General features: G+C 48.3%; 41 protein-coding genes, 17 tRNA genes and 3 rRNA genes (2 of these 61 cut by a window edge). 45 read left to right on the forward strand and 16 right to left on the reverse strand.

The window, feature by feature from the left end; translation table 11 throughout:
- From MHI14_RS28710 to MHI14_RS28810, 21 genes are all read left to right on the forward strand, one after another.
- A 16S ribosomal RNA gene (locus MHI14_RS28710) occupies positions 1-1,298 on the forward strand; it begins 255 nt to the left of the window's first position.
- Between the two features lie 312 nt (positions 1,299-1,610).
- A 23S ribosomal RNA gene (locus MHI14_RS28715) occupies positions 1,611-4,538 on the forward strand.
- A gap of 75 nt (positions 4,539-4,613) precedes the next feature.
- Positions 4,614-4,730: ribosomal RNA gene (rrf, locus tag MHI14_RS28720) — 5S ribosomal RNA — on the forward strand.
- The 16S, 23S and 5S rRNA genes sit together here with 17 tRNA genes alongside, the layout of an rRNA operon.
- Before the next feature lie 57 nt (positions 4,731-4,787).
- A tRNA-Ile gene (locus MHI14_RS28725) sits at positions 4,788-4,861 on the forward strand.
- Between the two features lie 34 nt (positions 4,862-4,895).
- Positions 4,896-4,971: transfer RNA gene (locus tag MHI14_RS28730), tRNA-Ala, on the forward strand.
- Position 4,972: 1 nt separating this feature from the next.
- Positions 4,973-5,048: transfer RNA gene (locus tag MHI14_RS28735), tRNA-Asn, on the forward strand.
- A 3-nt stretch (positions 5,049-5,051) separates the two neighbouring features.
- Positions 5,052-5,143: transfer RNA gene (locus MHI14_RS28740), tRNA-Ser, on the forward strand.
- Positions 5,144-5,160: 17 nt separating this feature from the next.
- A tRNA-Glu gene (locus tag MHI14_RS28745) sits at positions 5,161-5,232 on the forward strand.
- Between the two features lie 122 nt (positions 5,233-5,354).
- Positions 5,355-5,430 (forward strand) — tRNA-Val (locus MHI14_RS28750).
- A gap of 16 nt (positions 5,431-5,446) precedes the next feature.
- Positions 5,447-5,520: transfer RNA gene (locus tag MHI14_RS28755), tRNA-Met, on the forward strand.
- Between the two features lie 26 nt (positions 5,521-5,546).
- Positions 5,547-5,624: transfer RNA gene (locus tag MHI14_RS28760), tRNA-Asp, on the forward strand.
- A 22-nt stretch (positions 5,625-5,646) separates the two neighbouring features.
- Positions 5,647-5,722 (forward strand) — tRNA-Thr (locus tag MHI14_RS28765).
- Between the two features lie 97 nt (positions 5,723-5,819).
- Positions 5,820-5,895, forward strand: a tRNA-His gene (locus MHI14_RS28770).
- A gap of 11 nt (positions 5,896-5,906) precedes the next feature.
- Positions 5,907-5,981 (forward strand) — tRNA-Gln (locus MHI14_RS28775).
- Positions 5,982-5,991: 10 nt separating this feature from the next.
- Positions 5,992-6,067, forward strand: a tRNA-Lys gene (locus MHI14_RS28780).
- Positions 6,068-6,076: 9 nt separating this feature from the next.
- A tRNA-Leu gene (locus MHI14_RS28785) sits at positions 6,077-6,164 on the forward strand.
- Positions 6,165-6,172: 8 nt separating this feature from the next.
- Positions 6,173-6,247, forward strand: a tRNA-Gly gene (locus MHI14_RS28790).
- Positions 6,248-6,253: 6 nt separating this feature from the next.
- Positions 6,254-6,330: transfer RNA gene (locus MHI14_RS28795), tRNA-Arg, on the forward strand.
- A gap of 16 nt (positions 6,331-6,346) precedes the next feature.
- Positions 6,347-6,420, forward strand: a tRNA-Pro gene (locus MHI14_RS28800).
- Positions 6,421-6,432: 12 nt separating this feature from the next.
- A tRNA-Gly gene (locus MHI14_RS28805) sits at positions 6,433-6,503 on the forward strand.
- A 185-nt stretch (positions 6,504-6,688) separates the two neighbouring features.
- The gene (locus MHI14_RS28810) at positions 6,689-7,294 is read left to right on the forward strand and encodes a short chain dehydrogenase (protein WP_341131855.1); all 606 of its coding nucleotides are present in this window, start codon (positions 6,689-6,691) and stop codon (positions 7,292-7,294) included.
- Between the two features lie 138 nt (positions 7,295-7,432).
- Here MHI14_RS28810 and MHI14_RS28815 read toward each other — a convergent pair whose 3' ends face one another.
- From MHI14_RS28815 to MHI14_RS28830, 4 genes are all read right to left on the reverse strand, one after another.
- The gene (locus tag MHI14_RS28815; protein WP_341131856.1) at positions 7,433-8,482 is read right to left on the reverse strand and encodes an ABC transporter substrate-binding protein; all 1,050 of its coding nucleotides are present in this window, start codon (positions 8,480-8,482) and stop codon (positions 7,433-7,435) included.
- Between the two features lie 97 nt (positions 8,483-8,579).
- Positions 8,580-10,262 (reverse strand): AraC family transcriptional regulator, encoded by a 1,683-nt coding sequence (locus tag MHI14_RS28820; protein WP_339311790.1) that lies wholly within the window; start codon positions 10,260-10,262, stop codon positions 8,580-8,582.
- 371 nt (positions 10,263-10,633) lie between these two features.
- On the reverse strand, positions 10,634-11,494 hold the full coding sequence (locus MHI14_RS28825) for a hypothetical protein (RefSeq protein WP_091038015.1): 861 nt from the start codon (positions 11,492-11,494) through the stop codon (positions 10,634-10,636).
- 147 nt (positions 11,495-11,641) lie between these two features.
- The gene (locus MHI14_RS28830) at positions 11,642-12,550 is read right to left on the reverse strand and encodes a LysR family transcriptional regulator (RefSeq protein WP_341131857.1); all 909 of its coding nucleotides are present in this window, start codon (positions 12,548-12,550) and stop codon (positions 11,642-11,644) included.
- A gap of 409 nt (positions 12,551-12,959) precedes the next feature.
- Between MHI14_RS28830 and MHI14_RS28835 the strand changes: the two genes are divergently transcribed.
- The 4 genes from MHI14_RS28835 (at position 12,960) to MHI14_RS28850 (ending at position 18,461) form a co-directional block, all read left to right on the forward strand.
- On the forward strand, positions 12,960-13,976 hold the full coding sequence (locus MHI14_RS28835; protein ID WP_047840482.1) for an ABC transporter ATP-binding protein: 1,017 nt from the start codon (positions 12,960-12,962) through the stop codon (positions 13,974-13,976).
- A gap of 73 nt (positions 13,977-14,049) precedes the next feature.
- A complete protein-coding gene (locus MHI14_RS28840) occupies positions 14,050-15,123 on the forward strand; it encodes an ABC transporter substrate-binding protein (protein ID WP_339311795.1) in 1,074 nt (357 codons plus the stop codon).
- 81 nt (positions 15,124-15,204) lie between these two features.
- Positions 15,205-16,875 (forward strand): ABC transporter permease, encoded by a 1,671-nt coding sequence (locus tag MHI14_RS28845; protein WP_307540539.1) that lies wholly within the window; start codon positions 15,205-15,207, stop codon positions 16,873-16,875.
- Positions 16,872-18,461 (forward strand): MBL fold metallo-hydrolase, encoded by a 1,590-nt coding sequence (locus MHI14_RS28850; protein WP_341131858.1) that lies wholly within the window; start codon positions 16,872-16,874, stop codon positions 18,459-18,461. The genes MHI14_RS28845 and MHI14_RS28850 overlap by 4 nt, the downstream gene beginning before the upstream one ends.
- A gap of 74 nt (positions 18,462-18,535) precedes the next feature.
- On the opposite strand, the gene MHI14_RS28855 is transcribed toward MHI14_RS28850, so the two are convergent.
- Complete coding sequence (locus tag MHI14_RS28855; RefSeq protein ID WP_341131859.1) at positions 18,536-19,096, reverse strand: GerMN domain-containing protein; 561 nt, start codon at positions 19,094-19,096, stop codon at positions 18,536-18,538.
- Between the two features lie 34 nt (positions 19,097-19,130).
- On the reverse strand, positions 19,131-20,447 hold the full coding sequence (locus MHI14_RS28860; protein ID WP_341131860.1) for an N-acetylmuramoyl-L-alanine amidase family protein: 1,317 nt from the start codon (positions 20,445-20,447) through the stop codon (positions 19,131-19,133).
- A gap of 378 nt (positions 20,448-20,825) precedes the next feature.
- Between MHI14_RS28860 and MHI14_RS28865 the strand changes: the two genes are divergently transcribed.
- Both MHI14_RS28865 and MHI14_RS28870 read left to right on the forward strand, forming a co-directional pair.
- Positions 20,826-22,055, forward strand: a complete 1,230-nt coding sequence (locus MHI14_RS28865) for an anhydro-N-acetylmuramic acid kinase (protein WP_341131861.1) — start codon at positions 20,826-20,828, stop codon at positions 22,053-22,055.
- Between the two features lie 125 nt (positions 22,056-22,180).
- Positions 22,181-23,020: a MurR/RpiR family transcriptional regulator gene (locus MHI14_RS28870; RefSeq protein ID WP_036616797.1), complete on the forward strand. Its 840-nt coding sequence runs from the start codon at positions 22,181-22,183 to the stop codon at positions 23,018-23,020.
- A 148-nt stretch (positions 23,021-23,168) separates the two neighbouring features.
- Here MHI14_RS28870 and murQ read toward each other — a convergent pair whose 3' ends face one another.
- The gene (gene murQ / locus MHI14_RS28875) at positions 23,169-24,074 is read right to left on the reverse strand and encodes an N-acetylmuramic acid 6-phosphate etherase (RefSeq protein ID WP_091038024.1); all 906 of its coding nucleotides are present in this window, start codon (positions 24,072-24,074) and stop codon (positions 23,169-23,171) included.
- A gap of 22 nt (positions 24,075-24,096) precedes the next feature.
- Positions 24,097-25,053, reverse strand: a complete 957-nt coding sequence (locus tag MHI14_RS28880) for an N-acetylglucosamine kinase (protein WP_341132035.1) — start codon at positions 25,051-25,053, stop codon at positions 24,097-24,099.
- A 362-nt stretch (positions 25,054-25,415) separates the two neighbouring features.
- Between MHI14_RS28880 and MHI14_RS28885 the strand changes: the two genes are divergently transcribed.
- The 7 genes from MHI14_RS28885 (at position 25,416) to nagZ (ending at position 33,503) form a co-directional block, all read left to right on the forward strand.
- Positions 25,416-26,768 (forward strand): ABC transporter substrate-binding protein, encoded by a 1,353-nt coding sequence (locus tag MHI14_RS28885; protein WP_341131862.1) that lies wholly within the window; start codon positions 25,416-25,418, stop codon positions 26,766-26,768.
- Positions 26,769-26,823: 55 nt separating this feature from the next.
- Complete coding sequence (locus tag MHI14_RS28890) at positions 26,824-27,747, forward strand: carbohydrate ABC transporter permease (RefSeq protein ID WP_289390902.1); 924 nt, start codon at positions 26,824-26,826, stop codon at positions 27,745-27,747.
- Between the two features lie 64 nt (positions 27,748-27,811).
- Positions 27,812-28,645 (forward strand): carbohydrate ABC transporter permease, encoded by an 834-nt coding sequence (locus MHI14_RS28895; protein ID WP_017691096.1) that lies wholly within the window; start codon positions 27,812-27,814, stop codon positions 28,643-28,645.
- A 43-nt stretch (positions 28,646-28,688) separates the two neighbouring features.
- Positions 28,689-29,798: an ABC transporter ATP-binding protein gene (locus tag MHI14_RS28900; RefSeq protein ID WP_091038031.1), complete on the forward strand. Its 1,110-nt coding sequence runs from the start codon at positions 28,689-28,691 to the stop codon at positions 29,796-29,798.
- A gap of 48 nt (positions 29,799-29,846) precedes the next feature.
- Positions 29,847-30,557, forward strand: a complete 711-nt coding sequence (locus MHI14_RS28905) for a hypothetical protein (RefSeq protein ID WP_133386993.1) — start codon at positions 29,847-29,849, stop codon at positions 30,555-30,557.
- A complete protein-coding gene (locus tag MHI14_RS28910; protein WP_341131863.1) occupies positions 30,557-31,753 on the forward strand; it encodes an exo-beta-N-acetylmuramidase NamZ family protein in 1,197 nt (398 codons plus the stop codon). The genes MHI14_RS28905 and MHI14_RS28910 overlap by 1 nt, the downstream gene beginning before the upstream one ends.
- 31 nt (positions 31,754-31,784) lie before the next feature.
- Positions 31,785-33,503, forward strand: a complete 1,719-nt coding sequence (gene nagZ / locus MHI14_RS28915; RefSeq protein ID WP_341131864.1) for a beta-N-acetylhexosaminidase — start codon at positions 31,785-31,787, stop codon at positions 33,501-33,503.
- A 169-nt stretch (positions 33,504-33,672) separates the two neighbouring features.
- Here nagZ and MHI14_RS28920 read toward each other — a convergent pair whose 3' ends face one another.
- Positions 33,673-35,073: a serine hydrolase gene (locus MHI14_RS28920; protein WP_341131865.1), complete on the reverse strand. Its 1,401-nt coding sequence runs from the start codon at positions 35,071-35,073 to the stop codon at positions 33,673-33,675.
- Between the two features lie 267 nt (positions 35,074-35,340).
- Here MHI14_RS28920 and MHI14_RS28925 point away from each other — a divergent pair, with 267 nt between their 5' ends.
- The 3 genes from MHI14_RS28925 to MHI14_RS28935 all read left to right on the forward strand — a co-directional run bounded on the left by MHI14_RS28925 (position 35,341) and on the right by MHI14_RS28935 (position 38,997).
- Complete coding sequence (locus MHI14_RS28925) at positions 35,341-37,314, forward strand: methyl-accepting chemotaxis protein (protein ID WP_341131866.1); 1,974 nt, start codon at positions 35,341-35,343, stop codon at positions 37,312-37,314.
- Positions 37,315-37,530: 216 nt separating this feature from the next.
- A complete protein-coding gene (locus MHI14_RS28930) occupies positions 37,531-38,724 on the forward strand; it encodes a DUF2087 domain-containing protein (RefSeq protein ID WP_341131867.1) in 1,194 nt (397 codons plus the stop codon).
- A gap of 99 nt (positions 38,725-38,823) precedes the next feature.
- Positions 38,824-38,997 (forward strand): hypothetical protein, encoded by a 174-nt coding sequence (locus MHI14_RS28935; RefSeq protein WP_176873052.1) that lies wholly within the window; start codon positions 38,824-38,826, stop codon positions 38,995-38,997.
- Between the two features lie 188 nt (positions 38,998-39,185).
- Here MHI14_RS28935 and MHI14_RS28940 read toward each other — a convergent pair whose 3' ends face one another.
- On the reverse strand, positions 39,186-40,682 hold the full coding sequence (locus MHI14_RS28940) for a monooxygenase (RefSeq protein WP_341131868.1): 1,497 nt from the start codon (positions 40,680-40,682) through the stop codon (positions 39,186-39,188).
- A gap of 24 nt (positions 40,683-40,706) precedes the next feature.
- Positions 40,707-41,108 (reverse strand): RidA family protein, encoded by a 402-nt coding sequence (locus tag MHI14_RS28945; protein WP_091038044.1) that lies wholly within the window; start codon positions 41,106-41,108, stop codon positions 40,707-40,709.
- Between the two features lie 290 nt (positions 41,109-41,398).
- Between MHI14_RS28945 and MHI14_RS28950 the strand changes: the two genes are divergently transcribed.
- A complete protein-coding gene (locus MHI14_RS28950; protein WP_036673216.1) occupies positions 41,399-41,875 on the forward strand; it encodes a MarR family transcriptional regulator in 477 nt (158 codons plus the stop codon).
- Between the two features lie 475 nt (positions 41,876-42,350).
- Here the strand turns inward: MHI14_RS28950 and MHI14_RS28955 are convergent, their stop codons facing one another.
- Positions 42,351-44,351: a methyl-accepting chemotaxis protein gene (locus MHI14_RS28955; protein WP_150365254.1), complete on the reverse strand. Its 2,001-nt coding sequence runs from the start codon at positions 44,349-44,351 to the stop codon at positions 42,351-42,353.
- A gap of 440 nt (positions 44,352-44,791) precedes the next feature.
- Here MHI14_RS28955 and MHI14_RS28960 point away from each other — a divergent pair, with 440 nt between their 5' ends.
- The 6 genes from MHI14_RS28960 to MHI14_RS28985 all read left to right on the forward strand — a co-directional run bounded on the left by MHI14_RS28960 (position 44,792) and on the right by MHI14_RS28985 (position 52,248).
- Positions 44,792-45,496 carry an AzlC family ABC transporter permease gene (locus MHI14_RS28960; protein WP_341132036.1) on the forward strand — a complete coding sequence of 235 codons (705 nt, stop codon included), beginning with the start codon at positions 44,792-44,794 and terminating at the stop codon, positions 45,494-45,496.
- Positions 45,487-45,816, forward strand: coding sequence for an AzlD domain-containing protein (locus tag MHI14_RS28965; protein ID WP_062837141.1), 330 nt, complete (start codon positions 45,487-45,489; stop codon positions 45,814-45,816). The genes MHI14_RS28960 and MHI14_RS28965 overlap by 10 nt, the downstream gene beginning before the upstream one ends.
- Before the next feature lie 203 nt (positions 45,817-46,019).
- Entirely contained in the window at positions 46,020-46,676 is a 657-nt protein-coding gene (locus MHI14_RS28970; RefSeq protein ID WP_341131869.1) for an SGNH/GDSL hydrolase family protein, read from the forward strand.
- A gap of 366 nt (positions 46,677-47,042) precedes the next feature.
- Positions 47,043-48,971, forward strand: a complete 1,929-nt coding sequence (locus MHI14_RS28975) for a heparinase II/III domain-containing protein (RefSeq protein WP_341131870.1) — start codon at positions 47,043-47,045, stop codon at positions 48,969-48,971.
- Positions 48,968-50,947 (forward strand): glycosyl hydrolase, encoded by a 1,980-nt coding sequence (locus MHI14_RS28980; protein ID WP_341131871.1) that lies wholly within the window; start codon positions 48,968-48,970, stop codon positions 50,945-50,947. The genes MHI14_RS28975 and MHI14_RS28980 overlap by 4 nt, the downstream gene beginning before the upstream one ends.
- A gap of 164 nt (positions 50,948-51,111) precedes the next feature.
- On the forward strand, positions 51,112-52,248 hold the full coding sequence (locus MHI14_RS28985; protein WP_341131872.1) for a glycoside hydrolase family 88 protein: 1,137 nt from the start codon (positions 51,112-51,114) through the stop codon (positions 52,246-52,248).
- Positions 52,249-52,634: 386 nt separating this feature from the next.
- Here MHI14_RS28985 and MHI14_RS28990 read toward each other — a convergent pair whose 3' ends face one another.
- Positions 52,635-53,240, reverse strand: a complete 606-nt coding sequence (locus tag MHI14_RS28990; protein ID WP_091019980.1) for a methyltransferase domain-containing protein — start codon at positions 53,238-53,240, stop codon at positions 52,635-52,637.
- Between the two features lie 211 nt (positions 53,241-53,451).
- Here MHI14_RS28990 and MHI14_RS28995 point away from each other — a divergent pair, with 211 nt between their 5' ends.
- A complete protein-coding gene (locus MHI14_RS28995; RefSeq protein ID WP_341131873.1) occupies positions 53,452-55,824 on the forward strand; it encodes an Ig-like domain-containing protein in 2,373 nt (790 codons plus the stop codon).
- Positions 55,825-56,158: 334 nt separating this feature from the next.
- Here the strand turns inward: MHI14_RS28995 and MHI14_RS29000 are convergent, their stop codons facing one another.
- The 3 genes in view from MHI14_RS29000 to MHI14_RS29010 are tightly spaced (at most 12 nt apart) and all read right to left on the reverse strand, a layout consistent with a single transcriptional unit that may run on beyond the window.
- Complete coding sequence (locus MHI14_RS29000; protein WP_341131874.1) at positions 56,159-56,707, reverse strand: chromate transporter; 549 nt, start codon at positions 56,705-56,707, stop codon at positions 56,159-56,161.
- A gap of 2 nt (positions 56,708-56,709) precedes the next feature.
- Positions 56,710-57,297 (reverse strand): chromate transporter, encoded by a 588-nt coding sequence (locus MHI14_RS29005; protein WP_074093159.1) that lies wholly within the window; start codon positions 57,295-57,297, stop codon positions 56,710-56,712.
- A gap of 12 nt (positions 57,298-57,309) precedes the next feature.
- On the reverse strand, positions 57,310-57,671 hold the 3' portion of the coding sequence (locus tag MHI14_RS29010; RefSeq protein ID WP_062837151.1) for an Lrp/AsnC family transcriptional regulator. It continues 133 nt past the right edge of the window; only the last 362 of its 495 coding nucleotides appear in the window; its start codon lies beyond the right edge, outside the window — the gene reads right to left on this strand; its stop codon occupies positions 57,310-57,312.

Raw genomic sequence — 57,671 nt, forward strand, 5'->3', positions numbered from 1 at the left:
AGCTAGTTGGTGGGGTAACGGCTCACCAAGGCGACGATGCGTAGCCGACCTGAGAGGGTGATCGGCCACACTGGGACTGAGACACGGCCCAGACTCCTACGGGAGGCAGCAGTAGGGAATCTTCCGCAATGGGCGAAAGCCTGACGGAGCAATGCCGCGTGAGTGATGAAGGTTTTCGGATCGTAAAGCTCTGTTGCCAGGGAAGAACGCTTGGGAGAGTAACTGCTCTCAAGGTGACGGTACCTGAGAAGAAAGCCCCGGCTAACTACGTGCCAGCAGCCGCGGTAATACGTAGGGGGCAAGCGTTGTCCGGAATTATTGGGCGTAAAGCGCGCGCAGGCGGTCATTTAAGTCTGGTGTTTAATCCCGGGGCTCAACCCCGGATCGCACTGGAAACTGGGTGACTTGAGTGCAGAAGAGGAGAGTGGAATTCCACGTGTAGCGGTGAAATGCGTAGATATGTGGAGGAACACCAGTGGCGAAGGCGACTCTCTGGGCTGTAACTGACGCTGAGGCGCGAAAGCGTGGGGAGCAAACAGGATTAGATACCCTGGTAGTCCACGCCGTAAACGATGAGTGCTAGGTGTTAGGGGTTTCGATACCCTTGGTGCCGAAGTTAACACATTAAGCACTCCGCCTGGGGAGTACGGTCGCAAGACTGAAACTCAAAGGAATTGACGGGGACCCGCACAAGCAGTGGAGTATGTGGTTTAATTCGAAGCAACGCGAAGAACCTTACCAGGTCTTGACATCTGAATGACCGGTGCAGAGATGTACCTTTTCTTCGGAACATTCAAGACAGGTGGTGCATGGTTGTCGTCAGCTCGTGTCGTGAGATGTTGGGTTAAGTCCCGCAACGAGCGCAACCCTTATATTTAGTTGCCAGCACTTCGGGTGGGCACTCTAGATAGACTGCCGGTGACAAACCGGAGGAAGGTGGGGATGACGTCAAATCATCATGCCCCTTATGACCTGGGCTACACACGTACTACAATGGCCGGTACAACGGGCTGCGAAATCGCGAGATGGAGCCAATCCCAACAAAGCCGGTCTCAGTTCGGATTGCAGGCTGCAACTCGCCTGCATGAAGTCGGAATTGCTAGTAATCGCGGATCAGCATGCCGCGGTGAATACGTTCCCGGGTCTTGTACACACCGCCCGTCACACCACGAGAGTTTATAACACCCGAAGTCGGTGGGGTAACCGCAAGGAGCCAGCCGCCGAAGGTGGGATAGATGATTGGGGTGAAGTCGTAACAAGGTAGCCGTATCGGAAGGTGCGGCTGGATCACCTCCTTTCTATGGAGAATCGTTTCCCGAGTGGAAACATTCAAATAGCAGACTAGATCTGCACAAACTACTCACTCGTTGTTCGGTTTTGAGAGCTCAAACTCTCAAAACAGCTTGCTTTTGCATGGAGCTTGTTCTTTGAAAACTAGATATCGAAACGAAACAAACGCGAATTAGAACATTCCTTTAAGCTGATCTTGTGTAAACAAGTGAAGTGTATAAAGGTAGTTAAATTGCTTTTGTGATGGTATTGGATGGGAGCGACTTTTGGCTTTGCGCAAGCAAAACAAGGGAAGCGAGCAGTCAAAACCGGAACAAAATGGTTAAGCTACTAAGAGCACACGGAGGATGCCTAGGCGCTAGGAGCCGATGAAGGACGTGGCGAACAACGAAACTGCCTCGGGGAGCTGTAAGCAAGCTTTGATCCGGGGGTGTCCGAATGGGGAAACCCAGCTGGGGTAATTTCCAGTTACTCATAACTGAATACATAGGTTATGTAGAGGCATACCAGGGGAACTGAAACATCTAAGTACCCTGAGGAAGAGAAAACAATAGTGATTCCGTCAGTAGCGGCGAGCGAACGCGGAGAAGCCCAAACCAGAGAGCTTGCTCTTTGGGGTTGTGGGACGTCTCACATGGAGTTACAAAGGAACCGGTTAAGCGAAGAGGTCTGGAAAGGCCCGCCAAAGAAGGTAAAAGCCCTGTAGTTGAAAGTCTGTTCCCTCCGAGACGGATCCCGAGTAGTGCGGGGCACGTGAAACCCCGTATGAATCCGGCAGGACCATCTGCCAAGGCTAAATACTTCCTAGCGACCGATAGTGAAGCAGTACCGTGAGGGAAAGGTGAAAAGCACCCCGGAAGGGGAGTGAAATAGAACCTGAAACCGTGTGCTTACAAAAAGTCAGAGCCCGTTTTAGGGGTGATGGCGTGCCTTTTGTAGAATGAACCGGCGAGTTACGTTCCCGTGCAAGGTTAAGGTGAAGAGCCGGAGCCGCAGCGAAAGCGAGTCTGAATAGGGCGAATGAGTACGTGGACGTAGACCCGAAACCGGGTGATCTACCCCTGTCCAGGGTGAAGGTGCGGTAACACGCACTGGAGGCCCGAACCCACGCATGTTGAAAAATGCGGGGATGAGGTGGGGGTAGCGGAGAAATTCCAATCGAACTCGGAGATAGCTGGTTCTCCCCGAAATAGCTTTAGGGCTAGCCTCGGAAAACAGAGTCGTGGAGGTAGAGCACTGATTGGGTGCGGGGCCCGCAAGGGTTACCAAGCTCAGTCAAACTCCGAATGCCATAGACTTACTTCCGGGAGTCAGACAGTGAGTGCTAAGATCCATTGTCAAAAGGGAAACAGCCCAGACCATCAGCTAAGGTCCCCAAGTGTGTGTTAAGTGGGAAAGGATGTGGAGTTGCACAGACAACCAGGATGTTGGCTTAGAAGCAGCCACCATTGAAAGAGTGCGTAATAGCTCACTGGTCGAGTGACTCTGCGCCGAAAATGTAACGGGGCTAAACACACCACCGAAGCTATGGCTTGATGCTTTGCATCAGGGGTAGGGGAGCGTTGTATAAGGGTTGAAGGTGTACCGTAAGGAGCGCTGGACATTATACAAGTGAGAATGCCGGTATGAGTAACGAAAAGATCAGTGAGAATCTGATCCGCCGAAAGCCTAAGGGTTCCTGAGGAAGGCTCGTCCGCTCAGGGTAAGTCGGGACCTAAGGCGAGGCCGAAAGGCGTAGTCGAAGGACAACAGGTCGAAATTCCTGTACCACCGTAAGCCGTTATGAGCAATGGGGGGACGCAGTAGGGTAGTGACGCGGACTGATGGATGTCCGTCTAAGCAGTGAGGCTGATGTGTAGGCAAATCCGCACATTGTAAGGCTGAGCTGTGATGGGGAGCGAAAATTGTAGTAGCGAAGGTCATGATCTCACACTGCCAAGAAAAGCCTCTAGCCAGGTGATGGTGCCCGTACCGCAAACCGACACAGGTAGGCGAGAAGAGTATTCTAAGGCGCGCGGAAGAACTCTCGTTAAGGAACTCGGCAAAATGACCCCGTAACTTCGGGAGAAGGGGTGCCCCGGTAGTGTGAATAGCACGAGGGGGCCGCAGTGAAAAGGCCCAAGCGACTGTTTAGCAAAAACACAGGTCTGTGCGAAGCCGTAAGGCGAAGTATACGGGCTGACGCCTGCCCGGTGCTGGAAGGTTAAGGGGAGTGGTTAGGGAGTAATCCCGAAGCTGTGAACCGAAGCCCCAGTAAACGGCGGCCGTAACTATAACGGTCCTAAGGTAGCGAAATTCCTTGTCAGGTAAATTCTGACCCGCACGAATGGCGTAACGACTTGGGCGCTGTCTCAACGAGAGATCCGGTGAAATTTTAATACCTGTGAAGATGCAGGTTACCCGCGACAAGACGGAAAGACCCCATGGAGCTTTACTGCAGCTTGATATTGAATTTGGGTACGATCTGTACAGGATAGGTGGGAGCCTAAGAGACATGAGCGCCAGCTTGTGTGGAGGCAACGTTGGGATACCACCCTGATCGTATCTAGGTTCTAACCTGGTACCGTAATCCGGTGCGGGGACAGTGTCAGGTGGGCAGTTTGACTGGGGCGGTCGCCTCCTAAAGAGTAACGGAGGCGCCCAAAGGTTCCCTCAGAATGGTTGGAAATCATTCGAAGAGTGCAAAGGCATAAGGGAGCTTGACTGCGAGACCTACAAGTCGAGCAGGGACGAAAGTCGGGCTTAGTGATCCGGTGGTACCGCATGGAAGGGCCATCGCTCAACGGATAAAAGCTACCCTGGGGATAACAGGCTTATCTCCCCCAAGAGTCCACATCGACGGGGAGGTTTGGCACCTCGATGTCGGCTCATCGCATCCTGGGGCTGAAGTAGGTCCCAAGGGTTGGGCTGTTCGCCCATTAAAGCGGTACGCGAGCTGGGTTCAGAACGTCGTGAGACAGTTCGGTCCCTATCTGTCGTGGGCGTAGGAAATTTGAGAGGAGCTGTCCTTAGTACGAGAGGACCGGGATGGACGTACCGCTGGTGTACCAGTTGTTCCGCCAGGAGCACCGCTGGGTAGCTATGTACGGACGGGATAAACGCTGAAAGCATCTAAGCGTGAAGCCCCCCTCAAGATGAGATTTCCCAGTATGTAAGACCCCTTGAAGACGACGAGGTAGATAGGCTGGGGGTGGAAGTGCAGCAATGCATGGAGCTGACCAGTACTAATCGGTCGAGGGCTTATCCAATAGCAAGTGATAATTCGCGTGTTTCGTTTCGAATCTAGTTTTCAGAGAACAACACTCTGAAATGTAAGCTACGCGTTTGGTGGCGATGGCGGAGGGGTTCCACACGTACCCATCCCGAACACGACCGTTAAGCCCTCTAGCGCCGATGGTACTTGGACCGCAGGGTCCTGGGAGAGTAGGACGCCGCCAAGCGATTTCCCTTTGGGGTATTTTTTTTGCCCCCCTTGCCAAGGAATAAGGGATATATAAGGGCCCTTAGCTCAGTTGGTTAGAGCGCACCTCTGATAAGGGTGAGGCCGGTGGTTCGAGTCCACCAGGGCCCATAGCAAGACCACAACAAAGAAATACACAGAGTATGGGGCCATAGCTCAGCTGGGAGAGCGCCTGCCTTGCAAGCAGGAGGTCAGCGGTTCGATCCCGCTTGGCTCCACCATTCCCTGATAGCTCAGTTGGTAGAGCACTCGACTGTTAATCGAGTTGTCACAGGTTCGAGCCCTGTTCGGGGAGCCATATGGAGAGGTGTCCGAGCTGGCCGAAGGAGCACGATTGGAAATCGTGTAGGCGTCACAAGCGTCTCGAGGGTTCGAATCCCTCTCTCTCCGCCAGATAATTTTTTTAGCAAGGCCCGTTGGTCAAGGGGTTAAGACACCTCCCTTTCACGGAGGTAACAGGGGTTCGAATCCCCTACGGGTCATAGCAATACCTATTGCTTCAACAAGGGATGAGAATCCCAAAGGTTCGTCGGAGGATGTACTTCGATAGCAACAGCTTCGCAGTCTCGAACGAAGTGAGAGTATCCCCTACGGGTCATATTATGGAGGCTTAGCTCAGCTGGGAGAGCATCTGCCTTACAAGCAGAGGGTCGGGGGTTCGATCCCCTCAGCCTCCACCATATAACTTTATAACGACGCGGGGTGGAGCAGCCCGGTAGCTCGTCGGGCTCATAACCCGAAGGCCGCAGGTTCAAATCCTGCCCCCGCAATTATACTTTCCCTGAGAAAGTGATCTGGAACCGTGGTGTAGTTGGCCTAACATGCCTGCCTGTCACGCAGGAGATCGCGGGTTCGAATCCCGTCGGTTCCGCCATTTTTAATTAAATATACACCGTGCCGGTGTAGCTCAACTGGTAGAGCAACTGACTTGTAATCAGTAGGTTGGGGGTTCAAGTCCTCTCGCCGGCACCATTTTTAGTATTTACATCTGAATTTGTGATAGAATGTATATTATAGATGCAGTTGCTAATACTAAGATACTCTTAGTGGATGAATGGCTTACTCTATGGCGATCGTGGCGAAGTGGTTAACGCACCGGTTTGTGGATCCGGCATTCGGGGGTTCAATTCCCCTCGATCGCCCCATGATTTTTTAATGGGGATTAGCCAAGCGGTAAGGCAACGGACTTTGACTCCGTCATGCATAGGTTCAAATCCTATATCCCCAGCCATTTCATTTATGAGTCATTAGCTCAGTTGGTAGAGCACCTGACTTTTAATCAGGGTGTCGAAGGTTCGAGCCCTTCATGACTCACCATTATATTTTGCGGTCGTGGCGGAATTGGCAGACGCGCACGGTTCAGGTCCGTGTGGGCTAACCCCCCGTGGAGGTTCGAGTCCTCTCGACCGCACCATATGTTTTGCGGAAGTGGCTCAGCGGTAGAGCATCGCCTTGCCAAGGCGAGGGTCGCGGGTTCGATTCCCGTCTTCCGCTCCAATATTTGCGCCCTTAGCTCAGCTGGATAGAGCGTTTGACTACGAATCAAAAGGCCGGGAGTTCGAATCTCTCAGGGCGCGCCATTATTCTCATAAGTATCGGGATGTAGCTCAGCTTGGTAGAGCACCTGGTTTGGGACCAGGGGGTCGCATGTTCAAATCGTGTCATCCCGATTTTTTTATTTTGCGGGTGTAGTTCAATGGTAGAACTTTAGCCTTCCAAGCTAATAGCGTGGGTTCGATTCCCATCACCCGCTTCCGAGTAACATACAGAAAAGCCTTTGCTTATAGCAAGGGCTTTTTTTTGCGTTAAAAAGAATAAGTGGATTCCTTTTAAAATAGAGTCAATTGTCATTTGATTAAGGATAGAATCTTTGTTTTAATAAATAGAACAATTCGTATCTGATTTACCGTGTTTATTTATAAAGGAGGACAAACAGTAATGAAAAGAGCACTGGTCATTGGTGGAAACGGAATGCTAGGTAAAGCTGTTGTTGCGAAACTGAGAGATTATTCCGTTGAGGTTATTACAGCAGGTAGACAATCCGGGGATGTTCAGGTAGATATGACTTCGACAGAGAGTATTACTACCCTCTTTGAAACGGTGAGAAATATTGATTACGTCATTGTGGCGGCAGGTCAGACCCATTATGCGAAACTCGAAGAACTTACACCTGAGAACAATATGATTAGTGTGCAGGGTAAACTGCTTGGACAGGTTAATATCGTGTTGATTGGTCAGCACTATATTAATGACAAAGGGAGTTTCACGTTGGTCAGTGGCATAATACAAGACCACCCTATTGAGAAAGGCGCATCAAGTGCTATGGTCAATGGGGCCATTGATGCGTTTGCCAAAGCGGCAGCGTTTGAGTTGCCAAGAGGCATTCGTTTGAACTCAGTTAGTCCCAACTTGTTTGTAGAGTCGGCGGAGAAATATAAGGATTTCTTTATTGGATTTAATCCTGTACCTGTAGAGAAAGTGGCTAATACGTTTATCCAGAGTGCACTTGGGATCGAAACAGCCCAAAACTTTAAAATATATTAAAAGCCTGATGTGAATGAAGAATTACTGGAATGAAGAACTGCTGAATGAGACCATTTGGAATATTAAATATAAAGGAGATCCACCGAAAATCCGGTGAATCTCCTTTTGTTTGTTGTGGATGAAACAGAGGTATGTTTACTATTGTGAAGCAGGTAGTCCAAGAACTTCGAGCATTTCATTACGTTTGAGCGATTCGGCAATGGGGCCGTCAATAAGCCATTTCTTAGCATTGAGGACATAGACATGACCATTTTGAACAGCGGGTAGGCTTTTCCATACTTGGAGTTGCTGGATTTCGTTGAGTTCATCTTTTGTTTTTTGCAAAGCTTCAGCTGATCCATCTGAGCTAATGGACACAATGAACAGATAGTCTGCTTTGATTTCAGGCAAAAGCTCAACCGAGATACTGGCATTCATCCGATCTGGATTCTCAGCCTCGAGTTTGGTAACGAGAGCATCGGGAGTGAATCCAATTTCATAGCCCGCTCCTACATAACTAGAAGCTGGGAATGGCGTAGATGGAATGGACGAGAAGAACAAACGCATATCTTTCTCTTCCAGGCGCAGGAATGCAGCTGTTGGTTTGGTCTTGGTGATATCGGCTGCGAGTTTCTGAGCTTCAGTTACCTGATCTTTATTTTTTTGTAAAAGCTGTTCAGCCCGCTCTTCAATATCCAATGCAGTAGCTACCTGTACGATAGATTCCTGCCAATTACGGCGATCATAAGTGATCGTAGGCGCGATTTTCTCAAGTTGTTCGAGAATTTTGGCATCCAAACTGGCATTGGCAATAATGAGGTCCGGATTGGCGCTGACTACAGCTTCAAAATTGACACTTTCATTAATGGGTTCGACAGCCACGCCTTGGGCTTCAAGTTGCTCATTCAGGTAATCTTGGCGGCCAATAGGTGTAGCAAGTACCAGTGGTACCTCCAAGGAGAGGAGAATGTCCTCCATATTAATGGACACAATCCGTTCGGGATGTGCCGGGATTTCTTTGCTGCCACTGGCGCTCTCCACGGTTTTAGTAGTTGATTCAGTGGATGAGTCCCCATCTGTCCCCGCAGCTGATTTTACGCCATCTGCAGATGGCTGCGAAGTGCTTGCAGGTGTCTGTCCACACGCAACAAGTAACATGGCGAGTATGAACAGGATCCCCGTTATTTTGACATAATGCTGTTTGTACATCATAATCCCCCTGTGTTTCTAATGATATTGATTCTCAGTACACTTTATATTGTAGCGGTCTCATGTTGGGGGAGACATAGCCTTCTGTGCTATCCGGTCATGGATTAATGTGCTGAGTACCACCAAAAAGTTTCAGGGTTTCATCAATAATTTGATCATGGGCATATGGTGAATAATCCAACCAAGGCATTTCATCTAGCAGATATACATGCTGGTTCTGCACGGGCATCAATTGTTGCCATAGCTGAGTATGTTGTAGTTTATGCCAACGTTGCTGGGATTCTGAGTCCTGGTCCACAATCAGTAACATGCGATCTCCAACCATTTGAGGCAACTCCTGTTCATCCAATGCACGATAGACTTGCCCTGGAAGCAGATCGTGTGAAGGGGACACGCCCAGGTCGTTATATAGAACAGCGCCCCCATTGCGTCGCCCGTAGATTAACAGATGACCCATCATGATATGAATGATGGAGACCGTATCCTTTCCGATGAAATAAGTAAGCTGCTCTTTAGCATGGATTACCTTGTCATCATACTGCTCCAACCACTGCTGAGCATTCTGTTGCTGTCCCACAATGGAGGCAACTTGTACGAAGTGTTCCCGCCAGCTCAATCCTTTCCATGGGATAACGATGGTAGGAGCAATTCGCTGCAGCGTTCTTTTTAACGTATGGGCTTCGTACTCATTACAGATTATGAGATCCGGGCGCGCTTGTATCAACAACTCAACGTTGGTTTGCCAGATATGAGGATTCATGCGTTTGCTACGTCCCAGATGATAAGGGATATTGGAGAAAAACAGATTCCTGTGTTGATCCCGTCGGTTATCGATCAATGCCGCATGGGGGATGATCTGTAATGCTAGCAGATGGCCAGTGGTTCCGAAGGAGAGAGCAGCAATTTTACTGCGTTTCTGCCGTTGATAGGTAGAGGGAGACACGCCAACATATTTTTTGAATTTGCGACTAAAGTAAAACTCGTCCTGAAAACCAACCTGTGAGGCGATATGTTTGATGGTTTGGCCGGGGACGAGCAGCATCTCTTTGGCCCTGTCCATGCGGATGTTATTCACGTACTCCATGGGACTGATGCCAGTACGGTTTTTGAATACCCGCGAATAGTGCCATACACTCATACCTGCCACACCGGCAAGAACTTCACGAGAAAGATGCTCAGCATATCCAAGCTCAATAAGTTCAAGCGTTTGATCCAAAGCAGAGGTGTGTTCGGAATCTCCTACTGTACTTTCTTTGGGAGGAGCATACACATGGGTCAACAATTCATGCATCAAAGTCTGAATACGAAATGGACGATTTTCTTGAGGTACAGAGATGCATTCATGGAGCTGTGAGGCAATTCTGGTACATTCCTGAAAAAGTTCATGCGGTAATTCATCGGCATAAGACGAACGAAGTAACCCTTTTTGGTAAATCTCCATTACAGTAGAGCCGGAAGTAGCTTTATTGATTTCGGAGAGAGGCTTCAACATATCAAAATATATTGCGATGCCCTGTAAAGGATGAACCTCATCCGGTGTATATTCTATCGCTGTTCCTGGCAGGATCAGATACATTTTGCCGAGTGTGGCATGATTCAGCCTGTGCCCAATACGGATATCGGCCTCACCACCAGTACAGATGAGCAGAAGATGTGAGTCCGCTAATACGAATGGGGGAAGAAAAGACGCTTGATTGAGAACTTCGGATGTCTTGAATCTTGCATATAGGTCACGGGTATGGTCACCGTTAGATATCAGTGGAAAGACTTGCAAAGTCACCAGAATCCCTCCTTAACTTGCAGTAGTAACATTACATATGATGTATTTGAGAATCATTATCAATTATCGCATATTGTCATACAAATAAGAAGTCCATATGATAATATGAGATGATATAGCGAATTCTGATCATTGAACCACGTAATTCTCTACTATAAATTGAATTGATATAGGTTACCGAGTTGTAAAATAGCCAATACATATTTCCCATCATCCAAACTGTTGAGGGAATAACCAGTAAAATCTCAACCGATGTTAATCGTAGAATTACTTAAATAACAGATCATTTAATTCACTACGCAAAAAAAGACAAGCCCTCTCCTACGATGTCCGCAGGAAGAGGAACTTGTCTTTTTTGTTAGAGCTAGCAATTAGTATCTTTCCAGAATCGTCTGTGTTTTCAAGCCATCAGCCGGAATCAGCCAGTTGTTGTTCTCCAGCAATTGCAGCAGTTGGGTACGGAGTCCGGATACGGCTACAGCATCATCGGTTTTGAAAGAGACCTCTACGATATTCTCAATACCTGTACCTGCTGCGTCACGGATCGGCCATACTTCGAGTGTAAGCTCTTGACCATTCCACGTACCTTCATATCGTTGGAACGTTATCGGACCATATGCACGGGATTGAGTCAGTTGCTGCTTGCCCCAGTTGGAGGAAGTCCAGTTTTTCAATTTGCCCGGAAGCTTGTCCAGTAACATGTTCAAGGCTTCTTGCTGCGAAGGAAGTTGGACTCCTGTCGCTTTGGTATCGACTTTTTTGGTGTTGGAGAAGCTCAGCGTCTGTTTGCCGTATCCCCAATCAATTTCAGCCTCGTAGTTATCATCTGATTTATCAAAACCCTCTTGGTTAGCCAGAGTCAGCGCTGCGTTGATATCGCCATTGATCACAGGGTAGCGTTTTTTATAAGTCAATTCGTAGTTATTCTTGTCATCCTTTTTGCGAAAACGAACGTTCCATCCTTGTTGATCCAATCCGAGAGCATTGGTGTCGAAGTACTCTACGTTAATGTTTCTTGGCGTGGAACTCAGGCCGAGTGTCTGAATCACTTCACTGCGTGGTGTCCCATCTGTATTCAATACAAGTTCCGGCTTGGCCAGAAACTTTACTTCATAAGCAGGAACGGCATTGGCAGCAGCTGAAGCCTGGGGTGCTCCCAGAAATGTCATTCCACTTCCCAATGTTACGATGCTCAGCATCAATGAGGCGGTTACCTTTTTCCACTTTTTCAAAACCAATCACTCTCCTAATCTGGATTAACGTACAGATCCCACTTTATCGCCCGAATATATGAAAGCGATTAACGGGGAGCGCACATTGCGTTAACCCTGCATAGATTTGATGAATGGCAAACGATAGTTTATAGCGGATCAAGGCAATCAGCCATGGAAAATGGGGAAGCCGTGACTCACCTCTCGCAGCACTTCTTTGAAGCGGTTTACCTGAACTGAAGGGTGGCGGTCCTTGTTATGTACGGTGTATATATGGCGTGGTGCCTGCTCTCCGGGAATGGGAAGAACTTGAATGAGCCCGTGCTGTTCCTCCCACTGTACCGCCATCCGAGACATGAATGAGACATGCCCCCCGATTAACACGAGCTGTTTGATCGCTTCCAGGGAATCCATCTCCACCGTACTCCGCAAACGAATGTCATGTTGCGCAAGCCATTGATTGGTTAACCGACGAGTACTGGATTCATTGCCATGTAAAGCAAAAGGAATCTGTGCGATATGATCAGGTGTTAATGCATCCTTTTGGGCCAACCCATGTTGTGGAGAACAGATCAATACTAAGTCATCTTGACACAGCGTCTCAGCTTGCAGGGCGGGTCCAACAAATGGCTCGGAAGAGATCACCCCCAGATCAATCTGATGCCTAATTAACATTTCGCGAATAACAGGTGATGGTTTGACGGATAAGACGATACGAATGCCCGGGAATTCCTGCGAAAAGGTATTGAGTATGGTGGGCAGCAAATATGTAGCCGGTACATAGCTTGCTCCAATGTGCAGGGTGCCCCGATAGAGACTGTCATATTCCTTCACTACCCGCCTTGCCTCTTGGGTCAAAGCATTGATTTTGACGGAATAGTGGAGCAGGGCTTGTCCGGCCTCGGTTAAAAAAGTCTTCCCACTGCGCGATTCAAATAATCGCACGCCCATCTCTTCCTCCAATGACTTCATATGAAAGGTAACGGTCGGTTGTTTGATCCCCAGTAACTCGGCCACGCTTGTCATGTGATGATGCTTGTCGATCAGCTCAACAATTTGCAATTTGATCAGATTCAATGTTCCAACACTCCTTTCACTTCTACTAGCCCCAATATATAAGATGATCTAATGTTTTTCATAAAGACGGAGAGTACAGAACCAATCTGAAGAAGCGGAGCCAAAAGCTTTCTGGAAGAAAGCTGCTTCGGAAGCATATGCTTCGCCTTTATCCCCGGATTTCTCCCTTCATAAAGGGAATATAAGAAATCTGGGGATAACAGCGATCGGAAGATGGTGCTGTAATCGGAGCGACAAAATGAAAATTAATTTAATTCACCTACTATAGATTTAATCTATGAACATCAACAGAATTCATCTAAAAAGTTAATTCCAATTTTACATACAAGACATACAACTCGCGAAAGCGGACGTTAGACTGAGAACAGTGCAAGAGATCAAGTAACAGAAGACAGGCAGGGATATGCTTATGAAATTAGAGATGACAGGAATTCAAAAATCATTCAATCAAACACCCGCGCTGCTGCCGACAGATCTAACGCTTGAACATGGAAAGTTCACGACCCTGCTCGGCCCATCGGGCTGTGGCAAAACAACACTGCTCCGCATGTTGGCCGGGCTGGAACAGCCGGACGCGGGAGAGATTCGTGCAGATGGTCAGTGTATCTACTCTGCGGCGAAGCGGATTGATATACCAACACACAAGCGTAATCTGGGCATGGTGTTTCAGGATTTTGCATTATGGCCGCATATGACCGTATACGAAAATGTAGCGTTTGGCCTGAAGGCCGGAAAACAGAAATCTGATCTCCGGCAAAAGGTGAATGAAGCACTTGGTATGGTTCGCCTGCAAGGCATGGAAGATCGATATCCTCATCAGCTATCTGGTGGACAGCAGCAACGGGTTGCTTTTGCCAGAGCCGTAGCGGTCAGACCTGGTGTGATCCTGTTTGATGAGCCACTGAGTGCACTGGATGCTGTACTCCGGGAAGAGATGCGGATTGAGATGATGTCGCTGGTTCGGGACATGGGGCTGACTGCGCTGTACGTCACACATGATCAGATTGAAGCGATGTCGATGTCGGATGAGATTGTGGTGATGCAGAAGGGTCGGATATTGCAAAAGGGAAGTCCGGAAACGATATATTCGGCGCCGAGTGATCCATATGTCGCTTCGTTTATCGGAAAGTCCAACTGGCTCACGCCTAATCAATCGATGGTGCGACCAGAGCATGTCACTTGGAACAAAACAGGCCATGATGATCTGTGTTATCCGGGGACGGTACTTAGTGTCAGCTATGTAGGTGAGCGCTATGAAGTACGAGTGCAGATGGAAGGGCTGGGCGTATGGACAGCCTATATGAACCAAAGAGTGCGCGTAGGGGAGCGGGTGCAGCTCTATGTAACCCCTGAGCGGATATGCCGAATGGACGGTTATGACCACCCGAGTATGAAGCAGAACGAAGCGATCGCAGTGGCATATTAAATTGTTGAACAAGCACGCAGTTGGAAGCAGAAGTACACATTTTTTTATAAGAAACCAGGGGAGATGGACGAATATGTTGGGTATGAAGACACGGAAAAAGAGCGCAATGCTGTTATTAACAGCGGTAATGAGTATCAGTTTGTTCGGATGTAGTACAGGGAACACAACCACAGGCAATGCGGCACAACCCGCGGGTGAGGGAAACACAGCAGCAGCGGCGGAAACAACGAAACCGGCTGGTGGCAAGTTGGTCTTGTACAGTGCTGGCCCACAGAAGCTGGCGGATAACATCGTGAGTGGATTTACGGACAAAACGGGGATTGAAGTTGAGATGTTCCAGGGAACGACAGGCAAAATTCTGGCTCGTATGGAAGCAGAGAAGTCCAATCCGGTTGCAGACGTTGTAATTCTAGCCTCTTTACCTTCAGCACAGGCTTTGAAAGCAGACGGACTGACCATGTCTTACCCTGAAGCAGCCAATGCAGACAAGCTGAACAAGGATTGGTCGGATGCAGAGGGCAACTATTTCAGCAGCAGTGCTTCCGCACTAGGGATTGTGTATAACACTAAACTGGTATCTACACCACCAACAAGTTGGGCAGAGCTGGCTACGCCTGCGTGGAAAGATGCAGTGAACATTCCCGACCCTACATTATCAGGTTCAGCACTCGACTTCATCACAGGGTACCTGAGTGCAAATGGTGAAAAAGGATGGGATCTGCTGAGTGCCTATAAAGCCAATGGTGTAGCGATGGCAGGTGCCAATCAGGAAGCACTTGATCCAGTCATTACGGGTGCCAAAAGCATCGTAGCGGCAGGTGTGGACTACATGGCGTATTCCTCCAAAGCAAAAGGTGAACCACTGGATATCGTATATCCTGAGGAAGGCACGGTAATCAGCCCAAGACCGGCAGCGATTCTGAAATCCAGTCCAAATGTAGAGAATGCCAAAGCGTTCATTGACTACCTGTTGTCCGATGAAGCTCAGAAGCTCGTTGCAGATGCCTATCTGATTCCGGGCCGCGAAGACATTGAAGCGACTAACCGTGCCAATGTGAAGGATATTCCACAGCTTAAAGTGGACTGGAACTGGATGAGCGAACATGGCGAAGAGACAGCGGCGCGTTTTTCCGAGACTTTTAAATAATAGGATAGAGACAACTAGGCAAAAGGAATACCTGCTGTCTGTGGAAAGTCATGTGAGGTGAACGTAGTGAAACCTGTTGGAATGGACAACAACCGAATTTTTCGGAGAGTGGGCGTGATTCTGGCCCTCTTTCTGCTGACCATAAGCATTGGTGTACCGCTCTTGCTGATCTTCTGGCAAAGTGTGTATCCGGATGGACAATGGGACTGGATGGCTCCGATTCGCACGATTACCGGTCATCATCTATCGGGTGTATTGCTGAATTCCGTCTGGCTTGGTATCTGCGTTGTAGCAGTAACCACGCTGCTGGCGCTGCCGCTGGCTTGGATGATGGCGAAGACTCGGATGGGCGAACATCGCTGGGTGGATGTAATCCTGATGATTCCGTTCATGACCCCGCCGTATATCGGATCGATGGGCTGGATTCTGTTTATGCAAAAAGGGGGATATCTCCAGCAATGGGTGCCCTCATCTGCGGGCTGGAGTGAGCTGTTCTTCAGCTTCTGGGGCATGGTGCTCATCATGAGCTTGCACCTGTTCCCGTTCCTGTATCTGCTGCTTCGAGATGCGTTGATCCGCATCGGTGGCAATCTGGAAGAAGCAGGAGCTGTGCACGGTGCACGTGCAGGATACCGTTTCAGACGTATTATTTTACCCCTGTTGTTGTCGTCTTACGGCATGGGGATCATGCTGGTCTTTGTCAAAACGATTGCGGAATTCGGAACACCGGCAACCTTCGGGCGCAAGATTGGCTACTATGTTATGACCTCCGAAATTCATAAGTACATCTCCAGTTGGCCGATTGACTTCGGCAAGGCGACTTCGCTGGCATCGGTGCTGCTGTCCGTCTGTCTGGTGATGTGGTATATGCAGTCTGCCATGAGCCGGAAGTTCACGTATCGTCTGGTTGGTGGCAAAGGGCAACGTTCGAAGCGATATTCTCTTCGTGGCGGGGCTGGATGGTTATGCGGGGCGTATCTTGCAATCCTGTTGATCCTGTCGGTAGGTATTCCGTATTTCTCCATCATCGCCGCTTCGACCATGAAGTTACGGGGATCGGGAATTGCTTTTGATAATCTCACCTTGGATCATTACAAGGAGCTGTTATCTTGGGGATCGGTGAGTATGAAGGCCATCGGGAACAGTCTGGGATTATCCCTCGCGGCTTCAACCGTTGCTGTTATTATCGGTACGGGTTTTGCTCTCGCGATTGGCAGATCATCTTCATTCATGCAGCGTGTGATTGACTTGTTCAGTCTGTTGCCTAATACGGTGCCGGGCATCGTGATGGTCGTGGGTCTGATTCTCTTCTGGAACTCACCCTGGATGCCAGTCACGTTGTATAACACCTACGGCATGGTTGTGCTCACGTACGTTGTTCTCTTCTTGCCTTACACCGTGCAGTATGTAAAATCGAGCTTTACCCAGATTGACGGAACGTTGTTCCAGGCTGGGCAAGTGTTTGGCGGGAAACCGCTGTATATTCTGCGGCGAATCCTGATCCCGCTAATCCTGCCCGGCATGCTGGCCGGCTGGATGATGACCTTTACGATTGCTACCCGGGAGCTGGTAGGTTCGTTGTTGATTCTTCCGCCGTCGATGCAGACGTCGGCTACGTATATTTTTGCCCAGTTCGAACAAGGTCAGGTATCACTCGGAATGGCGATGGCCGTTGTGACTGTAGGCATGACGGTGCTGATGCTGCTTGGAATCGAGATGCTGAATTCAAAGAGAAAGTGGAATGCATCATGATCAAACTTAACGTATGGGGCGGTGCAGGGGAACATGGACGTTCCGCCTATCTCCTGAGCGGGAGCCGGTTTCGTCTTTTGCTGGATTGTGGTGTCAAAAAAGAAGGCACAGGCCAGTATCCGCTGATTGACCCGGAGATTGTCCCACAACTGGATGCGGTGTTTTTGTCCCACGCCCATGAGGATCATTCGGTCGCCATCCCGTTGCTGTATAAGATGGGCTACCAGGGTGAAGTGTGGACGACGAGAGAGACGAGGGCGCAGCTGCGTACGTATTTTGCCAACTGGCGTAGGTTTGTAGAGCGTATAGGCGAAGAACTTCCTTATGATGAAGTAGATGAGCAGGCTATTCGTTATCGGTATCTGGAAGATGAGGTCGTATCCCAAACCTGGTTTGAACCTTTTCCCGAAGTAAAAGTGATGTGGGGCCGGAGTGGACATCTGGCTGGATCGGTGTGGTTTGGGGTTGAAATGGAAGGTAAGCGGATTTTTTATTCCGGGGACTACACGTCCGAATCGCTGCTTTTACAGGCGGATTGTCCAGCGGAGGCGTTCTGGCAGACAAACATGCTTCGTGAGAATCCTGTGTTCGATGCTCCGAGCAGCGAACGGTGGGGTACGGAGGAACTAATCGCCATAAATAGTGGGAAAAAGACTGGAGAATTCATAACGTCACAAGATCAGACATCTGTTGCATCAGAGGCATCGTCAAGAACACTTGTATCCATGGAGATACCCATGAAGCAGGGAAATTTCACATCGAACGGAGCAGATGGAGCAGGCAGAGCAAACGTAGCAAGCGGAGCAGATAGAGCAGCAATATCTTCCGTCGGGCTAGTGGATCTGGCGATCGTTGATGCTGCCTACGGTACGGACGAGGATACACAGGCCGACAAACTGGAACAGCTTGAACGAGCCATTCGCCAGACGATTGCTCAAGGCGGAAAGGTGCTCTTACCCATGCCTGTCGTAGGTCGTGGACAGGAGATCATACTGTGGGCACAGCAACAATTCCCGGCTATCCCAATCGTAGTAGAACACGGGCTGGTAGACGGCATGAAGCAGCTTATGCATGTTCCGTATTGGTTGAGGGAGAAGGGAGAGCATGTCATCGGAAGTTCGTTGAAAGACAAAATTGATGGCTTTCTGACTGGACGAGGATGGGATCTGCCTACGACCACCCAAGAGCGGGAACAACTGTTGGAACATCATTCTGCTTCGCTATGGTTCATTCCGGACGGCATGATGCAGTCCTCGCTTGCCCGTTGGTATTATAGTCAATTATCGGACAGGGAGGAGAATCTGATTCTGCTCACCGGGCATGTTGCTCATGGTACATTTGCTGATAAGCTGCTACGGGTTCCTGACAAGTATGGAGTGTGTGTGGTTCGGAAAATACGTTATAAAGTGCATCAGGGCTGGAAGGATGTTGAACGGATGCTGCATCAGGTTCCAGCAAGGCATACGGTCCTTGTGCATACTGACCGGGCAGAGACGGACCGTTTAAAAGAAGGTTTGCTCAGAAATAGCCCGTCACCGGGAACAGTTATACATTCACTGTCTGCTGGTGACGAGCTATATGTGTGAATTGTGCATGAATCGAATTGATGCGCCAGATTGGAACGTCCCTGGGACGTTCTTTTTCCATTGTTGTGTGATCTTTAGGGTTCGCGATGAATAGGGTGTTCCAGTTCGGCATGGCCCATCAAACTATCAACGGCTTCACCATCCACCAGTATATCCAGGCTGTTCACTTCATCAAATTGAAACATCGTTGTAGTTAAAGCTTCCAATGCGAGCAATTCTCCACTGGTACCGAGATTGGCTTCAGCGGGGATATGAACATCCAAAGTCACTGTACCCTCAACATATTGGATAGAGAGCAATTCCACCTGCTCCCAGAGGGAAACAAGCTCCGAATCGGTGTTCGTTTGCAACGCTGCAAATGTTTTTTCATATTTTTCGGAATCATCCTTGTATTCAATTTCCTGCTTTGTTTTCTCAAGCTCAAGTACCTGAGAGTCTGCCAAATATACATCGACGACTTGTGTATTCATTGTGCCCAGATCCACCTCCGTTTCGGATGGGTTTGGTGCCTGCACCTGTCCTCCCTGAACAGCAGGTTCATTTGAACCGGATTGGCTCACTGGCTTCTGGGCACATCCAACTCCGATAAGGATCAAGCATGATAATATAAGTGCACAACCTAACTTCTTATTCAAAGAATCACTTCCTTCATCTGATTTATTTGATGATTTATAGGCCCAAATACTCCTTGATTCCATCGGCTATCGCTTGAGCGGCTTTCATCTGAACAACTTCGGACGACATCAGTTCTTCATCGAGTACATTACTCAAGAATCCCACTTCCAAAAGCACTGCAGGCATGGTCGTGTCTCGGATTACTTCCAAGTTGCCATTTTTCACACCACGATCTCTGAGACCCATGGCTTTCACCAAACGTTGATGAATGATAGTAGCTAATTCCTTGCTGTTACTGCGTTGATAATAATATGTCTCTGTACCTGTGGCTTGGGGGGCGGACTTCACACTATTGCCATGGATAGATACAAATACATCTGCATTTAATTGATTGGCGAGCTGAACACGCTCAGGACGGGTCGGATAGGTATCACCTTCACGAGTCATCACCAATTCGATATTAGGTTCATTGAGCAACAGGGCTTGTACTTTGTGAGCCAATGCCAGGTTGTATTCTTTTTCGGGTTTGTTCGTGATGCTGATCGTCCCCGGGTCACTGCCACCGTGTCCTGGATCGATGACCACGACCTTGCGTCCTGAATCGCCTACTGGAGTGACTGGAGCAGGTGTGACATTGTCTCCCGCAACATTCAGATCAATAATCAGTTTATCGGCAATGATGTTCTGGCTGTACTGGACATCCTTCACATTATTCAATTCTACGACAATGCGAACTTGCGCCGGATCTCGTTTGAACAGCGAATATCTCACTTCTGTCACATTGGGATAACCGCTCACATCCAACTTGCCATTGAGTCCTTGATCCAGCGGTTGGGAGATATCACCAAAGGTTGCTCCAGGCAAGTCCACAACCAAACGATCAGGGTACTTGAGGGTCGTTACTACCGGCTGAACGGCCCCATCCGTGGATAAAACGAGCTGATTGTTGGCAAATTGGATATCGGTAACCTTAGCGGTAGACGTTGAATCCCCTTTTCCAGAACTGTTGCCTGGGTCGATAGCAGGTCCCTTACTGGTGTTTGTTAAGTATACGATCTTGTCTTGATTGTTCCATCTTACCTTAAGCCCCATTTGTTCACTGACAAATCGAATGGGCACCACCAGCGTTTTGTTCAAAATTTGCGGTGCTGTGTTCAAAGTGACTTGTTTGTCAGCAACCATGGCTTGCTTTTGATCCACGGTTAGGGAAATCGTCTGTTGATCTTGCTGAATTTTTACAGTGCGTGCTTGTTGGTTCCAATCGACTTTGAATTTCAAATTTTCGGCAACGACACGAATCGGGATCATCACGTTTTTATTGATAATCGTCACCTGTACATCACTTGGGAGGACTAATTCCTCTCCATCCATAAAGATTTTTGACGTGCTTGCAGCGGCATTTCCCTGATTAGGGAGCAAAAAGAGTAAGAACAGGCTCAGAAACAATAGTAAAATGGTTTTCTTCATTATGCACCTCGACTAGTATTAGATCTATATATGACTACCAAAATATACCTACATATTATAAACGGTAAAAATGTAAAAATGTTTCTCTTCTGATATCTAATTATCAATTGATGGAGGAAAAAGTGATGTGTGATCGCAAATGGGACGAATATCTCTCTTTTTATTTTTAATAATGTAATTAAATTTCATATAATGTTTGACTTGTGAAATTTAATATCATATACTGGGTGAAATTATGGCAGGATGACGTGTTCATCGGGTCTTGCAGGAGGTTGGAAGTGGATGGATACAGGCAGCTATCCGATGTGGGAGAAGTATCGTTTGAAGCAGGAGCATCTGGTCATCGGACTAATGTCAGGAACGTCACTTGATGGAACAGATGCGGCACTGGTGCGTATTCAAACCGATATGAGCAGGGCAATACAGCAGATCGAGCTGGTTGATTTCGTCTGTGTGCCGTATTCGAATGGATTGAGAGACGTACTGATCCGGTTATGTTCACCGGGGACGGCGCGTGTCGACGAGCTGACAGCCGCGCATTTTGGTGTATCGGAGTGGTATGCGCATAGCGTTACGGAACTGATGCGGTCTGCCGGTATCTCAACGCAGCAGGTGGATGTGATTAGCATGCATGGACAGACGGTATGGCATGCTCCTGTAGCCTCTGCATTTCCAGGGCCAACGGGAGCCAGTATTGATGTGGTATCGACATTGCAGATCGGTGAATGTGCTGTCGTTCGAGAACGGACAGGACTGCCAGTGATTGGTAACTTGCGTGCAAGGGATATGGCCGCTGGTGGGGAAGGTGCCCCGCTTACGCCTTATGCGGATGCTCTGATGTTCCGTAGCCCGACGGAAGGACGGCTGGTGCAGAATATCGGTGGCATTGGCAATGTGACGGTGCTTCCCTCTGAGTCATCTACCGAAGGTATTTCGGCATTTGATACGGGACCGGGCAATATGGTGATGGACGCCATTGTGCGGCAGGCAACGGATGGGCGGCAGCATTATGATCCGAGTGGAAGCATTGCCGCACAGGGAAAGGTCGATCAGCGTCTGGTAGAACTGTGTTTGGAGGATGAGTATTTCAAAAGAATTCCGCCGAAAAGTACCGGGCGAGAAGTATATGGAGCCGCGTATGCAGTGAGACTGATGGAGATGGCCGCAGGGCGTTCCTTATCCCTTGAAGATACGCTGGCTACTGCCACCTGTCTGACCGCGGAAACCATCGTGCTTGCAGTGAAGGATTTTATTCTGCCCAAGGTGCAAATATCGGCCATGCTCGCGTGCGGTGGTGGCACTTCCAATGCCACGTTAATGGAGATGATCCGTCAGAGACTACCGAAGGATATCCGTTTGGAACGAACAGCAGATTATGGCGTACCTGATGATGCTCGGGAAGCCATTGGATTTGCTCTACTTGGCCATGAGGCACTTATGGGCAGAACCAATACACTCCCGGCCGTAACCGGCGCGAAACACGCCGTAATCTCAGGCAATCTCACACTCTAGTGAGGCCTGACTTTAATTGGAGTTCAGTTATGGAAGGGCGAGGAATTCGATTAGACGCGAGTGGAATTATAAGATAAAATGCTTGTACATGAATGCAGTACGGAAAGGAGGAGCGAATGGAAGGCATGAAAGGTGGACTTGTGCGTTTACGCGCATTAATGGATGACTTGACTCCGTCCGAACGGAAGATCGGAGCTTATATTCTCGATCACCCGCAAGAAACTGTTCAATCCTCGGTGGCCCAGTTGTCTGAACGGAGTGGAGGCAGCCCAGCTGCCATTATCCGTCTCTGCAAATCACTGGGTGTAACGGGTTTTCAGGAGCTGAAGCTGAAGATTGCCGGAGATTTGCAGACGAGTGAGCCATATCAATATACGGAGATTCGTCCCCAGGACTCCATGGAGAGCATTATTCAGCATGTGTCCGCAAACAATATTCAGTCGGTGAAGGATACGGTTCATATTCTGGACCCACGTCTGGTGGAAAAAGCTGTGGACGTGCTTCATCAGGCGAACCGGATCTTTTTCTATGGAGTAGGGGCCTCCAACCTGATTGCGCTGGATGCACATTACAAGTTCATGCGAATCAATCGCACAAGCTTTTCGTTCGCCGATCCGCATATGCAGATTTCGTCCGCAACGACGCTTCGTGAGGATGATGCGGTTGTATGTATCTCGTATTCAGGGGAGACGTCGAACGTAATCTCCTGTCTCAAGCATGCTCATGATGGCGGTGCAGCGACAATCAGCATTACCAAGTGGGGCAGCAATACACTCAGTAGTATGGCGGATGTACCCCTGATGATTACTTCCACCGAAAGTGATATTCGGAGCGGAGCAACTTCGTCACGGATTGCACAGCTGAACGTGATCGATATTTTGTATCTAGCGATTGCCAGTCGGGATTACAACCAGTCGGTGGAGTATTTGGAGAAGAGTCGACAGGCTATTCTGGAGCACAAGTGAAGTAGAACCATATGAATCCCTTTCTGATTATGCAGGAGGGGATTTTTTGACGATTATATCCGCTTTTAGTATAAAAAAATCAAAAAAAGAGCCCAGACTAATATCGGGCTCCTCTCTTTCAACCTCTAGAAATATCCCACTGTACGGCTCAGGAAGGCCCCGCAATGGCGCTGCGGACAAATCCGTCAGCCAGATCAAGCCTGTGCTGGGCTTCCGTTGCGTCCACGCCTGCCATGAGCATGACGATTGCCGTTTTTACATGACCGTCTGCACCGGTAAAAGCCTCTTCAATATCGGCTTCATTCGCTCCGGTTGCCAGATGGATCATGCGTTTGGCCCGATGGACAAGCTTCTCGTTCGAAGGGTTCAGATCAACCATGAAATTACGGTAAACCTTGCCCAGACGAATCATGGCGGTAGTGGTGAGCATGTTCAGAATCATTTTCTGGGCGCTGCCTGCCTTCATACGTGTTGAACCCATGACAACCTCTGGGCCGACAACAGCCTCAATGCTCACATCAGCCAACAGGGTCATCGGCGTGCCTGCATTATTACTCAGGCTGATCACCGTAGCCCCGATCTCCTTGGCGTGTCTCATCGCACCCAGCACATACGGCGTTCGTCCACTGGCTGCAATGCCAACCACGACATCGTTTTTGTCTAAGCCATGTTCATCAAGGTCCGCAGCTCCCAACTCCTCATTATCTTCAGCACCTTCAACCGGGTCCTTCACTGCCCGGAATCCCCCTGCAATAATACCCTGCACCATGGAGGGCGGGGTTCCGTAGGTAGGCGGGCATTCCGAAGCGTCAAGTATTCCTAATCGTCCACTGGTACCTGCGCCTACATAAAAAAGCCTACCGCCAGACTGAAACGCCTTCAAGATCCGATCCGCAGCCTGAGCAATGACCGGAATTAGGGGCTGAATGAGCTCCGCAATCCGTTGATCTTCCTTATTAATTAGCTCCATAATTTCTGCCGAAGGCAATTCATCTATATGATCCGTTAGTGGATTGGGTTGTTCTGTTATTAGTGAATTCAGCATGTGATTCATCTGTATGGCCTCCTTCTCTCTTTTAAAATGATTCATTCAGGGAACAGCGTTTTCTTGCCAGTTGTGCTGCGCCAACCGCTGGAGCGGGGGCATCTTCACGATATACAAAGTCCAACTCTCCATAATATCCCGATAACTTCTGAATAAATGTATTTCGGAAAAGTGCAGCGTATCGAAAAAGTGATCCGGACAGGACAACCTGAGTGGATGCAAATTCCCGATGACGGGCAATCAGCGCCTTGGCGGTATCCGCCAATTGGGAGGCTTCGTCGATGATCAGTGCCCGGGCGGCCTCATCTCCGAGTTCAGCTGCTTCTATAGCTAAGCGGGCGATGGATGCGGTCTCGGTTTTGCCCCAATCCGTCTGATACACCCGTGTCTTTAGCTCCGATATATCCCGAAGGTTCAGTTTCTTTAGAAGAAGCGGGGTTAAACGGGTTGGAGGAAGAACACCGTCATAACTCTGCATAACCACTTGGAGTGCACGCTGCCCAATACGATAGCCGCTCCCTTCATCTCCGAGCAGGTGACCCCAGCCTCCTGCACGGTATCGCTCGCCTTCCCGCGTAAATCCGTACACGATGGACCCTGTTCCAGAGATGCATAATACACCGTGCGTATGTCCGAGAGAGGCCATCAGAGCAATCTCTCCTTCGGATACAACCCAGACTGGACAACCTTCTGATGACTGTCGATTACGACTCTTCATATAGTTATTTACTGTTTTGGCTATAAGTTGCCGCTCTTGGATCGTATCTACACCTGACATACCAAGGCATATACCCTCACAACTTGTCGATAAATCACTTATTAGATTAAATAGCTGTTCCAGCACTCGTTGCAGTTCGGAAATGGCCTGTTCAGTTGATACGCTGTGAGGATTCGTGGGACCGCCGCTGAGTCGGGCGAGAATTTCACCAGTTTCAGAAATGATTGCTGCATCAGTATTGGTACCGCCTCCATCTACGCCTACATACACTCGCAAAGTGGCTCACCTCGCTTGCTTTGGTTTTCTTTTTACATAGTATAGTTGGATGAAAAGAAAAAGTAAAATTAAATTTTATAACAAAAAATAATGTTGAATTTTTATTTTACAACTCATATAATGAATTCAATCTACAATTTTGGAAGGAATCAATACTGTTAATGTCAATTAAGTTGACGTTAATATTGCATTTAAGAGATTTAGCCTGCGACTGGCAGGCCCAATCTACAGGGGAGGTGCTTTTCCTTACTGCCGCGTGTATAGGTGGATGGCGTTTGAAGGCCGAACGATCACAAAGGGGTAGCATGGTTAGGCAATGAAAGAATCGGATGATGACATGCGAAGGAGATGAAGGGATGAAAAAGAAGGGTCTGGTTTGGGCAATGTTGTTGATGATGGTCTGGGTTACAGCCTGTGGGAATAGCGGAGGTGCTGCTTCGGATGACCCGAATGCCGATGATACGGTAACGGTATGGACCTATCCTGTACATGGCACATATGAAGATGAACTGAAGGATCTAATCTCTGATTTCAATAAAGAACACCCGAACATTACCGTGAAGACGGAAATGCTCTCCTGGGCGGAAGGGCCCAAAAAATTCGATGTCGCTCTGAACGCAGGTAACCCGCCGGATCTTTATTTTCATAGCGTAGACGGCACATATGTGAATACGGGATTGGCACTTGAGCTGGACAGCTACCTGACACCTGAGATCAAGGACGACTACCTGCCAGGTACGCTGGATTTAGGCCAGATTCAGGGGAAACAGTACGGACTGCCGTTGTATCAATTCCAATGGGCTTGGGGTGGTAACAAACGTATTCTGGAGGAAGCGGGCATTGATTGGAAGTCCATTCAGCAAAATGGCTGGACCTGGTCCGAATTCAACGATGCTGCTGCCAAGCTGACCAAAACGTTGGATGGCGGGGCCAAGCAATATGCACTGGTTACCGACGGAACCTCGCTTGACTTCATTGAAATGCTGTCTCGTAACAACGGGATGATCGATGTTCTTGATAAAGACGGCACGTTCCAATGGAATGATGGTCGCATTCTGGATACTCTCTCTTTTATCAAAAACCTGATGGATCAAGGGTATATGCCGAAGGAAACGGCGGCTCTCGCTCCAGCGAAACGGACGGATATGTTCTACGCGGGGGAAACGGCGATTATCTCCAAAGCGATTCCTTATTATGATGTGATGATTCAGAACCGCAACAAGGACATCGATGATGGCAAGGTGCAAGGAGAGAAGATTGATTTTGTCCTGTTGCCTGTACCACATAATGATGATCAACCTGCGGCCACAACGATGGGCGGCGAAGGGTATGTAGCATTCAAACAGAAGAAGGACAAAGGCGAACAGCATGCCCAAAATACGTTCCTTGTGATGGAGGCGCTTAGTGGTGCCAAAGCAGGGAACTCGGCCAATGAACTGGCACTTCCATTCGTAAGACAGTCCCAAGTGGAACTGTTTAAAGGAAAAGAACTTGGTCAACCGGATAATCTGGCTGCTGCAAAAGTCATGGCAGAGAATATCGCGATGCCGGTTGTACTGGAACTGGATATCGACAAAGCATCCCAGCAAAAACAATTCAAGGAACAGGTTGTGAAGCCAAACATCCAGGCGCTGTTCTCGGGAGAAAAATCACCAGAGCAGATCGCAGAAGACTTCAAGAGCAAAGGCCAGCAGATGTTTGGACAATAACTCGGACAATCAAACATAACGTAAAACCACACTGATTAGGAGAGGAGGATTCGCCATGCAGACCGCCCTTGCGCCAAAACCGTCCGTGCCTCGGACTTCCCGGGTTGCCCGGTTTTGGCGAGACTACGGGTGGGCGTATTTGTTTATTTTGGCGCCTGTCCTGCTGTTTCTCATTTTCACACTGTATCCTGTTCTGACGGCTCTTGTGATGAGCTTCCAGAAATACAACATTATGAACTCAACGTGGGTTGGATTGGATAACTACGAGCGTTTAGTGAAGGATGAGACGTTCTGGAAGTCGATTAAAAATACAGTGATCTTCACCGTAGGCACAGTCCCGGTCAATATTCTCATTACATTTGTACTGTCTTATTTCATCTATCAAATGAAAACTAAATGGCAGACTTTTTTCAAAGCTACCATGTATCTGCCTGCGGTAGCCTCCGGGGTAACCATCTCCATTGTATGGCTGGCAATCTTTGACCCGACGGATTCAGGACTGCTGAACCGCTTCCTCGGCCTGTTCGGTCTTGACCCGGTAATCTGGCTGGGCCAATCGGGAACGGCACTCTTTTCACTCATTCTGATGAACTGGCTTGGATCACACGGAGCGGGCATTATTCTGTATCTGGCAGCCATGGGTGGTATTCCGAAATCGCTGTATGAAGCGGCGGATATTGATCATGCCAGCGGCTGGACCCAGTTCAGCAAGATTACATGGCCGCTGCTCAAACCAACGACGCTGTATCTGCTCGTCACGGGTGTTATTACATCCTTCCAAGTGTTTATCTCGGTATATCTGATGACACAAGGTGGACCAAACTTTGCGACAACTACAATCGCTTATCTGATCTACGAGACAGCATTTAAGTTCTATGAATTCGGATTGGCTTCGGCACAGTCGTTCGTATTGGCAATTATCATCATTGTCATCTCCGTCATTCAGTTCAAATATTTCTCCAGCGATATTGAGTATTAGAGGTAGTTCAAAACACGTGCTATTAGAGCACATTGCATTAAGCATCCGGGGGTGAATGAAATCCATGAAATCAACACAGAAAAAGATCCTGCTCGTTGTTGCATCCATTCTGCTGGTGGTCTGGGCACTGGTGACGGTCATTCCGATGTATTGGATGCTCGTTGGTTCGGTGCAGGATAGCGCGATGTCGGCTTCGTTTAAACCACAGATGATTCCAGAGCAGCTGTCGTTATCACCATATGAGCGCTTTTTTGCCAAAACCGATGCCTGGCGCTGGTTATACAACTCGCTGCTCATCTCGATCATTCTGACCGTTACAAATGTATTCTTCGCCTCCCTGGCGGGATATGCGTTCGCCAAACTGAAGTTTCCGGGTAGTCAGGCGGTATTCTGGACGTTGCTTGGGACAATGATGATCCCGGCACAGGTGACGCTGATTCCTTTGTACATTCTGATGGTCAACGTGTTTGACCTGGGGGATACGTATACGGCCATTATTCTGCCTGCTGCCGTTAGCGTAGGGAACATATTCTTGATGAAACAGTTTATGTCCACGCTGCCCACATCGCTGATCCATGCGGCACGTATCGATGCATGCAGTGAGTTCGGTATCTTCTGGAAAGTCATTCTGCCGATGGCAAAGCCGGGAATCGCGGTGCTGGCGATATTCACGTTTGTGGCTTCGTGGAACGAATTCTTCTGGCCGTTCCTCATTACCAATTCCAACGAGATGCGTACCATTCAGGTGGGGTTGGCCTCGTTTGTATTTGCCGAATCAACGGACTTCGGCGCAATGATGGCAGGGGCAACGATTGGTGCACTGCCCATGATCATTCTGTTTTTCTCACTGCAACGTTACTTCCTGCAGGGCATTACGATCGGTGCGGTTAAAGGTTAACTGTTAGTTCAGGACAAGCGACAATGTAAAGGGGGATCTACCTATGGCACGCGTGGAGTTTCGCCAAGTGCGCAAAGAATTCAAAGACGATCATAAAGGAACGTTCACGGCTGTGGCCGGCTCGGACTTTGTTATAGAAGATAAGGAATTCGTAGTGTTTGTGGGTCCTTCAGGCTGTGGCAAGACAACGTCACTGCGGATGATTGCCGGACTTGAAAAACAAACGAGCGGTGATATTGTGATCGGTGACCGGCTTGTTAACGATCTGCATCCGAAGGATCGGGATATCGCGATGGTGTTTCAGGATTATGCACTTTATCCGCATATGACCATCCGTGAGAATCTTTCCTTTGGCCTGAAAAATCTGAAAAAGCCAAAGTCCTATATTGATGAACAGGTGCAGAATGCGGCCTCCATTCTTGGACTGGAAGCGATGCTGGAGCGCAAACCACGCGAGCTGTCTGGTGGTCAGCGCCAGCGTGTTGCGGTGGGCCGGGCGATCGTCCGCGATCCGCAGGTGTTTTTATTCGACGAACCACTGTCCAATCTGGATGCCAAGTTGCGGGTGCAGATGCGGGTGGAGTTGGGAGAGCTGCATAAACGTCTCGGTGCCACGATTGTGTACGTGACGCATGATCAGGTAGAAGCCATGACACTTGGGGAACGCATCGTGGTCATGAATCATGGAGATATTCAGCAGGTGGCTTCACCGAAAGAACTGTATGCGAGTCCGCGAAATATGTTTGTTGCCGGATTTATTGGTTCCCCGGCGATGAACTTCATTGATGCACGGATTGAAGGCACGCAGGTTGTCATCGAGGGAGCATCATTCACCTTGCCAGCAGATGTACTTGCTCGTCTTCAGAGTCATCAAGGCAAGCCGGTGATTATGGGTCTGCGTCCAGAACATATTTTTGGTGATGATGTCGCTCCGAACATCCCGACAGACCATATGCTGCAGGCGCGAGTTCAGGTTGTAGAGCATCTGGGCTCCGAGAATTTGGTGTATTTCCATTCCGGTGCCCGTACTGTTACGGCTAAGGTTCACCCGGAAACACATGCTTATGTAGGAATGGATAAAAAGTTTGTGCTGGACTTACGTAAGGCACACTTTTTCGATCCAGAAACGGAGCTTGCGATTGGACGGGAGTAAAAGACGAGGCCTGGTGAAGAAGGAACGGTGAGAAAGGGGAGGGTGAAGATGCGTAAGTTGAGTGAAGTGTTGATCAAGTCGGGCGCAGAAATCTATCGGGATATTATTCCGGTGGCCTTGTACAGTGTCGTTAGCTCCATCGTATTGGTTCCCATTCTGATGTTTGCTCCGTTGCCGATCGCGGTGCTGCTTCTGGCCTTGATATATATGCCCATCCTGTTCGGTGTTTGTTATGCCGTGCATCACAGATTGGAACGTAAGGAACGGCGCAATGGACTTAAGGATATCTGTGTCGGAACATTGAAGGGAATAATCCCGGGAGGATCGTTGGGTGTGCTTTTCGCGGTGCTTGGCTTCATTCTATGGTCAACCTGGTGGTATTACGGTGGACAGGGTGGAATTACAGGTACAGCAGTGGGTGTATTCCAGACGTTCTTTGTTCTCATGGCGCTGATGTCACAGTTCTATACCTGGCAGCTTGTTTTACAAAAAAACATGGGCATCGTTCAAGCGATGGGGGAAAGTGTAAAGCTGTTCTTCCGTCACCCGGGGTACACGATGGGCGCTTGTTTTCAGGCCATGTGCCTGACTGCGCTGCTGATGCTGACTGTCGTTGGTTTCGGAGCGCTGTTTGGAGGTATGTTTGCCATCTATCAGCATAAGGTTGCTCTTAATGTGCTGGAGCCTGAAGAAGAGCCTGTCGTAACAGGCGGTAATGATCACCAGCATACAGGCTGGATAAGCCAGGGGAATGTGTGATGGGTCAGTTGAATGAGACCGAGCAGATCCCGGCTGTAAAAACGGGAGTTGATCTTCTGTCCAGAGGGTTATCGCATCCATGGATAACGGGTAATCGAATCGGTCTAATTACAAACCCGACTGGTATTACAGCGGATTTTGTATCGACAATAGATGTGTGCGCCGGACTGGCTAATACCGAGCTTACAGCGCTCTATGCCTGTGAGCACGGACTGGATGGAGAGCTTCAGGCGGGTGTCAGATTCGGAGACATGCTTCATCCACGTCTGGACATTCCGGTGTTCAGCCTGTATGGAGATTACAAGAGACCTACGCCTGCAATGCTGGCTGGAGTGGATACGGTGCTATTCGACATTCAGGATGTGGGCATCCGTTATTACACGTATGCCTCAACCTTGTTCCATATGATGGAGGTCTGCGCTGGAGCGGGCAAACGCATGCTGATTCTGGACCGTCCCAATCCGCTGGGTGGAAACGTTGTGGAAGGCGGTGTGCTGAACGCGGGGTATGAATCACTCGTTGGCGCTTGGCGTGTACCTGTACGTACCGGATTGACGGTAGGTGAACTCGCCCTGATGGTCAACAGCGAGATGGATGTACCTTGCGAATTGGACGTGGTTGCCATGGAAGGATGGCCGCGCTCCATGGAGTTTGCGGATTGTGGGCTTCCCTGGATGTTACCCTCTCCCAATATGCCCACGCTGGATAGTGTGCGGGTATATGCGGGTACGTGCCTGTTCGAAGGCACTAATGTATCGGAGGGAAGGGGCACGACTCGCCCATTCGAGTGGATAGGGGCACCTTGGGTTGAGGGTGAACGTTTGGCGGAACGATTTCGGGAATACAAGCTGGAAGGTGTGCATGTGCATCCAGTGTACATGTCGCCAACATTCTCCAAACATGCAGGTGAGCTGTGTGGTGGCGTAAGGATTTTTGTAACGGACAGCAGGAAATTTCGGGCGGTAGAGACAGGGTTAGTGCTTTTGCATGAACTGGTGTCACTCTATCCGGAGCAATTCTGCTGGCTGGAGCCACCAGAGCCGGGTTCAAGGTACTTTATCGACCTGCTGGCAGGGGGGAAGGAAGTCAGGGAAACGATCCATGACCGGGCGGGCTTCGTTCGTTTAATCGAAGCGTGGAATGTACAGGCAGCGGAATGGAAGGAGCGGCGAAAGCCGTTTTTGTTATATGAATGAACGGATGTTTGTTAGCGGAGGGAGGCATGAAATGAGTGGGCCAAAAGAGTTATACCAGTCGAAGCTGAAACAGATGACTTTGCGTGAGAAAGTCGGGCAAATGCTGCTTTGTGGCTTTCATGGAACCGAAGCTGCTGGCGATGTGGAACCCTTTCTCCGAAAGTATCCCATCGGTGGCGTAATCTATTTTGCGCGCAACGTTGAGTCGCCAGAGCAGGTAGAGCGGTTATCGTTAGGGCTACAACAGATTGCCAAAAGCAGCGGTAATGTGCCGCTCTGGATATCCATTGATCAGGAGGGCGGCATGGTTGCTCGAATTACCGAAGGGATAACCTTGATGCCTGGACCAATGGCCATTGCCGCTGCCGGTTCCATTGACGATGCGTATCAGGCGGCATATATCAGTGGGTTGGAGCTGAAGTCCATGGGCATTAACATGAACTTTGCTCCGGTATTGGATGTAAACAATAACGCGGCCAATCCGGTCATCGGTGTGCGATCATTCGGGGAATCTCCACAATCGGTTGCAGAATATGGGGCCAGAACCATTGCGGGAATACAGGACGCTGGGATTGCAGCGACAGCCAAGCATTTCCCGGGGCATGGGGATACGGATACCGATTCCCATCTGGACCTCCCGATCATCACTCATAATCGTGAACGGGTAGAGCGCCTGGAGTTGATTCCATTCCGAGCGGCTATCGCCGAAGGTGTCGATGCCATGATGTCGGCGCATATTTATTTCCCTGCACTGGAACCAGAGCGTCTGCCCGTAACGCTATCACAAACCGTATTAAGTGGTCTGCTTCGCCAGGAACTGGGTTATGAGGGCATGATCGTGACAGATTGCATGGAGATGGATGCTATTGCCGTGAACTATGGCACTGTCGATGCAGCCGTAATGGCGGTAGAGGCCGGGGCAGATCTGGTGTTAATTAGCCATACGGCTAAGCTTCAGGCAGAGGCATTTGAAGCGTTGTTAGCAGCTGTGAGGAGCGGGCGGATTAGCGAGAGACGTATTGATGAGTCGGTGAATCGCTTGTTGATGTACAAGGCGAAGCGTGGTTTGCTGGAGAGTGGAATGGGCGGTGCAGGTGATGATGAAGTGAATATTGTAGTATCGAATGCATCATTGCCAAAGGCATCAAACGCTCCTGCTCTATCCAATTGGTCGGAGCGCAACAGTTCTTTACACCAAGAGGTTGCCCGCCGTATTAGCGAGAATAGTGTCACACTGGTGCGCGATCAGCTGAATATGCTGCCTTTGAAGCCGGAACGCACGCTGGTCATAACGGTTGCCACGTCCGTGACGACAATTGCCGACGAACAGTTGACTCAGACGTTTACCTTGGGCTCAGCCTTATCCATTTATGGTCTGGATATTGTCGATCTGACGGTCACACCCGAGGAAGTCGCCATTCGTTCCGCCCGTCTGCTTCAGGCAGCGGAAGCAGATGACATTCGGCAGATTGTGGTGGGAACCTACAATGCGGGAAGCCCCTCCGGCGATCCACAGTGCAGGCTGATTGGTTGGATACAGCAATTGGGTAAACCACTGGCTGTTGTGGCATTGCGAAGCCCCTATGATCTGCTGGCGCTTCCGGATGCCCAGGTCTATGTAGCGGCTTACGAGAGCCGGCCACTTGCCATGGATAGCGTCGCTCAGGCGCTGATGGGGCGCATTCCTTTTGCGGGGAAACTTCCTGTAACATTAAAGCAGACAGATGATGAAAGAGCGGATGTCTCCTAGGCAGTGATAAGAATATGAGTTAATCTGCCTTTTGCAGGATGAAGAAGAGCTGGATTGTGGGCTGAGCTTATACGGAAGTGTGAGTCGTTAAAATGAAAACATATACAGAGCAAAGAGACGATCCTTTAAAGGACCGTCTCTTTGCTCTGTATAAACGATTGATTATGGATTATTGCAATTGCAGTGCTGCTGCTGTTTTGGCCTCAACTTCATCCACAAGTGAAGTCATGTCCATACCTGCATGGTTGCCGAGCAGGATAATCGTGATATCATCGGACAGATTACGTGAAAAGGCTGTAGCAAACCCGCCACCACTACCGTTGTGGAAGACGGTACGGTTGGTGCCGTTCTCTTTGAGAATCCAGGCGTAGCCATAGTTTTTATCAGAATAAGGCTCATACATCTGTTCAATCGTATCCTGGCTTAGAATCTTGTCTGTATAGAGCGCACGATCCCATTTCAGCATATCGTCCACCGTGGAATAGATGGTTCCTGAACCGGATTGAGACACATAGTAAGGCGCAGTTACCCATGCGTTACTTTCTTGAACAAAACCACTAATCGTATGCACTTTACGGGAGGCCTCTCCCGAATTTTTCATACCAAGTGGTTTCAGTATCGTCTGTTGCACGTAGTCGGCATAACTCATGCCAGATACCTGTTCAACGACGTATGCGAGCAAAACATAACCGCTGTTGCTGTACAGATAGGCACTCCCCGGTTCGAATTTCAGCGTTTTGTGACGAATCTCTTCTACAGTCTCTTCCATAGAAGTTCCTTCACCCCGACCAAATGCGGATGGCAGACCTGAAGTCTGGGATAACAGCATATGCAGCGTGATCTGATCTCCCTTTGGTATCCCAGAGATATACTTGGAGATTGGATCTTGCACATTAATCTTACCATCCTCCACGAGACTCAGAATGGACGCGGCCGTAAAGGATTTGCTCAGCGATGCGATTCGGGTCTTCTGATCCGGGCGATTCAGCGTCTGTTCATCGGCAAGTCCGTAGCCTTGCTTTAGAAGCACTTCACCATCGCGGGCAATCAGAGCCATACCTGGATAGTTGATCTCACGCAGATATGTATCTACGCTGGCAACCTCGCTGTTCAGTAGGCTGACTTGATCAGTGACCATTTTTACACTCATCTGCCCCGTGGCTGTGCGTTGGACCTTGATGTCTGCCTTGATTGCATTAGCCATGGCCCGGACAGGTACCATCAACGTACCGTTAACGGTACGTGAATTCACACCTGTAGCCAGATCGACCTTGTTTACCTTAATGGAATTACTACCAGCCTGATGGATCAGCTTGTCTCTGCCAACGGTAATGGTAGCCGTCTTGGTGCGATTATCCCATTTCAACGTGCCTTTAACCGATGTGACCACATCCCGTAGTGGAACAAACGTTGAGCCTTTGATTATAAGTGGTGCGTTCTTCCAGGATTGTTGCTCACCATTCACTTCAATGTGAACTGCTTGCGTCGCCTGCGCTGCGGATGCCGTAATACCAGCTTGTCCCAGAATCGGGCCTGCGCACAGGATGAGCGCTAACAGAATGCGGAACATGGATGAATATAACGTGGAAATACGTTGTCTTTCATTTGACTTGCGTAAGATTTGAATCCTCTCCTTCCAATCGTTTCATGAATAGCCAGCTTATGAGCATTGTAAACGATCTCGCGTAGAGGGTCAAAATGATTAAGCGGATATAATCCATATCATCTGATCAGATCATTTAAATTAAATTTGTACTAATTTAGTATCTATACATAATATTTTTACAGCGATTGTCCGATAAAAGGATGGGTGAAGATTATGATGGGGGATAGTTAAATGAAGAAAAGGATTCGAAATTGGTTTACTTTAACCGTAAAAAAACGCCTGATTGCTGCATTGCTCCTGTTCCTGATAGTACCGAGCATTACCGTGGGATGGTTGTCTTATCAAAAAGCTGCTGACCAGGTTAAAATGGAGATTATTCGTTCCGCACAGGCCAAAACAGAAATGCTTAGTCTGCAGATAAATCAAATGCTCGATATGGAGAAGGATAACGCAGCGCAGATGGCTGCGGGTATTACTTCAAACGATATTATTAATAAATCCCCTGCGCTGCAAAGGCAGATGGATCGGATGTCTCAGAATCATAAGGAACTGGGTGTACTTACCGCAGGTGCCGAAGATGGTAGCTGGATGAAGTCCCCTGAATCCGAGGAACAGAATTATGATCCTCGAGAACGTTCATGGTATACGATGGGTATGTCCCAGGATGAACCGGTAATCTCGGATACGTTCCAGTCGGCTTCGACGGGCGAATGGGTTGTGACCGCAGCGGTCAAGCTGGCTGACGGCAAAGGGGTATTCGGAGCCAATGTCAGTCTCAATCATCTGAAAGAATCCGTTGATCAGATACGTATTGGTAAAGAAGGAAAACTGTACATGCTGGATAACGGGGGTAAATTCCTGTTCCACTACAATATTGAATCCGGTACACAGTCGGATGAAAGCTACATTAATGAGATGTATACGAAGGAAAGCGGAACGGTGAAGTATACATATGATGGTCACGAAGTGGAAGCTGTGTATTTCACGAATCCGGTGACAGGTTGGAAAATTGTTGGTGAGATGGTTCCTTCTGAAGCAAGTGAAGCCGTAAGACCTATTTTGATCCGTTCAATTACAATTGTGGCATCTGCATTGGTTATTGGGTTGATTCTGCTTATTTTCATTATCCGCAGCATACACCGGCCATTGCTGCAACTAACTCAGGCAGCATCCAAAGTAAGCGCAGGAGATCTCACCGTTCGGGTAGGTTTGCAGCGCCGGGATGAGTTCGGACAACTTGGGGAAAGCTTCGATACGATGACGACATCACTGCGCAATGTTCTTGGAGAGGTACATGATACGTCCAGCCAGCTGGCCGCATCTTCTGAAGAGCTGATGGCAAGTTCTGAGCAGACATCCAAAGCCACAGAACAGGTGGCCGAACTGATGCAGGATGCAGCTGCAGGAACGACTTTGCAGAACAATAGTCTTGCTGCTACAGGTCAACTCGTGGGCGAAATGTCCATTGGAGTCAAAGAGATCTCATCAAGTGCTGAAGACACCGCTCGTATCGCTCTGGATGCTTCCACTAAGTCGGAAGCGGGTATGGTTACCGTGGAAGAAGCGGTTACCCATATTCAACAGGTGAATGACGAGAGCAAAGCCATGTCTGTGGTCATTGAGGATCTGCGCGCGAAAAATGAAGAGATTCTTGTGATTGTGGCCGAGATTACGGCCATTGCCAAGCAGACCAACATTCTTGCTTTGAATGCGTCCATTGAAGCTTCAAGAGCTGGCGAACAAGGGCGTGGATTCGCGGTTGTAGCCAACGAAGTGAAGACACTGGCTCACAGTTCAGGCGCTTCAGCCGAGCGGATTAATGAGCTTATGCATGAGATGCAGGAGAAAACCAATGCGGTGCAATCGACTTTTGCCCGTACGGGAGAAGGTATGGTGAAGAGTTCGCAGATGGTTGCAGAAGCGGGCGAAGCGTTCCATAACATTCGTACTGCGGTTCAGTTGGTGGCTGCACAAGCTGGAGAAGTATCTGCGGCTTCCCGTCAAATTGATGGTGGCATGAGTCATGTCAACAAGGCAGTAAGTGATACCATGGTTCTGTCGGACAGAATTGCCTCTGGAACGGAAGATGGATCAGCGGCGGCTCAAGAGCAGTTGGCTACAATGGAAGAGGTTGCAGCTTCTTCGGCAGCATTGTCACGTATGGCTGAAGATTTGCAAAGCATGATTGAACGGTTTAAGTTGTAACAGGGATTGAAATGAGACTGCAGGGTTGCGACCTTGCGGTCTTTTTTCTGTTGAACAAGGGGTATCCATTATGTCTTCAAAAACAGCATCCTTTTCCGTTATATTGACATATAATAAACAAAATTATATTATGTCTATATATAAACAAACAAAATTATAAAATAATTAATTAGTATACGGTTGGATGACCATACAATGATAAAAAGGAGCTTTTACATGAAATCATCGGAATCCTGGTTGCAAACAGCTTCATTGGAAGAGATCAAGCGTGGTTATATGGAGGAGGGTCCCGCCTATATATGTGTCTGCTGCGGTTACAGGACTGAAGCGGGGATTATCTACCCTGAAGAAGGAGTGCTCTATGAGGCAGCCCGTTATATGCGAGTGCATATTGAGAAGGTTCATGGATCGGTATTTGAGTATTTGCTGGAGCTGGATAAAAGCGTAACCGGATTGTCTGATGTCCAGCGTGGATTGCTGGCCCAGTTTTATGAAGGAAAGAAGGATGCTGAAGTACAGAAGGCCCTTGGTATCGGGAGTGCCTCCACGATCCGTAATCATCGGTTTGTATTAAAGGAGAAGGAACGACAGGCCAAGATATTCTTGGCATTAATGGAACTGCTCAAAAGCAAGGATACCCAGGCTCCAGCCGAATGGGTGTCACCGGTGACAAGACATGGACATACGATCCATCCGAACTCATTTGATATTACAGAACAGGATCGGGAAAAGGTGCTAAACAAGTATTTTCCAGAGGGTAACGGAGGTCCGCTGACGACGTTTCATATGCAGCAAAAGCATAAATATATCGTGCTCACCGAAATTGCCAAACGATTCGAGACAGAGCGCAAATATTCCGAGAAACAGGTCAATGAGCTGTTGAAGGAAGTTAATGATGATTACGTGGAAATACGGAGGTATCTCATCGACTATGGTTTGCTGGAACGTGAGCCAGACGGCAGTCAGTATTGGCTGGCAAGCAGCGCAGATCAACAGAGCACCGGAGATGGAAAACAGGAACGTAAAGAAAAGGGGGAGCAGGAGAAGATGAATCGTCGCAAAGAATTGCAGGAACAGGCCAAAGAAGTTAAAACGGAAGCGGGCGTCTACCAGATTCGGAATGAACGTAACGGCAAAGTTTATATCGACAGCACACTTAACCTGAAAACCATTAACGGACAACGGTTCATGTTACAGATGGGTAGTCATCTGAATCGAAGGTTGCAGGCTGAATGGAATGAATATGGAGAGAATGCGTTTGTGATCGAGGTGCTGGAGACATTGAAGCAAGATGATAACCCGTATTATGATCCCAAAGATGCACTCGCCAAATGTCTGAATCGCTGGTTTGAACAGTTAGAGCCCTATGGAGATCAAGGGTACCACGGAGATAAAAAGCAATCGGTTTAACTCCGTTATTCCGTACCAAACCCCTCTTATTCAAGCGAATGCATAGAATTGCTTAATTTTCTCAGGCTTCAGGGATCATCATGAGTTCGAATAATTCTATTGTGCAGTTGGGCAGCTGTAGAGGCTGTAATCGGAGGTATTGTTGTAGAAAGCATCTCGCTAGCATCCGTTGGTTTGCTTGGTGGAGCTTTGGTTGCCATTGGACTGATCCCGGCTATTATTTCATTGTCCCTGCGTCGCCGATCTGCAGCTGCGGAACGAAATGGAGCGTAAAGTACCTTCTTTCTCAGAAATGAAAATACCGCCTGAGCGTTGTTGAATAACGCTCAGGCGGTATTTCCATACTCATGGAGAACATTGCATTGCGTTTTTTTAAGTGCAGCATACCGTGATAGTTCATTCAGACGCTCCAAATACAACTTCATCCTATGGGAAGTCAGTTGTGCACCTCGAACGAATGACTACACGGTAATGTCTCCGCACCAGCGAGTGATTCCTTCATTTATGGTTTGCATTGGATTTGGATCGGATAGAGAAATCGCCCAGGCAATATGCCCATCCGGCCGAATAAGCGCCGTGTGGACGTCGTTCCAATCCGCGTCAGCCTCAGCCAAAGAGGCATGTACAACTTGAAGGTTGTTATACGATTTCCATTGACCGCTATTCTGTTCATTAGAATGGAAATGCAGCAGAAGAAAAGTACCTTTGTGTAGTAACGGATAGGCGTTGATCAATTGCCCGTCTTTCAGCTTTAAGCTTAGATCCTTAAAACGTTTCCCATTTAAAGGATGTGGAGGCGCTTCGGCGTCTGGAGCATAATGTACATCCATTGCGGAAACTTGTGCGGCGATTTGATAATTTGCCTCCGGTATTTGAATCAGTTTAGCTAACATGCTTCGAAGTTCCGTGATAGGGGGAGTCACGTCCAGAAGCAAGGTTTGGACCTCGGTATTCCGGAGCAAGGCCGTATTCCATGGAAAGCGTTCGGCATGATAACTGTTCAATAGCCAGTCCGGAGCCCAGCCTTTGATTGCTCCTGCAAGCTTCCAGCCTAAGTTCATCGCTTCTTGTAAGCCAACGTTCATTCCCTGTCCACCAGCTGGAAAATGAATGTGCGCCGAATCTCCCGCCAAGAATAATCGACCATTCCGATATCGTCCCGCTTGCCGCGTCGCATTTCCGAAACGGGACATCCATTTCACATCGTTCAATCCCAGGTCGCTTCCGGTCGTACGGATGAGCGATGAACGAAACTCTTCCAATGTAACGGGCTCATCCTTAGAGATGTTACTTCTCTCCATATCGATCATCAAGACCCGATACATATGATCATTGATCGGCATGATGCTGACCAATCCTTTTTCTGTAATCCGGGATGTGACACTCATAGGAGCCAAATCAGATAGAATGGCATCCCCCAGAATTGCCGTGAAGGTCGCATCTGTACCTTCAAATGATATATTTGCATGCTTGCGAACCAAACTTCTGGCTCCGTCTGTACCTACCACATAAGCTGATCTTAACGTTGTTTCTCCATGAGGTCCTGCGATCTTAACGTCAACCCCATCCTCATCCTGGTGTACAGATAGAGCCTCAACCTCTCTCCAGACCTCTGCACCAAGGCTAAGCGCCCATTCCTCCAGCACCTTCTCCGTCTCACTCTGCGGTAAAAATAGAGTGTGATTGGAAGAAGAATCCAAAACGGTGAAATCCAAAGGAGCTTCTAATCCGGCGAAATGTCCTCTCGAAAGTAAGCGGCCTTGACTGATTAATTGTGATTTCACTCCACGCATATCTAATATTTCAAGAGTTCGAGGATGTACGGTAAGCGCGCGTGAATAAGGGGTTGTCTCTTTTAATCGCTCAATGACGCAGACCTTTACACCGGCTAATGCCAATTCCCCAGCCAGCATCATGCCGACAGGTCCGCCACCAATCAGGATGACTTCATATTTCATATCAAAACCCTCTTTTCTTATACATTATGGGAAAATCACGATAGCGTCTATTTCGATAAGCCATTCAGGATCGGCTAGTGCTTGAACGCCTATATACGTACTTGCTGTCTTCGGCCAGTTAGGGCCAAACACATGAAATCCTGCCTCAAAAATAATCGAAATCAATTCCGGGTTGTGGTTTACAACAAAAATATTCATTTTTACAATGTACAAGGGATCCGCTCGCACGGCTTCCAATGCATACTTAAGGTTGGTGAACACTTGAATCGCTTGCGCGTAATAGTCCCCTGAACCGACCAATAATCCTGTTTCATCTACAGAAACCTGACCTGAGATGAAAGCCAATTTGGAGGCAGTAGTCACCACGACATGAGAAATTACAGATGTAACCTTATCCGTCAAGGTCTTCGGATTTACGACTTCCATAGGCAGGTATGCTCCATTTCCATATTTTATAAATTTCCTCTTGAAAAGTGGACAAGTATTTCCGTCAAACCTCCTTCATCAATTATTGTTTCGTTAGAACTTTTTTTATTGCCTGTTAAAACAAGTGTGATGAAAATTATATATAATTTTAGTTTCATACGAAACAATATAATTTTACTTAGTTTCTATTTACCATGTCAACCCCAATCCCAATATGGGTATGCCCATATGTTTCTCAGAGAACAATCTATGATATAATAAAACAAATAAGTCGAGGAGCCAGCATAATGATGGATACTGCCAGTAAAAACAAAACGGCCATTCATGAATTTTTCGTTCAGTTTCTTGAGCAAAAAGAGCAATATGAAACCCGAATAACTGCCTCATACCTGGAGGATATCCGGAAGCATATTGAATCAGAATTCAGCTTGAATATGACGGAACTGCACACCATTGCATGCATCGGAGAGCAGGAGCCGATCAATCTCACTTCCATCGCGGAGAGAATCAATTTAAGTAAAGGAAATACCTCCAAGATCGCAAATAAATTACTAAAGGCAGGTTGGGTGCGAAAATCCCAGTTCAACGACAACAAAAAGGAAGTGTATTTTCGGCTAACGCCTATCGGCAAAAAGCTATTTGCTGCTCATGATGAGCTTCATACGAAGGAAAAGCAAAGAATGTACGAATTTTTGGAAAGATATAACGAAAGCGAGCTCGAATTTATTAAACGGCTGTTTGGAGATATGGTGGACTTCTATCGGTAACGTACCCAATAAATTGTTGTACATAGGTTAGACATCAATAACAATTGGGGATACAGTTCAAGTGGGAGGCTGCTTATAATTAATTCATCGGGCGGTCTATTAAAGTGAAGAACTGACAGAAAACAAGACATGCACAAAGTATGCAGAAAACAAAGGAACCGAGGGCAAGAATATTACACGCTTAACCTCGTCCGCAAAATGCAATATTTTAGCGAAGTATTGATCTCAAGTTGAAACACGTTGGTGAACACATCGATGATGCTCATCAGGAAGAAGAAGCGTCCTTCGCCTTCGATCCAGCCATATTTCACGTCCTATCATTACCAAAATCCCCTCTGCCAACGTGATGGCAAAGGGGATTTTGATGTTACAGACTATTTATTAAATAAGTTGGACTAATCTTCTGTACGAAAGCAGCGATTGGAAGGTTGTTCTGTCATCGTAGTGTTAGTGTAAACAATCTTTCGTTCAACGATTACAGCTTGAATTGTTCCACCAGCTTCTGCAGCTTGTGAGCCAGATGGGCAAGGGAATCAGCAGAGGATGATATCTCCTGCATGGAAGCCACTTGCTCCTCCGTAGCAGCAGAGATGTTCTCCGTTCCATCGGCATTGGTTTCCGATATGGCGTGGATCTGATCAATGGATTGCACCACTTCGGCTGTACTTGCGGACATCTGTTGTGAGGCGGCTGCAATGTTCTCAAGCTGATGATTGACGACCCCGACAGCCTCACTAATCTGGGCAAAAGCTTCATCTGCAAACTGAACGGCACGAATGCCGTTGCTTACATCCTGTTGCCCGATCTGTACATTGTGATTGGCCATTGAAATCTCCTGTTGAATCGCTCCGACCATCTCTACAATCTTCTGGCCGGACAGGCTGGATTGTTCCGCCAGCTTGCGGACTTCGCTGGCAACAACGGAGAAACCACGTCCATGCTCACCTGCACGTGCTGCTTCAATAGAAGCATTGAGAGCAAGCAAATTGGTCTGTGCAGCGATATCTGTAATGACAGATACCATCTCACCAATGGATGTGGAATGCTGTTCAAGTCGTCCAGCAGTATCTGCCATACCTTGCACAAAGCGACTGACGGAACTCATCTCGGATACGGCCGTCTGCATGGTTGCATTCCCTTTATCCGCGAGCTCACTTGCTTGCATGGCAGCTTCGGATACTTGCTGTGTGCTGTTCGTTACCTGTCCTACACCTCCAGCAAGCTCATTCATCTGTAGTGCCGTATGTTTCAGGCTGCTTGTTTGTTTCTCAAGTCCAGCTGCGGATTCTTCCGTGATCAGGGCGACTTGCTCTGTTGCTTTGGTTGTCTCCGATGAGTTGACTGCCAATTGTGTGGATGAGGCGGTTAACTCGTCAGCCGTGTGCCGCACGTCCTGAATAACGGTTCGCAAGGATTCGCTCATCTTATTGAAGCTGGTGCTCAGCTTGCCGAATTCATCCTGTCCCAATACAGCAACTTCGATGGTCAGATTACCATTACTAATTTCGTCAGATGCCTTCACCAAGCGGTTCAGTGGTTTGGTGATTGATTGCACAATCCAGAAAATAATGATGGAGCTTACCGCAATTGCAATCGCTACAACAATAAGTGTGGTGTATAGAATCGGACGGACAGAAGCCGTCACTTCCCCACTGTCGATGACACCAACCACGGTCCAGCCCGTCGTTTCATTGGTGGAGAAAAAGGCGTGTTCCTGGTTTCCATTTAGTGTATAGGTCAGACTTCCGTTTTTCTGTGCAAAAATATCTTTATAGGGTGCCATGGTTCCTTCGGTCCCCGGTTTTTCGGTAGGATGTACAATGATTTTATTGGCATTATCAATGATATAGACATAACCCTTCTCGCCAATCTTGGTGGAATTAACCGTCTTCGAGAGGGCTTCAAGCGACAGGCTGACAGAGACGACACCATGGCCATCCGCTGAGGTCTGAGCTACCGATGCAACAACATTGCCGGTATTACTTGATAAATAGGGGGTGATTACGGTAGGGACATCTTTGTTCTGCGTAGCAGCCTGATACCACGGGCGTTCGCGAGGGTCATATCCTTCTTTGTTCACCGCAGTTACAGGGGAGTTAATATACACGCCCTGATCGGTACCGATGGAGGCAAGTTCCACATCATCATGGGTTTCCTTATACGCGTCGAGCAAGGTACGGATGGTATCTGTCTCGTCACCCTGATTGGGTCCGACATTGCCTGCATCCAGCTGACTTGCCAGGAAATCAACATTTTTGCGTGTTGCACCAATGATCTGGTCAATGGTCTGGTTGAGCACAGTAACATTGCTAATTGCGTTTTCATACATTTTCTCTTCAACCTTGGCATCGGCTGTTTGAAACGAGATAATGCCCAGACTGATTGTGGGAATGAGTAGTACGATGGCAAATGACAAAATCAATTTCTCTCTCATCTGCAGCGTTCTTTTAGCCCCTTGTTTACGAATCTTCTTCATACACATTCCCCCTCTGTGTCATCCAACCATTTCCCTGGTGGATATATCCAATCTGGTAAAGTTTCCAACATTTCCAGAAGTTTCTGGTGCTATCGTATGACAAAATTCGAGTTTATTCAACATTATTTATGCGTTTTGCGAAAATATTTTTTCGATTTTGTAGGTATTTAGGATTACATCTGTTCTATAAAAATTAATCTGTCTCTCCCTTAGTGCAAATCTTGTGGTATATTTCTGAATTAATGTGAAGTGAATTTTGCAAAATGTGAAATCCATAAGGCATGTACCTGGTCATGTTGAATACACAAAGAAGTTGTTTTCATGAAGAATGGACCTGGATGGATCTACATCCATATATATCGGTTTATGGGGACAGAAATTGGAGAGGGGTTGTACGGAAGTTGGACCAAAGTACACTACAGATATCTGGACAGGAGAACATGGAAGAGGTCCAGGATCAGGCTACATTCATGCAGGGGGTCAAAGATTGTATCCCAACCCTGCTTGGTTATTTGAGTATTGGGTTTGCGGCGGGTGTCATTGAAATGACCGCAGGTCTGAGTCTGGCGGAAACAGCTCTGCTCAGCCTGATTTTATATGCAGGATCGGCTCAGTTCATTGCAGCAGGCATGCTCGCATCGAATGGGTCAGCATTAGCCATCATGTTCACCATATTTTTCGTGAATCTTCGCCATTTGCTGCTCAGCGCAGCTGTATCGCCGTATTTTCGGCATCTGACCCCGCTTAAAAATATGTGGATTGGTTCATTGCTTACGGATGAGTCTTTTGGCGTAGCGATGACACGTGCGATTGGCAGAGAAAGGCTCAGTGAACGCTGGATGCACGGTCTGAATATTACCGCATACCTGAACTGGTTCGTGGCTAATATGGCGGGAGCGTACTTTGGACGCTGGATCACCAATCCGGAACGACTAGGTCTCGATTATGCCCTACCAGCGATGTTTATTGGACTGGTTGTACTCCAGTTGGTGCATCGCAAAAACAAAAAAATACACATTAATGTGGCGATTATCGCCGTTGTCTGTGTAATCTTCGCCAGCATGGCTTCACTTGGCAGCATGAGTGTCATTGTAGCTGCGGTCATTGCGGCAACGATGGGAGTGTTCATGGAACGATGGAAGTAAGATGGGATGTATTCTGGATTATTATGGGATCGGCGCTGTTAACATTTATCCCGCGTGTACTGCCACTGATGCTGTTCAGCAAGATACAGATTCCAATGTGGTTGTTACGCTGGCTGGAATATGTACCCGTAGCGGTCATGGCAGCGCTGATTGGTCAGGAACTGTTCATGTCAGACAACCAGTTGGTGCCGATTACGCACAATGCAGCTCTGTGGGCATCCCTGCCTACGATTGCAGTCGCTATCTGGACACGCAGTCTGCTTGGAACCGTATTGGTCGGTATTGTGGCTATGATGATACTGCGATATTGGATCGGATAGTTGAACTAAAGAATATTTACACTAACCACTTCGATGACAGCGATTGGAAGGTTGTTCTGTCATCGTAGTGTCAGTGTAAATATATGTAGTTCAACTTATATAGTGATGAAAACGCTATTTTCTATTTTAGCCGAAGGGGATAAAATGGAGTCTGAGGTGTTCAGTGTTTCCATTTTGCACAAGAGGAAGGAACGATTTCAATCATGAGTACAAGTCCATCCGTTATATTGTTTCAGGGAGACTCGATTACAGATGGGGGAAGATCACGCAATGATGATCCGAATCATTTTCTCGGACACGGATATGCGTATCTGATCTCCAGCAAACTGGGTATGGAACTCGCGGGCAAGGATAAGACGTTTTATAACAGAGGTATCAGCGGGGATCGGGCATCCGATCTGTACGCACGCTGGAATGAGGATACAATTAGTCTAAAACCGGACCTGATCAGCATCCTGATTGGGGTTAACGATGCCTGGCGCACGATGAATGGTGAACCTAGCGGGGTAACGGATCGTTTCGGACGGGCGTATCGCCATTTGCTCGAAGAAACACGGGAAGTGATGCCGGATACGGGGATGATTTTGATGGAGCCGTTTATTCTGAGAACCGGAGCGACCGTGGAGAAATGGGAAGCCTGGGAAGAGTATATCGGTCAATATCAGAAACTGGCTCAAGGTCTTGCTGAAGAATTCGGCGCGGTGTGGGTGCCATTGCAGCAGACGTTTAATGATGCTCTGAAGCAGGCGGATGCAGCCTACTGGTTGTGGGATGGCGTACATCCAACCGCAGCAGGTCATGAGCTGATTGCACGCCAATGGTTGTCTGTTGTACAGAATTCTCCGCTTGCAATTGTGTAACAACAACAGCGGACAGTTACGATATGGGCAGCAGCATTAAAGGTATTCCGGATTAGTTGAGGATATAAGATAGTTAAGAATATGAGATAGCCATAAAAAGCCTGTGGTGACAGGCAGAATGTAACGGAGAACCTGACGAAGGTTCTTCGTTTTTTTTTGTGTTGGGAAGGAGAAGGACGTAACATCGTGGAAAGGGTTCTAATGGATAATTCTTCAAAAGTGCTATCATATCCGGTAAAATGAAATCGATTACATTATAATATGGATATGACAATCCATTAACGAAGAGTGGTGAATCCAGTGGAAGATTCCATTCACGAAGTCGAAAATGAAAATATAAACCAACGTGGAAATGAGAGCAAAGCATTGAGCTATCTAAGTACCGACAGACTCTTAGAGAAGTTATCCCGGCCTGAATTGGCTACGTTATACACAGACTTGAAGGCTTACGCTGAACGTGCCTTGAAAGAACCGATGCCTTCCTTGTCGTTCCGTCTATATCGACAGTTCAGTGATACGGGTGAGCGCAAAGCCTATGAAGAGGCTTATTTCGATCGAAGAGGCAGACTTGCTGCTGTGGCGATGCTCGCCTTGGACACGGCTAGGCCGGATGCACTGCAAGCGCTGGAAGAAATGTTGTGGGACGTGTGTGGTGAGTATACGTGGTGTTTGCCCGCGCATCTGGGTACGGGCGAGATCAACCAGGTGGATGGGAACACCGATCTGTTCGCCGCAGAGACGGTACATATGCTGGCCGAGATTGTGACCATTCACGCGGAGCGGCTGGATCGCCTTGTCATAGAGCGGATCAGGTCTGAAGCAGAACGGCGAATCTTCATCCCGCTTTACCGGGAGCAACGGAAGTTCCACTGGCAGACAGCGGATCACAACTGGTCGGCGGTCTGTGGTGGCTGCTGTGGCATGGCCGCATTGTTGCTGCTCGAGGATGAGTTCACACTACAGGAATCGATCTCCCATACGGTCAGCTGTATGAACGCATTCTTGAGCGGATATGGCGAGGATGGCGGCTGTGCCGAAGGCATTGGATATTGGGTATATGGCTTTGGTTATTTCACCTATTATGCCGAGATGCTTCGTGAATATAGTGAGGGCGAACTAAATCTGCTGACGGGTTCCAAAATAACAGCTATCGCAGCCTTCCCGCTGCGAGTTCATCTGTCGGGTGGCACATTCGTGAATTATTCGGACAGTGCCGAGCAGGAAGAGATCCCTTCCGGATTGCTTTCCCTGCTCGCATCCCGAGTTGGGTTGCAGGTGGATTTGCCGCTTCATATTCCACTGCTTACTTATGATCCCTGTCATCGCTGGGCTCATCTATTGCGTAACGTGATGTGGAGCGATCCGGCAGTATACGGTGATGAAGGTGCCTCTGCGCAGGCTGAACGGGGATTTATTTTTCAGAATCTGGGCTGGATGATTGCAAAAGGCTCGCTTGATTCTCCAGATACAAAACGTACAAACAGCACACCCCTTCATGTGGCTATTTCCATTAAAGGTGGGCATAACGATGAACCTCACAACCATAATGATCTGGGGCAGTTCATTATCCATTGCGGTGGTGAGAATATTCTGTGTGATCCAGGAGCAGGCTTGTATACCCAAGCGTATTTTGCGCCAGGCAGAGAGCAACTGTTCCACATCTCATCATCCGGGCATAACGTTCCGCTCATTGAAGGCCAAGAGCAAAGCTCCGGTCGGCAAGCGCAAGCCCATGTGTTAGAGGCAAAGCTGGCAGAGGATGGCGGTGAGCTGAATACAACATTGGATCTGACATCCGCATATTCTGGAGCTGTTTCACTGGCTCGTTATACGCGCCAATTTCATTGGAAGATGGCTTCTGGGGGTAGCAGGAATGGAGCGGAATTGCGTCTCATTGACTGTTTTCAATGGAAGAACAGGATGGTGTCTTCGGCTGATCGATCATCTTCGGTGGATAATTCAGATTCACATGCAGAGTTTTCAAGTGTTGTTGAACGATGGATGAGTAGAGTACAGCCTGAAGTGGTGAAGAGCGGTAATCTTCGCTGGCAAGGTGTACATGGAACGGTCCATATGACGTATGATGCGAACCAGTGGCAAGTCTTTACGGAGGCAATAGACACAGTTGATCATGATAATGTACCAGTCAAATTCTATCGAACGTCACTATCATGGACAGGTGTTATTAATGAGACTGATGTTCGGATAGAAAGTTCTGATCTGATTGAAACGGTATGTGAGGTACACTTCAGCATTGAACCGAAAAATGGGAGAAACCGAGGTGAGCATACGTGAGTAAATATACATCTGCGTCCACATATCCATGGAAAGACGAACTCGAACGTTACCGTTCATTGGCAGAGCAAGCGGGCCCTCCTCCGGCAGACGGCTGGAATCGGGATCGCAAGTTGGCACTTGTTGAGAGTGTTGTTTGCGCTTACACACCATATCAGGACAGCCATGGTGCAATTATTGATCCGTTCTCGGGTGTGGAGAGATATTATTCTACACCAGCCTATGCGATGGCGGCGGCGGTTCTGATTGATGCGGGGCATACAGATTTGCTTCAATCCGCAGCGGCAGCGCTATCACAGAGCATTGATGCCGTGGTCAAAGGTAGCACACCTGACAATCACCCTGATTTTTTTCCGATACTTATGATGAGAGCTTATATGTTGTTGAAGTCACATCTGCCTGAACAAGCACAGATCTGGGCTGAGGCGCTCAAGACAATCGATCCTGAACAAGATTATGTATTTACGATGAGCAAGATGAACAATCCCAATCGCATGATCAACTGGAACGCGATTATGATCTCTGGCGAATACCTGCGGTGGCGTGAACAGCTGGCGAGTGAGGATACAAGGTGGATGGATCGTTATCTGGAAGCCTATCATGTACCTCGATTTACGGCACTTGGATTATATCAGGATGGACCGCTGGATCGACCGAATTGTCCATTTTCCTATGATATTGCCACCCGTTATCACCTTGGGGTGATGCTTGAAGCTGGTTACGATGGAACCACTGCCGATACGTTACGTGAACAGCTGCGCCATGGTGCCTTCAGCTCGCTACTGACGCTCTCACCGCTAGGTGAGATTCCACCGCGTGGTCGCAGCTCCCAGCATCAGTGGAATGAAGCTGCCGCAGCTTATGTATGCTCCACACATGCAACGCAGGCTCTGGAGGCGGGAGATCCGGTGATGGCGGGTGCTTTTGCACGTGCGGCCAATCGGTGTTTTGCTGCTGTTGAGCGCTGGAAGATGGATGATGGACGTTTGAAAATCGTGCGCAATGAATACTCGCCAGAAGATCGGCACGGGTATGAAATCTATACCAACCACACCTGTTACAACCTGTGGACGGCAGCAGCGCTGGCCCACGCTTGTCTCAGTGATCCGGGAGATGATGTGGGCGAAGTGTACCTTCCTTCCGAGGTGGGCAGTAGGGTTTTGCAGACGGATGGGTGGTTCGAAACTGTGATTGCTTCCATACCTGGTCAGCAACTGGTATTACACACGGCGATGAATGATCCGTATACGATTCCTGGTTTGGTACGGATTCAGCAGATGGGGTTACCTGGTCTGATTGGTCCGTCCGCTGCCAGCCATGTGCAGGCCGGATTTACGGAATTTGCAGAAGGGGCGGTCCGTCCGCTCAGCTACTGTCCTGCCTGGAAGTCACCAGATGGGGTATGGCACAGTCTTGCAGAGGGGATTTCATCCGGTGGTGCATATGATCGTGACATTGGATTAGACCCTGCTCAGGGAGGAGGGTCAATAGTGTATGAGAAGGTGGACCATGATACCCGGAATCAAGTGGAACAGCACCTGGCGGAAAGAGCGTCAGAAGATGGCGTAAATGCCTTGGAGAATGCTTTTGCCGTGACATGGGTCGGTCCATTACCCGGAATTGAAACATTGCGTACCCATTATGTGCAACAGGCGGATGTGCTGACTATAACGTATGAATTCGAAGGTGAGATTGCGGCGGCGGGTGCACTCATTCCATTGATGTTCCATGATGGTCGTGAACAGGCGGTAATTACCCATGCGGATCATAGCGTACGAACGGAGTATCGAGGAGCATATGTAGAATCTACAGCGCTGGATCAGGAAGCCATTATTCATCTGGAGGAACAGGCTGTGGCTTCACGTAATGGGTTGCTGAAGGAAGCGCGGATTGAAGTGAACGGAGCACGTAGTCTGTCATTTACGATCCGATTGGGCGAGGTTGCACATGAAGGTGTTCAGGTCGAGGATCATTAGATCTCGAAACATCTCGAATCATAGTTAAAAGTGTTATTCGTGGATGATTAGTGATATTTAACGGATAGATATAGTAGTTACGGCGTACGACGCTATAGATAAGTTGAGGATGAGCTGGAGCATCAAGAACGGTGTCCGGTATTGAATCGAGGAGGGATATGTTCATGAACACATCAACGTCGGTAAAATGGCTCGAGGAAGCGTGGCAACAGGGAGCTGCCAAGACAATTCGGAATGCAAAGCGGATCAAGGATACTTTTCCACACATTGCTCCGCAGGGGACGTATGACCGGAATGATCCGGAATGGTGGACAGCAGGTTTCTGGCCTGGATTGTTATGGCTAGTCTATGGGGATACGCCGGAAAGTGAAGCGGTCGCTCCGTTACATCGCATTGCCGAAAGCTGTGAGCGGCAACTGGAGGGTTGTCTGCGTGATCCCGAATCGGTCGATCACGATCTGGGGTTCATCTGGCTGCTTAGTGGCGTAGCCAACTACCGCCAGACGGGCAGCATGGATGGACGGCGGCGCGGCATGCTTGCCGCCAACCTGCTCGCTGCCCGCTTCCACGTGCGCGGTGAGTTCATCCGCGCCTGGAACTTCAGCTCGTCAGCAATGGATACGCGCGGCGTAGCCATCATTGACAGCATGATGAACCTGCCGCTGCTCTACTGGGCATCCGAGCAGAGCGGCGACCCTCGCTTCCGCTGGCTGGCGGAAGCACATGCGGACACCGTGGCGCGCGAATTCATCCGCGCTGACGGGTCCATCTGCCACGTGGTGGAGTTTGATCCACACACGGGGCAGAAGTTGCGAGAGCATGGCGGACAGGGCCATGCTCCAGGTTCCGCTTGGGCGCGGGGCACCGCCTGGGCGTTGCATGGGTTTGCGCTGTCTTTCCGGTATACGGGCGAAGCCCGATATCTGGAGACAGCGGAGCGTGCGGCCGATTTCTTCCTCGCCATGCTTGGCGAAGAGATCGTGCCGGTGTGGGATTTCCGCGCACCTGCGGAGCATCAGGTGGCGTGGGACTCGTCCGCTGCGGCGATTGCAGCGAGCGGGTTGCTTGAGCTGGCGAAGCTATCGCCACGCGGGGAAACCTATGCTGCCGCGGGAGAACGTATCGTCCGTGGGTTGCATGAGCACTATAGCTCCGGCGACTCGGCAGCGGAAGAAGGTCTGATCATGCAGGGAACGGTGCATTACCCGGAAGGGCGAGGGTTGAATGTGCCGATTATATACGGCGATTATTTCTATATGGAAGCGCTGGCGAAGCTGCGTGGACATGCGGGGTTATTTTAAAAAAAGAATTGAGAACTATGCACAAGAGGAACTGAAGGTGAGAACTGATCAGTAGGGTCGTATTCGTGTTATGAGCCTTCGAGTTATTTCATTGGATTCAACCAATAATCAGTTATATATTCAGTATTTAATTGTCAGTAGCATCATTAGCAAACCATCATCACCTGTCCGCATAAGGCTGTCTCCAGTATCAGGAACGATATCCCTTCTATTGGAGACGGAGTATACCTAAGCTTGAGCTTTGAATAGACAAATCAAGGTGAGCGGACAGGCGGATGGTGTACATATTCGAAGGAAGACAAAAGAATATCTGGCATATGGTTATCTCAATCTTATGGGTCCAGTTGGGTGCAGCCATAGCTATGCTCTACTGAAAGAATCGATTTTCACTTCGAAGGCGTACGTCTCAGGATGACAAAGTCGGCAGAAGATTGATCTGGATAACGCTGCGGAATAATCTCATGAACTTTGAAATCAGGGTAGTCGAAGAGATATTCGAACAGATTACGGTCCTGGATTGTATCAATCCCCGGATTGCCGTTTTCTTTCAAACGGGTGTAAAGCACCACCCATGCTGTTGAGGAGTGCAGAATATCATAGAGGGTATTGCGAAAATCTGTTTCATCCGTGATGTGATATAACACATCCAGACAGACCGTCAGATCGGCTTGCAGGAAACCTCGGTTAATCCATAGGCCTGGTGTATACAGCATGAAGCTCTTGGAAGAATCCTTGGCAAATTGGGAAGCACAACGCTTTACTGAAGAAGCCGCTACATCCACGCCCAGGTAGTCCTCATAATTCATGTATTGCAACTGGTTGCCATCCCCACATCCAAACTCAATGACACGATGAATACCTTCACGTTGAATCAGTCCATTCACGACCTCGGCCTTAAATTCAGCCAAAACCCCGTATGAACCCCTCCCAGAAGTTTCACCCGAACGATATGTTTCCTCCCAATACCCGATGTAATCAAAAGGCTGACGCATTATGTTTCCTCCAATCCTGTTAAAAGAAGTTCAAGACAGTCAATATACATAGGTATGCGCAATATTTGCAGGTATGATCGGTTGAAACAGGAATAGAAGATAAATTAATTTCCATAGAATTCCCTGAAAATTTCCTGAAAGTCTAAACATCTGGAAAGGACTTGCCGACATAAAACATAAGGAAAAAAATGATGATAATCGGGGGGAAATGATGTTAAAGCCAAGATTGACCAAGTACATGGTGATGATGCTGGTGTTGATGCTGAGTATTTCCAACGTAGGCTTGGCCGCTGCGGCAGACAAAGAACTGTCCAAAATTGTGGTTTCCAAGAATGAAATGTCGCTCGAAGTTGGTGATTCCAGTTCCGTTACAGTGACAGGTGTATATTCTGATAATACATCGGCAAACGTAACGATCAGTTCATCCTGGAGTACCAGTGATGCTTCGATAGCAACTGTATATAATGGCGCAATTACAGCCAAAAAGGAAGGTACAGCGACGATTACCGCAGCTTACCAGGGTCAAAGTCAAACCGTTCAAGTAAAAGTAACGAAGAAGGTCAAAGCCCTTTCGAAAAACGTGCAAAGTCTGGATTTGCGCACGGGAGATACAAAAGAAATTATTTTGACAGCAACGTATAGTGACAATGAAACAAATAATGCAGCAGCAAGTACCGCTGAATGGTCTACAAGTGATGAGAAGGTTGCTACCGTTGTGAATGGTAAAGTAACTGGACAAAGCGCAGGTACGGCAGTTATTACTGCGAAAGTTGGCAGCCAGAGCGTGACGGTGGATGTTAACGTTGAAGTGGTTAAACGTGTAGATGTAGATAAACAGCAGGTTAACCTGTTGTTAAACAAAAGTGAAAGTGTGAAAGTGACGGCTACGTATCCAGATGGCACAACCAAAGATGTAACCGATCTGGCGGAGTGGACATCCAGCAACGAGAAAGTTGCAGACGTTCTTAAAGGCGAAATTACAGGATACTCGGCAGGTTCTGCCAAGATCACAGCTAAATACGGTACGAAATCCGTATCCGTTGACGTGGATGTAGATCTGACCAGCAAACTGAGTGTGGAGAAACAAAGTATTTTCTTCCGTTTGAGCGAGACAACCAAAACGGCTAATGTCGTTGTAACGGCTTCTTATCCAAACAGCAGCGATGTGAATGTAACCGATCAGGCAACATGGACATCCAGCAACGAGAAAGTTGCAACGGTATTCAAGGGGCAGATTACAGCCATTAGCGCAGGTTCAACAACGATCAAAGCAACCTATAGTGGCAAAACAGTAGAAATTGCTGTGGATGTAGATACGGCAAGATATCTGGATATCAAAGATGTGAATGACAAGCTCGCCATGAGTGTTACCGGTGATAACAAGTCTAAGACATTGGTAGCCAATGCCGAATATATTGATGCCAGTACAGAAAATGTAACTTCCAAAGCAACATGGACTTCAAGCAATCCAGACGTTGTATATGTATCAAACGGCGATCTGATTGCATACAAATCCGGTACGGCTACGATCACTGTAGCTTATGGCGGTAAAACAGTTAAGTTTACAGTGAATGTAGACGTAGCAGACAAGTATGAGATGGACAAGAAAAAAGCATCGGTAGCCGTTGGTGGAACGACTTCTGCCAAAGTACTGGCGTTGTATGGTGAAACATCCAAAGATGTATCTGAAGATGCAACTTGGAGCAGCAGCAGCGACAAAATCGCTGAGGTAGATAGCAAAGGGGTTATCACAGGTGTTGCTACAGGTAAAGTAACCATTACCGCGAAGATTGAAGGCAAAACACTGACTCTGCCTGTTGAAGTAGGTATGGCTAGTGGACTGGAAGCAGATGTGAACTTCGTTGTTCTGTCTGCCAAAGAAACTCAGACGATCCTTCTAACAGGTACGGATGAGGACGGCAACACGTTGGATGTTACATCCGAAGCAACCTGGAAATCCAGCAATGCACGTGTAGCGGATGTGAAAAAAGGCGTGATCACAGGTAACAGCAGTGGTAAAGCCAACATCACAGCAGAATACGGTTCCAAAAAAGTGACGATCCAAGTTGAAGTGGATGTCATCACACGTATTGAAGCTTCCGAGCCGGTTCTTTCCCTGAAATCAGGCGATACAGCTGATCTGACGGTAACTGCCTTCTTGAGCGACGGTAGCGAGCGTGATGTTACGGACAAAGCTGAATGGAAAACGAACAGCTACAAAGTAGCTCAAGTGACCAAAGGTAAAGTCAAAGCGACAGGTTCAGGTAAAGCCAAAATCACAGCCAAATACGGCAGCAAGTCTGTCACGATTGCTGTAGATGTGGATACACTGAAATATTTGCAGACGGATAAAGTAACGTTGACCATGAAACCTGGTGAAAAGGTAACTGTAGCGGCTACTGCAACGTATGCTGATGGCAGTGAAGCTAATGTATCCAAACCGGCTCTCTGGAAATCTTCCCGTATTGCAACAGCATCGGTGAAAGATGGAATCATTCAGGCGAACGGCAAAGGTAAAGCAACAATTACGGTGACATTTGCAGGTGTGAAAACCAAAGTAACGGTAGTGGTTGAAGCAAAGTAAACGATATTTTTCAACTGTGAGTGTAAAACGCGCAAAGAAAAACGGTGATGCCAGCTAATAGCTGGTATCACCGTTTTTGGTCTATAAACTAGAGCATGTCTTCAAGCGCTAACGAATCTGAAACGTCTTATTCAGGGGTCTGGAGCGTTTGCAGAAATCTAATGAATTGGTAACACGTTATATCGGAAATTACAGTCTTTTATAGTACTTGTGTAAGGTGATTTTGGTAAATAACGTGTCTGATGTTCCTTACAATATAAACTGAGGACCTTAAGACCGAATAAGACGTCCTCAGTTCCTTAGAAAATGAAAATAGTCTAGCCATTCGCCGAGATCAGCCCATCGTGTGAGACAGTACCAGTGCACCATAGGCAAAAGCGATAACGATTAGAATGGCTGGATGTAGCTTGGTCTTGGTCATGACCCAGAGCGAGATACCTGCAATGATCAACGTCTGCCAGATGCCGATGGAATCAGTGGATAGCTGCCCGAATTCCCATGTAAGCAGAATCATGAGTACAGCGATGACAGGCTGCACGAGTAGGGTCATGCCTTTGACTTTCGGTGACGTGCGATGTTTGTTCAACAGACGAAGTAATATAATTAGTGCGGTTGCGGAAGGTACGATTGTAGCAAAACTTGCAATAAATGCCCCAAACCAGCCTGCCACGTGATACCCGACAAATGCAGCAATTTTGGTTGCAATCGGGCCGGGAAGAGCGTTACCAATCGCTAGTACATCCCCGAATTGCTCTGTGGTCATCCATTGATAATGGTTCACAATCTCTTCCTGCATAAGCGGAATGGAAGCTGGACCGCCCCCATATCCCAATATGTTGGCTACGAAAAATCCCCAAAATAATTCCCACCATGTCTGGAGCATCCTTAGGACACCCCCTTATCGGACTTGCCCTTGGATTTGAAACGCTGGACCAGTTCCAGATGGAAGACACCATATCCAAGGAAAACAGCGATTACAATCCCCGGATGGATATCGAGCAGCTGTAACAGTACAAAGGCAATTACGCCGAAAAGGGCGGCAAAAACTTTGCCGAGTCCCTTCCAGGCTTTCATGGCAAATTCATAAGCCATCATGCCCAGCATGACAAAAATGACCGGCCGCACGGCGGCTACCATGCCTGCTACCACTTTTGACTCGCGCAGCGCGTACATGGAACCGAGCAGAGCAATAATGGCGATACTTGTCGGTAAAATATGAGCGAGTACGGACACAATCGCGCCCAGTACACCTTTGGTTTTATAACCGAGATATGCGGCCATCTTGGTCGCGATGGGACCCGGCAAGGCGTTGGCGATAGCCAAAATCTCGCCGAACTCCTCATCACTGACCCATTTATAACGCGTAACGGCTTCATAACGAATTAACGGAATAACCGAAGGGCCACCGCCATATCCGAGAATTCCGGTTCGTACCATTCCGATGACGAGACCGTTGTAATCTTTCCAACCCATGCTGATTTCCTCCTAGAGTCTCATGCCCATCCGGCTTTTATAACGTTTCAACAATAGCTGTGATTCCACTTTGACGATACCTGGCATCTTATAGAGCTTCTCCAGCAAGAACTGCTCCATCTCTTCCATATCCGCAAAAATACCGTGCATGTGCAGGGTACTCGGGCCTGTCATATGATAAAGGCTGGTGACGGCTGGCTCTTCGTCCAGTTTCTCAGCGACTTCATCCAGGAAGGGCGGTTCGACATCGACATTAAAAAAGGCAGAGACCTGAAGCCCAACCTTGCCAGGGTTGATCACCACGGTGAAACGTTCGATGATTCCTTTTTCGGATAACGCATTAATGCGCGCCTGAACAGCTACACGCGACAACC

Source organism: Paenibacillus sp. FSL K6-2393 (assembly GCF_038002545.1).
Classification (GTDB): domain Bacteria; phylum Bacillota; class Bacilli; order Paenibacillales; family Paenibacillaceae; genus Paenibacillus.

Excerpts from the sequence above, each read along its gene's own strand:
- MHI14_RS28810 (WP_341131855.1), top strand. The coding sequence starts at position 6,689 with ATGAAAAGAGCACTGGTCATTGGTGGAAACGGAATGCTAGGTAAAGCT.
- MHI14_RS28815 (WP_341131856.1), bottom strand. The coding sequence starts at position 8,482 with ATGTACAAACAGCATTATGTCAAAATAACGGGGATCCTGTTCATACTC.
- MHI14_RS28835 (WP_047840482.1), top strand. The coding sequence starts at position 12,960 with ATGAAATTAGAGATGACAGGAATTCAAAAATCATTCAATCAAACACCC.
- MHI14_RS28840 (WP_339311795.1), top strand. The coding sequence starts at position 14,050 with ATGTTGGGTATGAAGACACGGAAAAAGAGCGCAATGCTGTTATTAACA.
- MHI14_RS28845 (WP_307540539.1), top strand. The coding sequence starts at position 15,205 with ATGGACAACAACCGAATTTTTCGGAGAGTGGGCGTGATTCTGGCCCTC.
- MHI14_RS28850 (WP_341131858.1), top strand. The coding sequence starts at position 16,872 with ATGATCAAACTTAACGTATGGGGCGGTGCAGGGGAACATGGACGTTCC.
- MHI14_RS28860 (WP_341131860.1), bottom strand. The coding sequence starts at position 20,447 with ATGGATGGAGAGGAATTAGTCCTCCCAAGTGATGTACAGGTGACGATT.
- MHI14_RS28865 (WP_341131861.1), top strand. The coding sequence starts at position 20,826 with ATGGATACAGGCAGCTATCCGATGTGGGAGAAGTATCGTTTGAAGCAG.
- MHI14_RS28870 (WP_036616797.1), top strand. The coding sequence starts at position 22,181 with ATGAAAGGTGGACTTGTGCGTTTACGCGCATTAATGGATGACTTGACT.
- murQ (WP_091038024.1), bottom strand. The coding sequence starts at position 24,074 with ATGAATCACATGCTGAATTCACTAATAACAGAACAACCCAATCCACTA.
- MHI14_RS28885 (WP_341131862.1), top strand. The coding sequence starts at position 25,416 with ATGAAAAAGAAGGGTCTGGTTTGGGCAATGTTGTTGATGATGGTCTGG.
- MHI14_RS28890 (WP_289390902.1), top strand. The coding sequence starts at position 26,824 with ATGCAGACCGCCCTTGCGCCAAAACCGTCCGTGCCTCGGACTTCCCGG.
- MHI14_RS28895 (WP_017691096.1), top strand. The coding sequence starts at position 27,812 with ATGAAATCAACACAGAAAAAGATCCTGCTCGTTGTTGCATCCATTCTG.
- MHI14_RS28900 (WP_091038031.1), top strand. The coding sequence starts at position 28,689 with ATGGCACGCGTGGAGTTTCGCCAAGTGCGCAAAGAATTCAAAGACGAT.
- MHI14_RS28905 (WP_133386993.1), top strand. The coding sequence starts at position 29,847 with ATGCGTAAGTTGAGTGAAGTGTTGATCAAGTCGGGCGCAGAAATCTAT.
- MHI14_RS28910 (WP_341131863.1), top strand. The coding sequence starts at position 30,557 with ATGGGTCAGTTGAATGAGACCGAGCAGATCCCGGCTGTAAAAACGGGA.
- nagZ (WP_341131864.1), top strand. The coding sequence starts at position 31,785 with ATGAGTGGGCCAAAAGAGTTATACCAGTCGAAGCTGAAACAGATGACT.
- MHI14_RS28920 (WP_341131865.1), bottom strand. The coding sequence starts at position 35,073 with ATGTTCCGCATTCTGTTAGCGCTCATCCTGTGCGCAGGCCCGATTCTG.
- MHI14_RS28925 (WP_341131866.1), top strand. The coding sequence starts at position 35,341 with ATGAAGAAAAGGATTCGAAATTGGTTTACTTTAACCGTAAAAAAACGC.
- MHI14_RS28930 (WP_341131867.1), top strand. The coding sequence starts at position 37,531 with ATGAAATCATCGGAATCCTGGTTGCAAACAGCTTCATTGGAAGAGATC.
- MHI14_RS28940 (WP_341131868.1), bottom strand. The coding sequence starts at position 40,682 with ATGAAATATGAAGTCATCCTGATTGGTGGCGGACCTGTCGGCATGATG.
- MHI14_RS28945 (WP_091038044.1), bottom strand. The coding sequence starts at position 41,108 with ATGGAAGTCGTAAATCCGAAGACCTTGACGGATAAGGTTACATCTGTA.
- MHI14_RS28950 (WP_036673216.1), top strand. The coding sequence starts at position 41,399 with ATGGATACTGCCAGTAAAAACAAAACGGCCATTCATGAATTTTTCGTT.
- MHI14_RS28955 (WP_150365254.1), bottom strand. The coding sequence starts at position 44,351 with ATGAAGAAGATTCGTAAACAAGGGGCTAAAAGAACGCTGCAGATGAGA.
- MHI14_RS28960 (WP_341132036.1), top strand. The coding sequence starts at position 44,792 with ATGGAAGAGGTCCAGGATCAGGCTACATTCATGCAGGGGGTCAAAGAT.
- MHI14_RS28965 (WP_062837141.1), top strand. The coding sequence starts at position 45,487 with ATGGAAGTAAGATGGGATGTATTCTGGATTATTATGGGATCGGCGCTG.
- MHI14_RS28970 (WP_341131869.1), top strand. The coding sequence starts at position 46,020 with ATGAGTACAAGTCCATCCGTTATATTGTTTCAGGGAGACTCGATTACA.
- MHI14_RS28985 (WP_341131872.1), top strand. The coding sequence starts at position 51,112 with ATGAACACATCAACGTCGGTAAAATGGCTCGAGGAAGCGTGGCAACAG.
- MHI14_RS28990 (WP_091019980.1), bottom strand. The coding sequence starts at position 53,240 with ATGCGTCAGCCTTTTGATTACATCGGGTATTGGGAGGAAACATATCGT.
- MHI14_RS28995 (WP_341131873.1), top strand. The coding sequence starts at position 53,452 with ATGTTAAAGCCAAGATTGACCAAGTACATGGTGATGATGCTGGTGTTG.
- MHI14_RS29000 (WP_341131874.1), bottom strand. The coding sequence starts at position 56,707 with ATGCTCCAGACATGGTGGGAATTATTTTGGGGATTTTTCGTAGCCAAC.
- MHI14_RS29005 (WP_074093159.1), bottom strand. The coding sequence starts at position 57,297 with ATGGGTTGGAAAGATTACAACGGTCTCGTCATCGGAATGGTACGAACC.